This window comes from Vibrio sp. C8 (assembly GCF_054051265.1).
This window is the reverse complement of the sequence record NZ_JBPAOE010000011.1, coordinates 346,029-403,699: the sequence shown is the minus strand read 5'-3', so window position 1 is coordinate 403,699 and position 57,671 is coordinate 346,029. Positions and strand designations below refer to the sequence as shown.

The window sequence follows — 57,671 nt, the reverse complement described above, 5'->3', positions numbered from 1 at the left end:
CACTGTTTATCGACCTTGATGGTTTTAAGCAAATCAATGATAAACATGGTCATGATATTGGGGATGAAGTACTAAAAATCGTTGCACAGCGTATTAAGTCTGTAATTCGCCAATCGGATATTTTGGCTCGTGTCGGTGGTGATGAGTTTGTGATACTGCAACTCGGTGCCAACGATACAGAGAGCATTGCTAAGCGTACCCTGAGTAGTTTAGCTGAGCCTATTTCTCTACCTAGTGGAATGGTTAAGGTGAATGCCAGCATAGGTATCGCTTCATATCCGGAAGATGCTGATAACCTGAAAGATCTACTGAAGATTGCAGATGATGCGATGTATAAGGTGAAGAAATCTGGCAAGAATGCTTTCTCGTTTGCAAAGTTCTAGGGCTTAATTTTTAAGCGACATTCGGACTATCAGACATATCTAACCTCGTAAGCTTGTTTAGCGCTTTGAGCATTACCTAATTGCTCCTAGAAGTTTGGACATTGAGTTAAGTAAGTAAATCCATAAACTGGGTGGACGATAAAGGCGGAAACCTTCCGCCTTTATGATTGAATTAATTGTGTTCTCACCTAGGATTCTGAGCAGGTTTTTGATTCGCGTTTAAACAGAGCAATTCGTGGCAGTAATAGTCCTGTAATAACGACGGCAATACCAAGCAGTTGCAATTCTGTCACCGCTTGACCGAGCATATACGAGGTCAATACAGAGAAGATGGGTACAAAGTTGAAAAACAGTGCCGCATTGGCAGAGCCTAAGTGTCGCACACCGTTTAGCCACAGCAGATAACCAGCAACGGTGCCAAATACCCCTATATACAATACTTCTGATATACCCAACACAGAGCTATTCCATAACTCGGCAAATGGATGCACCTCTGGCGTTGCCAAACACATCACGCCAATAACTGTAGCCCCACTTAACATGCCTACGAAGGTATAAGGGATCACTGGCATCCAACGACTGATGCCTTGGCTGAAGTATGTGTAGAAACTCCAAGCCAGCATTCCGAAGAATATCAGCTTATCGCCGTGGTTGATTTGCATTGAAAACAGCGCCTCAAAATGCCCGTTGGTGATCACCATCAGAACACCTGTCAAACTGACCAGCAGGCTAAAACACTGCATAGCAGACGGCAGCGTTCGCAACGCAACACAGGCGATAAGAGAGGTCATCAAAGGACTAAGCGCCATAATTAATGAGCCGTTAGTGGCATTGGTAGAAGCCAAGCCTGTAAACAACCCGAGGTTCAAGCCTCCTATTCCCACGGCGCTGACCGCAATAACCCAAACCCATTGATTCGAACTCAAGTTCAATTTGGGTATGCGCACAGCTTTGAGATACACAGCCAGACACAAGGCCGCAATAACGAAGCGCCAGAACACCAAAGTAAGAGCATGAACTTCCTCTAAAACGTGTTTGCCAATTGGAAAGCAACTACCCCAAAAGAAGGTACAGATAATAAGAAGGATCACTGCTTTCATCGTTGAATCAGATTTCATCGTCACTCCAGATGACTTGTCAAAATGTATTCCTTAGTGTATTGATTTCAATAGTTGGATAAACAAGCAATAACAAGACGGTAAATGCCAATAATGAAACCTAGCTATTCGTTAGACGATCTGCGCTGTTTTTGTACTGTAGCACGTTTGGGCAGTTTCAAAGACGCAGCCCAAACTTTGAGTATGCCGCTCTCAACTTTGAGTCGCCGCATCCGACAACTGGAAACCGATTTGCAACTTCGTCTTCTTAATCGCGATGCTCATCGCGTCGTTCTGACCAATATCGGTGAGCAATATTTTCAACGCTCGGTCGCTCTGTTTGATGAACTCAATGATATTGACGAAGATCTGCATCGGGATAAGTATCAGCCTCAAGGAAAAATCCGCATTTCCGCCCCCATCAATGCAGGCTCTCAGTTTCTGCGTGCCATTTTTTATGAGTTCTTGCTGAAATATCCCGATATTCAGCTAGACCTTAGTTTTTCCAACACTTTGATTGATATTGAAGCAGAAGGCATGGACGTGGTGTTTAGAGTCGGAAACACTGTGGTCGACAACTGGATTGCGAGACCGTTAAAGCATATCCACTTCATTTTGTGCTCTCATCCTGACTATGATATTTCCGGCATAACCACACCAGATAAGTTATGCGGTCATCCCACAGTCATTTGTCGCCCTATGATACCGTGGCAGTTGGTACACAAAGAGAGTGGCGAAGAGTTTGATTATCACCCGAATAAGGGGGTAAGACTGGAAGTGGATGAAATTGTCATGCTAACTCACGCCATCAAAACAGGATTGGGTATTGGATACGTACCAGATTACTTTGCGTTACCTATGATAGCTCAGGGTGAAATGAATCACGTGCTACCTGACTGGAGTAGTAAAGCCCGCACATTACATATGCTGTATCGCGACCGCGACAACCTACCAATGCGAGTGCGTCTGTTCATCGAGTTCGTGCTATTACACTTTAAGTAGAAAACACTCAGCAAGCGTTTAAAAAACTGGCTGAGTGCTAGAAGTTATCTTTGAAGCGTTTTTTGCACTGCCGCCTAGCTGACGGAATTTAAGCGACTAATCACGGTTTAAGAATGCGTATTCCAGACCAATTTGTCGGCGAATTTCATCCATGGTTTTCATGGTATTCATACTGTCCTGCCAACTGATAACGTCACTTTGCAGTTTGCCTTGAGCAATGCAATTCATCACCTCTTCGATTTGATATTCAAACCCTGTTGCTCTGAAAGGTAACTCTATCACCTGCTCTTCTTCGCCTTTAACTTTGAGAACTGCTTTGGTTGCACCCCAGAACATAGGATCAACAGCAATGTTTCCGTTACTACCATAAATGGTAAAGCTGTTGTCCAAGTTGGCATTGAGCCCACATGTGAACTGACTGGCTATGCCATTGTAATCAAGAATCACGCTTGTACGCTCATCGACATTGGTTTCGCCGATCAACCCGTTGGCGACGATTGAGCTTGGTTCACGCTGCAACACAAACTGCGACATGGTGAGGTTATAAATCCCTGTATCAAGCAAGGCACCACCAGCGAGTTCATTGTTTAACAAGCGATCATTCTCATCACGAGGAACATTGAATGAGAAGGATGAACTCAATACACGCAACTCGCCAATGCGTTGTTCCTCAAGCCACGCCTTCACTTGCTGCCAAACTGGTAGAAAGCGTGTCCATACCGCTTCCATCAAAAAGGTTTGATGCTTCTGCGCTAAATTTACCAACTCTTGAACTTGTGCTTCATTGACGGTGATAGGTTTCTCACACAGTACAGGCTTACCCGCTATCAGGCATTTTCTTGCGCACTCAAAGTGAAAGCGATGTGGGTTTGCTATGTAGATTGCATCTACTTGAGGATCATCAATCAGAGTTTGGTAGTCGTCGTAGGCATACTCGCAATCGTACTCTTGGGCGAAGGCTTTCGCTCGATCTAGGTTAGAGCTGGCTACCGCATACAAACTTGAATTGGGTACGACTTTAAGGGCTTTGGCAAAGTTGTGAGCTATTCGGCCTGGGGCAATAATCCCCCAGTTAAAGGTAGTTTCAGACATAAATGTTCCCTGTTAATTTTTTTTGTTCCCAAAAAGCAAAATGAAGAAGCCGACTCAAAGCCAGCTTCTCCAAGTTATCAACGAGTTTAAGGTTTATCACGTATAAACTAAACCTTAGCCTAGCTTTCCATTGAGTAACAGAAAGAGTAAGGCGTCACAGGCGTTTTCAGCGCAACAGCTTTATAGACGCTGAGTAGACTGAGTATCAAAAATCGAGCATTTAGTTGCTTCAACTTTCACTTTAAATGAATCGCCTACAACCAGTTGGTCTTCCGACGTCACTCGGTGAGACAAAGTGTGCTGCTCAGTAAACTTAGTCCACACCAAGGTATCAGAACCCATCGGCTCTACCAATTCCACTACCCCTTGAATAACGTTGTCGGAAGCGTCTTCATTAAGCTCTGCAATTAAGTGTTCAGGGCGAACACCTAACGTCACTGCTACACCATCCACAGGCTGTTCAACAAATGGGTATCCACTCACATCGATGTTCAAATCTGCTGATTTAAAAAGCACTTTATCCGCATTTACGCTTAGATGCCCTTTAATACAGTTCATTGCTGGAGAACCTAAGAATGTCGCAACAAACAGGTTTTGCGGCTTGTTGTAGACATTATGAGGGGTATCCAGTTGCTGAATAATGCCGTCTTTCATTACTGCAATGCGGTCAGCTAGGGTCAACGCCTCAATCTGATCGTGTGTTACGTAGATCATTGTTGACTTAAGCGCCTTATGTAGCTTTTTGATTTCTAACCTTAATTCCGCACGTAGTTTCGCATCTAGGTTCGATAAAGGCTCATCAAACAGATAGATATCCGCATCGCGAACTAATGCTCGACCTATCGCAACACGTTGACGTTGTCCGCCTGAAAGAGCTGACGGTTTGCGTTTTAGTAGCGGCTCTAGTTGCAACAATTTGGCAGCCCAAGCAACCTTCTTATCGATGGTCGCCTTATCTACACCTGCAATACGCAGCCCGAAAGACATGTTTTTCTCAACACTCATGGTTGGATACAGAGCATAAGACTGGAATACCATTCCAATGCCACGGTCTTTTGGATCCGCCCAAGTCACATCTTTGCCGTCAAAATGGATGCTTCCGCCGCTGGTATCAATCAAACCACCGATCGCATTAAGTAGCGTAGATTTCCCGCAGCCTGAAGGGCCAAGCAATACAAGAAACTCACCATCATCAATAACAAGATCTAACTGCTTAACGATTTTTGTCGACTCATAACTGATGTCGAGCTTACTGATGTTTACGATTCCCATAAAATTACCCTTTTACTGCACCAGAGGCGATACCACGAACAAACCAACGCCCTGAAGCGACATAAATGATTAGCGGTACAAGTGATGTAAGAATAGTAGCGGCCATATTGACGTTATAAGCACGCTCGCCTGTTGTTGTATTCACGATGTTATTGAGTTGAACGGTCATTGGCAGGTTGTCGTTACCCGCGAAGACCAAACCGATTAAGAAGTCATTCCAGATATTGGTCACCTGCATGATCACTGCCACGATGATAATGGGCACTGACATTGGCAGCATGATATTGAAGAACACCTTGAAGAAACCTGCTCCATCTATGCGCGCAGCATTAAACAGTTCCATCGGTAAAGTGCTGTAATAGTTTCTAAACAGCAGCGTCATAATCGGCATACCAAAAATGACGTGAGATACCACTACCCCAGTCAAAGTGCCGTAAATACCAATATCTGCATAAACTCGAATCAAGGGATAGATAAACACTTGATAAGGGATAAAAGCGCCTAGCAGTAGGCAAGCAAAAAGCAGATTCGCACCTTTAATTTTCCAAAATGACAGAGCGTATCCATTGATGGCACCAAATAGCACAGAGATAACCACACTTGGAATTAAGATACGGACTGAGTTCCAAAAGCCTACTTGTAGACCATTACACTCCAAGCCTGTACAAGCGCTGCTCCATGCCGTTTTCCATGCATCCAACGAAAAGTTTTGCGGAAGAGCAAAAATAGAAGATAAACGAATCTCGTCCAGTTCTTTAAATGAAGTCACCAACATCACGTAAAGAGGCAACAAAAAGAACAGTGCTGTAATGGTTAAAAATCCATATACGCCAAAGCGTCCCCATTGTGCTTTGACTGACATCGGTCGCTCTGATGCAGTCAATTTCATTGTAGGTGAATGTGTCGCCGACATAAGTTACCTACCTTATTTCTTAATGTAATTTGAGTAGATGAATGGCGCGATTAAGCACAAGACAGTGGTTAGCATCACAGTCGATGCTGCCGTCGCCAATCCGATATTGGCGCGTTCAAATAGGTTATCCATGATGAACTTAGCCGGTACTTCACTTGCCACACCGGGGCCACCGCCTGTCATCGCGACAACGACGTCATACATCTTGATGATGCTAATAGAGAGTAAAACGACAGTAGTGATAATCATTGGGCGGAGCATAGGTAAAATAATGCTGATATAGACACGCCAAGTTGGGATACCGTCAATTTTGGTCGCTTTCCATAAATCTTCATCAATACCACGAAGACCAGCCAGAAGCAGCGCCATAACAAGACCAGCCCCCTGCCACACCGCAGCAATAACAACGGTATAAAGCACCATATCGGGGTTAACAATCCAATCAAAAGAGAAAGACTCCCAACCCAAAGATATCATCGTTTTTTGGATACCTAACTGTGGATTAAATATCCACTGCCACACTAAGCCAGTTACGATAAAAGACATGGCATAAGGGAACAAAAATACGGTTCTGAAGAAGCTCTCAGCTTTGATTTTTTGATCTATAAAAACAGCCAATAAAAAGCCCAGCACAAAACAGATTGCGAGAAACAAAAAAGCGATGATCAGTAGATTTTCCAGCGAAGTCACCCAACGGGAAGTACTGAATAGTCGCTCATACTGAGCGAATCCAACGAAGTCACTTTTAGGCAACATTCTTGAACTAGAAAACGAAAGACGAACCGACCAGAACATAGTGCCCATATAGGCAATCAACACGGTCAGTGCCATGGGTAAGGCTGCCAAATAGGCAAGTGCGTTACGTTTTAGGTGTCTTTGCACCGCAGCAACATTCATCGATGCACTCCACGATAAGTCAAATAAGAGAGACATTCTTTAAACAGGCGCACAAGCGTGCGCCTTATCTGTGAAAGTAATATTAGTCACGGAGAGCTTGGGTAAAGATAGTGACAGCTTTATCCGTCGTCATATCTTGAGCGTTCCATACTTCTGTCACAGCGTCTTTAAGTGAACCGTACAGATATTCTTCCATTAGCATTGAGCCATCTGGTACCTGACGTTCAGCCACCTTAAGGATAGCCGCGCCTTTCTGTGCACAAATATCCATGCTTGAAACATCAATGTCGGTACGAACTGGAATCGAACCTTTCAAGTTATTGAACTTAACTTGCGTTTCAGGACTTAGCATTGATTCAACCAGTTTATTCTGAACTGCGATTTGCTCTTTATCGTCGGTTTTCGGGAATACGAATACATCACCGCCCACGATGTAAAGAGAATCATCACCTAAACCTGGGAAACAACCGTAGTCTTGACCTGGGATCTTGTTGGCTTGAGTGAACTCACCCTTCGCCCAGTCACCCATGATTTGAATACCTGCTTTATCATTGATAACAAGGCTGGTTGTATCATTCCAGTTACGACCCGGAGAGCCTGTATCTACGTATGGCTTAAGTTTCAAGAAGGTATCAACAACCTTTCTAAACTCGGTTGAGTTAAGGGTTTTACTATCACGCTTACCTAGCGCATCAAGGTAAAGTTGCTTGCCACCTACATTACTTAGAACCGTGGCGAACATTAGGTTTTCTTGCCAGTTTTGACCACCGAGAGCCAAAGGAATATAGCCAGCAGCTTTAAGTTTATCTAGAGCTGAAAATAGCTCTTCAACGGTTTGCGGTTCTTTTTCAATACCCGCTTTAGCAAACGCCTCTTTTGAATACCAGAACCAACCTGGCATATGAATGTTCACAGGAGCAGCATAGAAATGACCATTAACTTTGATGGCATTCAACGTTGGTTGCGGCAAGATAGCTTCCCAGTTATTGGCTTTCGCTACTTCATCGATATTGTTCAGCATGTCTTCTGCGATCATCTCGTGGTACTGCTGAGAAGTATTAAATAGAGCAGCTGTCGTTGGGGAACCACCAATCATACGGTTGATTGCTGCACTACGAGCATTTGAACCACCCGCAACTGCACTATCTTTCCAAGTTCCACCTTGCGCCTCAAACGAATCGGCCAAGACTTTGATCGCTGCGGACTCGCCGCCGGAAGTCCACCAGTGCATCACTTCTGCCTCTTCCTTTGCAAAAGCTGGCGTGGTGGCGAGGGTAATGGCGGCAGCCAGAGTAAGTTTCTTAATCATTGGGGGTACCTTTAGAGTTCGTTATTGTGTCTATTAATAATAATTAACGCTGAATCTTAATGGTTCAAAATGGAATCGATTCCATTTTTATATTTTATATATCTATATATTGGACTCTTCTAGAAGATCTTTTATTAAATATATCAATATGAGGATTTGATCACTAATTGCATAAATTAATGGTTTTAGGCAAAAAAAATCTGTAAATATGCAAAATATGGCTCTACCATGGGCTTAAAGCAGTACTTTAGGTAAGTGAGTAGAGATCTATGGCGACTATAAAAGATGTAGCTAAGTTAGCTGGAGTTGGAGTCGGAACCGTTTCCAGACATCTATCTGGAAACGCTTCTGTTTCACCCAAAGCAGCCAAAAAAATCGCTGCAGCTATGGCTGAATTAAACTATCGCCCGAACAGTATGGCGCGCTCATTGTCGTCAAAGCGTTCAGATATTGTTGGCCTTTGGGTGCCCTCTTTCTCTGGCTCATTTCATAGAAAAATGTTGCAGACCATAGAACGAGAACTACGCAAACGGGACAAGCACATCATTCTGGCCAACGCTGAAGATGCGCAAAACGATGAAGAGCGAATCAAGTGCCTCGATTACTTGATTGAACGTGATTGCGACGGCATTTTGATGTCCTGCCCTGAGCTATCTGTTATCCAGTTAGCGAAGATCGAAGCTCGCTACCCTAAGGTTGTGTTTATTAACCGTGATATCGAAGAGTTAATAGATAAAACCTTCTGCGCCAATCATTACCAAGGTGGTCGCCTAGCGGCTGAACACCTCATTGAACTGGGTCACACCGAGATTGCCATCGTCACTGGACGTATGAATGCACAAGATGCCATCAGTCGTCATCAGGGCTTCATAGATCGACTAGCGGAATCTGGCATTGAGGTGAAACCAGAGTTAATTGGATCCGGCGGCTACAGTTTTGAACTGGGTCGTGCTGCCACTCAACGTTTGATTGATAAAGGCATTCCATTTACCGCTCTATTTTGCGGTAACGACAACAGCGCCATGGCGGCAATTTCCACACTGAACGAACAAGGTATCGTAGTCGGTAAGCAGGTATCGGTGATTGGTTATGACGATATTGACTTGGCAGAATATGCCTCACCATCGCTAACCAGTGTGCGCATTCCACTAGAAGAAATCTCTATCAATGCTTGCCATCAAATTCTCAATTTATGTTACGGCGAATCGCTCCCGATAAAGACTCGTTTTGAACCGACGCTATCCATCCGCAATTCAACACACTCAGTAAATCAGTTGAAAACTAAGTAGTATTTCAGAGGGCTATTGAATGACACACTATATTGACTCCGGCAAACGCTTCTTACTAGATGACCCAACTCTAGTACCCAACAGCGCGGGATATTTATGGAATAAGAAGATGATGATTCATGTGAATTGTCAAGGTTACGCTGTAGCTCAATATATGAATCCTGAGCCTAAAAAATACGCTCACAACCCGAATATGGCTGCCACCAGTTTTATGCAGCCAGAGCAACCGTACTTCGCTCACCATCCAGGTCGCTTTTTCTATCTGAGAGATGATGAAAGTGGTGAAATGTTCTCAGCGCCTTTTGCACCAATGAAGAAAGAATTGGACAGCTATCAGTTCCTACCCGGTCTCAATGATATTAAATGGCATATCAAGCACTTGGGTATCGAAATGGAAATGACGCTGACCCTTAGCGCCGATTTTGTTGCTGAGCTTTGGAAGGTCAAGGTTGTGAATCGTGACAGTAAGACGAGAAAAATTTCGCTCGTCCCTTACTTTCCGGTCGGCTATATGTCTTGGATGAACATGGCGGCTCACTACGATGAGACGCTGAATTCGATTGTTTGTACCTCGATCACGCCATATCAAAAGCTTGAAGACTACGAAAAGAACAAACATCTTAAAGACATCACATACTTAGCTTGTGATGTGCGCCCGACTCATTTTGAAACCAGCGTATCTCGTTTCGAAGGACAAGGTGGCTTACATAATCCCACTGCTCTTCAACAAGACAGTTCATTAAGCGATCAGGCAAACTACTATGAAATGCCTGCGTGCATTATGCAGTTTGCATTAGACCTGCAATCTGAAGAAGAACAAGAGTTTAACTTTGTATTCGGGCCGGCATTGGATAAAGCCGAGATCAGCCACACCCTAGAACAAACTCTGGGCGCGAATAAGAACCAAACTGTCGCTCGCTACGAGAACTACATTGGGTCTGGTAAAGGGGTGCTACAGGTATCAACACCGGACAAAATCTTTGATCAGTTTGTCAATAACTGGCTGCCTCGTCAGGTGTTCTACCACGGGGATACTCATCGATTAACCACTGACCCACAAACACGTAACTATTTGCAAGACGGCATGGGCATGGCGTATGTCAACAGCCAAGAGACTAAGCAGGTTATTCTCACCTCTCTGTCACAGCAAAAACGCGACGGTGAAATGCCTGACGGCATTCTGTTAACACCAGAGGCCGAATTAAAATATATCAACCAGATCCCTCATACTGATCACTCAGTTTGGTTAACGCTGATTCTAGAAGCCTATTTGAATGAAACCAATGATTGGGCGCTGTTAGATGAACCTGTCGCTTGGGCAGATTCTGATGAAAAGAGCAGCGTAATGGAGCACATGAACCTTGCCATGGAATATATGTGCCACGCCCGTGATGAACGCGGCTTGCCTTATATTGCTCAGGGAGATTGGTGTGACCCAATGAATATGGTGGGCTACAAAGGCAAAGGGGTTTCAGGCTGGTTAACCCAAGCATTAAGTTTTGCTCTGCAATCTTGGATTCGCCAATCACGCGATGTTAATCACAGCGAGAAAATCGACCAGTTCCAAAAAACTGTCGATGAACTTGCGGTTATTGCCGACAAATATTTGTGGCAAGGCGACTGGTATGCTCGTGGTATCACTGACGATGGTGTGACCTTTGGCGTTCCACAGGATAAAGAAGGACGTATCTTCTTAAATACGCAAAGTTGGGCTTTCCTAGCCAACATGCCTAATGAACAACAAACCGCACGAATGCTCAAAGCCGTCGATGAACAGTTGGATACGCCTTATGGTGTGATGTTATGCGCACCTGCGTTTACGGCTATGCGTGAAGATGTTGGCCGAGTGACACAAAAATGGCCTGGTTCCGGCGAAAATGGCTCTGTGTATAACCATGCAGCTGCTTTCTATGCTGCGAGTATGTACAACATTAAGCAGTCCGACAGAGCCTTTAAAACTCTGAGAAAGATGTTAGCCGATCCAGAAAATGAGTCCTTTGCTCAACGAGGTCAGCTCCCTGTATACATTCCAAACTACTATCGCGGCGCATACTACCAGTTCCCTGAAACCGCAGGGCGCTCAAGCAACCTGTTTAATACGGGTACTGGCGCTTGGTACTACCGCTTAGTGATTGAAGAGTTATTTGGTTTGAAAGGCTGCCAGCAGGGGCTTGTGATTACACCTCAATTACCTTCTGACTGGGAAAGTGCTCATGTATTGCGTCAATTCCGTGGTGCCACATTCGATGTTGAATACCAAACGGTAGGCAGCGAGAGTGAAGCAGGCATTTTTGTAAACGGCGACCGCCTGTCATCGAACTTGATTGAAGATATTACTGCGGGCAAAACTTACGAGGTCGTTGTTCGCATCTTCCGTCACTAACAATCCAACCTAAGAACCAACCCATAGGTCAGAAGTAATCAGCTGGCCTATGTTCAAGCCTCATCAATGAAGCCTCTAACAAAAACTAAAAACAATTTGAGTCAAACTATGAGCGATAACAAAAACCAACATTCTGCAGTGTTCATCATCATGGGCGTATGCTGCACGGGTAAGTCAACCGTAGGTGAGCACTTCGCAAAAGCCATTAACGGTAAGTTTATTGATGGTGACGATCTGCATCCTAAAGCCAACGTAATTAAGATGTCACAAGGTCAGGCACTGAATGATGATGATCGAGCCCCTTGGCTGGAGCGTATCCGTGACTCTGTTTTTAGCATAGAAAAGAAAAACGAAATCGGCGTGATAGTGTGCTCGGCACTAAAGCAGACCTATCGCGACAAAATACGCGAAGACAACAACAATGTGGTGTTCCTGCATCTTCATGCCGACAAAGAAGTCATAGCACAACGAATGCAAAACCGTGAAGGCCATTTTATGCCGCTGTCACTGCTCGACAGCCAATTCGATACTCTTGAAATGCCTTCATCGCAAGAACCAAATACTTATCAAATTGATATCACGGGTTCCATTTCAGACGTCGTTAATCAGTGTGTTTCTGTTAGTAAGGCTTATTTAAGTTAACAAATACAACTGCGCTTGAGGTTTAATGCCTGTAAAACTTGTGTGATTAGAAGCAAAAACGCCTTCTTTCAAGAAGGCGTTTTTTATTAGGTTTTCGTTATTAACTGAGTTCCTCTGCTAATAACTGCTCTTCAGATTTCGGTTTTTCCGTTTGTCCGAAGCCTCTCAAACCAACAACGTGTACATGCTCATGGTCTTTAAACACTTTACGCACCAGTTTATAGGTTGTCCCCTTCTCTGGGCTGATGTTTTCAGGAGCCGCAATCAGAAGCTGCATGTCTAGGCGATCACACAACTCGAACAACGTTGCAATTGACTTAGAGTCAAGACGCGCTGCCTCATCCAAGAACAGCAGACGACATGGAACGATGTCTTTGCTGCGTAAACGGCGAGACTCTTCTTCCCAGCTTTGAACCACCATTAACAGAATTGACTGACCAGTACCAATTGCCTCACCAGTAGACAGTGCGCCAGATTCCGCTTGCAACCAGCCATCTGAACCACGGCTGACTTCAACACTCAACTCTAAGTAGTTACGGTAATCCAGCATCTCTTCACCCAGTACCTGAGCCGAACGCTGACCCATATCGATATGTGGGTTCACACGTTGGAATAGCTTCGCCATCGCTTCTGAGAAGGTGTAGCGAGAGCTTTCAAACAAGTCTCTGTGTTGTTCGTGATTATCAGAAAGACCCGCTAATAAGATCTCATGACTTTCGCGAACTTTAACATTCAGACGAACGCCTTTCACTTGACCAAAGGCAATGTTTGACAAACCTTGGTTAAGCATACGGATTCGGTTTTGTTCACGCTGAATGGTTTTGCGAATAATGCTCGCCACCGATTCAGAGCTGATAGCCAAACGGTTCTCACGCTGAGTCAGCTCTTCCGTTAGACGCGCCAGCTCCACTTCCATCTCTTCGATAGCTTCAACTGGATCGTCGGTACGAATGATGTCTTGACGAATGCGTTCACGAAGATGCTGGTAAACCGCGATATAGAACAATACTTTACGTTCAGGGCGAGTATTGTCTTCCGACTGGCGTAGCGCATCACGCAGATCTTCATTGTTTGCTACAGCAAGACGCAGAGCACCTAATGATTTATCTGACATAGAACGCAGTTCATCCGCAGACAGATATGCAAGTTCACGTTTATGCAGACGACGTTCTACATCATTTTCACGCGCTAAACGCAGTACAGAACACCAACCCGCTTTCGCATTGACGACGAAAATACGTAAGTCACGGTAGTCTTTTTCAACTTTCTTAAGACGCTTCACCAGCGCTTTCATTTCAAGGTCAGTTGAAGTGATAGTACGTTCGTATTCACTCTTACGAGCTCGAGAAGTATGCAAACGTTCATACAGTTCATCACGACGACGCTGTGCACGCTCTAGAGCACCTTCATCAGCATGAACACCGAACTCTTGCAGTTCTTGCTTAAACTCTTGAACCGTTTCTAGCTTTGCCTGATGCGAGCTCTTCAGCGATGCCAATACCTGATTGTATTGACCAATTTGCGCTTGAGACTGTTTCAGTTCTTCACGAGTGCGATTACGGGTGCTTTCCGCTTGCACTAGCTTCGCTTTCAACTGCTCACTTAATTCACTGCTTTGACTCAACATATCCACTGAGTCTGAATAAGCAAAGTGATGACGACGTTCAACCAAATCAGATAACGCGAAGATCTGCGCTTTCAATTGTTGAAGTTGTGCATCCGCTTGCTGATATTGCTCTTCCAGTGCGTCGAACTGCTCTGGGTCTGCATCCAGCGCGTTGACCACTTTCTCTAGCTCAGCGATGGCTTTTCCATGAGCCGAAATAAAGCTTTTCGATTCACTCAATTGAGCAATCTTTTGCGCGATTTCTTCCACACGTTCCGCTAGAGAATCATCTTCAATCAGCAACATGTTCGGTGCAATTTTATCTAATGCAGAAATCGCTTGTTTACTTAGCTGCACTTGACTGCGTTGTTGTTGATCCTGACTGTCTAACTCAGCCAGAGTACGAGCGATTTGGTTACGTTTATCACGCGCCACTAGAATTGCTTGCTCTGGGTCTGCATCAAACGCCACGTGCAGATGCTTGGCGACAAACTCATTGAAGCTGGTGTATAGACGTTGCAGCTTTTGCGAGTCAAAAGCTGCTTTCGCGTGTTGTTCAACCACTTCTTCACGTTCAGAACGTAACAGTTCCAAACGTTGTTCACGTGCTGCGCGACCAAACAGAGGGATAGCTGGTAGTCGTGAATAGCGGATCTGACGATCATTGAACTGAACACAAACAGCGCCATCCAGTTCTTCAGCATTGAATGAACTGTCGTCGAACGCGTCTACATCACCTTCAATCAGGTAGAGATCTTCAGGACAATCATCCAGTTCAATGAGCTTTTCTTTGATACCAGTAAGGTCAGAAACCACAATCGCGTGACGTGCAGGACCATACATCGCGCTGAAATATGGGGCATCTTCAATGGTGATATCGTCATAGATTTCCGACAGCAATACACCGCCAAGCGTATCTGCCAGACCTTTCAAGCGAGGATCGTTCGAACCACTTGGAGACGCTAAACGTTCAATTTCTTGCTCTAGAACCTCACGACGCTCAGCAAGCTTATCTTTCGCGTTGGATTGGACTTTCTCTTGCTCCAATACCTGCTGCATTTCTGCCATAACAGATTGGCTGTTAGCCAACTCTGCACCGCTTTGCTCACGCAAAATTTCTAACGCATCGTTGGCTTTAATCCAAGCAGGAGCGATAGCTTCAAGCTGAGTGATCTTCTGTAGTTGGTCTTGCTCTAGACGACGCTGTTCACTGCGTTTTTCACGCAGTTCTTCTTGGGTCGATTCTAAGTTTTCCAATACTGCTTGATGGCGCTCTAACTCTTGCTCAACCGCCATTTCATCACTCAAAGTGACGTTGTGTTGTTTTTGGTAGTCATCAACAAGTTTACGAACAGCGGTTTGTTGCTCTAGGCGACGTTCTAAATCTCGTTGCTGCGCATACCATTGTTGTTCGTTTTGCGTCACTTGTTGTGCGTCATTCGCACGACGAATCAGTGTTCTTGCTTCTTGAGCTGCATCTTGGCGTTCAACATTGCCCAACACGCGCTTCACTAAGCTAAACGCATTCTCAAACTGAGACGCTGCCGCAGACGACATGTCGAGTTTGTGTTTCAGAGACAGTAACTCTGAAGTGCGATCTTCCTGCTGCTGCTTAAGCTCTGCCACTTTCGCTACGGCGTTTTCAGCACTGATGGCTTCATCACCCAGTAGCTGCTGCGCTTTATCTAGCGCTTGCAATGCTTGTTGGTATTGCAGTGCACGGGTTTGCTGAACATCCAGTGCTTGTTGGTAATCGGCCAATTGCGTCTTGAGGCTATCCACCTCTTCTTCCGCAACTGTTGCCTGCTCTTCGGCTTCTAATAAGCGCTCCTGAGCTTCCTCAACCACCATCATCTGTTCTTCAAGGCGCATGTTCAGCTCTTCAAGATCATCCTGATAGCGTTCAATCTTCTCTTGCTGGCGCAATGCGTTTTGAACCAGTTGCAGATGGTCCGAAGCACCTTGATGGTCTTGCTCAAGTGCAGACTCTTGCTCTACCAGCATCTCAAGTTCTTCATGCACTCGGTTAAGCAAACTGTTTTGCTCAATCAAGGTTTCACGAGAGTTCATTAACTCTTTACGCAGTTCAAGCGTCTGACCAACCTTGTTACGGCGATCATTGGCATGACGCATGTAGTCAGCCGCTACGTAATTGGTCGATTCAGTAATCAGGTGTTTAAACAGATCGCGGTCGGCTTGAGTTGATTTGATTGCTTCAAGCGTCATGCGGTTTTCACGCAACGCTGATTCCATATCTTGGAACGCTTTCTTAACCCCGCCATTTTGTGGCAATAGGTAGTCACGAAGCGAGCGAGTAATAGCACTTGAAATACCACCGTATAAAGACGCTTCAATTAGTCGGTAGAATTTTGAACGGTCGCCACTGCTGCGCAGTTTCTTCGGCAGAACGCCAAACTCAAACATTTGCGCGTGGTAATCCACTGTAGAACTGAACGCTTTGAAGTGTGCACCTTCAATCGCAGAGACTGCGGCTTTCACATCGTTGATTTGACGTACGCGAGCATGCTTGTCTGACACCGTTTCGATTAGGATATCCGTCGGTTTAATATGACTTGGCAAGCCTTGAATAAGGAATGGTTTGATATCTACTTTCTTATCGCGACCAGCGACCTGTTGCAGCTTAACACCAAACAATAAGCGCTGTTTACGAGAGTTCACCACATCAAGTGCAGCGTAACACGCGCCCGGCTGTAATTTTCCAAACAAACCTTTGTCACGAGACGCTTGAGAGCTTCCCGCTTCTGTCGTATTACGGAAATGCAGTAAACTTTGGTCAGGGATAAGCGTAGTGATAAACGCAGCCATAGTGGTCGATTTACCGGCACCGTTACCGCCTGATAAGGTTGTCACTAAGTTATCAATATCAAAAGTACGAGCAAAGAAGCCGTTCCAGTTGACCATGGTCAGCGATTGATATTTGCCTCTTTCAATCATGCTTCACCTTCCAATTCTGTTTCATCGACTTGCTCTTGATCTATTAGGGAATCCTCGTCTATCTGGTCTTCCTCTAATAAACCTTCATCTAACAAACTATGTTGATTCGGTTCCTGGGTATGCACAACAGCTTCACCATCACGGATAAGGCGTAGTTGTGCTTCACGCATATCGTCACCTACTCGAACATCGGCACCGAAACGAAATACCGCTTCACTGATACTGAATTTTGTGGTTTCACCGATGTTGATGATCATGCCTAGACGACGTAAACGACGAAGGGATGTTCGTACTTTTTCAAACAGTTTCTCTTTATCCAAATCAGAACCGTTCGCTCTATTAGTCACTAACTTCATGAGCTTTTTCTCATCGGTTAGCGCAAGCAGCTCTTCATACAGCTCTTGGTTGGTAAAGATACCCTCGTGAGCCAAACGTTCAGGGCTAAGATAGAGGAAACACAACACCTTACCCACCAGCATGTCCAGTTCAGACAAAATACTGCGGCTGATAAGTGCTGTAGAACGCGGGCGCAAGTAAAAGAAGCCTTCGGGGGCTCGCACCAGTTCTGTGTTGTAACGTTGGTAAAAATGCGCCAATTCCGTTTCAAAATCCGATAGGAATGCGTGATTATCTAAATCGTCGCTGGAAACATGTCGACCCGCGCGCAATGCACTATCCAGTGCAGGGAAAAGCGGATTGCTGATCGCTTTCGCCAGATTCTCTGGCATGTATTCGTTAATATCTGTCGATGACATTTGCTTGTACCTTTGCACCAAAATCGTTGATTGCTTGCCAATCTGGCTGAATCGCGCGGTAGTCCGACTCGGAATATCCAAGTCGAACGGCTTGATCAACAACTATTCGTGCTAAATCAAAATGATGAGTTTTTGGATGCGTGGCGAGGTAGTCGCGTAAAACAGCACCCAAATCAATCGCTTGTCCTTGGTCTTTATGCACTTGCAGCATAGCGCCAATTCTCTCAGCAAGTTCATCGTTTACTTGCTGGAATTCTTCGTACTCAACTTCGTCAGGAACACTACCCGTCACTTCGTCATCGCGAAGCACTAATGCTTCATCACGAAGATCCATCAGACGCTCAGCATCGGCGTAGGTCAAATACCAAGGTTGCTCAAAGTAGTCATTGAACGATTGACGCAGACGTTGGCTAAACGCACGGTTTTGGTCCATATCAATAGCGGTACGAATGAACTTATGCACGTGGCGGTCATAGCCAATCCACAAATCAATCGCCTGTTGACCCCAACTCGTTATACGGTCAAGTTTCATTTGCAAGCCAAATAAAGTTTCTTCAATAAATTCAAGTTCAGGATCGCCGTACACCATTTCCTGAATATCTAAAATCTGAGTTTGAAGATCGTCGCCAGCGGTTTGCAAGGTATCTTGCAGCTCACGCAATGTTGAAGATGTTTCTGAAAGTAGCTCTTCACAGTTATTGATGGCTTCACGCCAATCTTTATTCAGAAGCTCTGCGATTTGCTCTTTTACGGATTGCTGCTGCTCATCCATGACACGTTGGTTTAAATCAATACGGTCAAAGATTTCACCCACAGAGTATTTCAGCACACCGAAAACGTTCTTTTTCCAGTGTCCAACTGAACCACCTTGTTGCGCAGATTCGACCGCTTTTGCCATTTCGTCAGCCAACATAGAGAGTTGGATAGACAGCTTCAGCTTAGAAAACTCTCTGTGACGAACGTAGTAATCGGTTATGCCTATCGCCAGAGGGGACAGGCGATATATACTTGCCCCTTCATTGAGTTCGCTGGTAAAGCGACTGATTAGGCGTTGTTTAACTAGCTCATTAATGGCGTTGTTAGCACGAAAAGCCGATGCTTCACCTGTACCTTCAAACATTCGAGTGACTATAGTGAATGCATCGTGCAACTCACCTTCACCGAGTTCTTCATCAAATCTTTCGTTACTTAGCACTGCGATTGCAATGAGAAATGCGAGTCGCTCAGTCGATAGATTTAATGAGAAATCATGCTGTTTTACCCAGCTAACCAATTCATCAATAGGTTGCTCAACAGCTTTCTGAGTTAACTCACCCATTGTTATTCCTGTTATTGTTTTTTCTTAGCCCATACATGTATGTATCGGCCTAATGAGAGGTATGGCTCCTGACGACAAAATTTGCGTTCTAAAGCCAATACATCATCGTATTGGTATTCGCCCATGTTTTTCACGTTGCCAATATAATCACTGAAACAGCGAATACCCGATTTTCCTTGTATCTCAAACCCTGCGTCCTCTATCCATTGGTACACTTCCGTAGGAAGTAATCCGGTTTGAGGTTGGAGCTTGAATCGTTTTCTATGCGGCATACCCTCTAATACATGGGGAATATTGCCACAAACCGCATTCTTATATACGAGCCCGTGATAGTTGTAGAACATGACAGACGCCATACCACCCGGTTTAACCTGATCTAACAAGTTTTCTAATGCAGATTTAGGGTCTGCTAGCCATTCCATCACGGCGTGAAACATCAGTACATCGACCGGCTCACTCAAATACTCCTGAATATTTTGCACAGGAGAATGAACCAGATGATATTGATCAAGCAAACCATGATTGGCAATATCCTGTTTGGCAAGATTGAGCATTTCAGAAGAAAGATCACACAAGGTGACACGGTGCCCTAGCTTTGCGACCTTCTGTGACATCTGTGCGAGTCCACCTCCTGCGTCAAGAACATGCAATGGAGTTTCTGACTGGTCAAAATTTGTCAACATCTGTGTGAGATCTTCCCAAACAATGACTTGGCGGATTTCACCTTTGTCAGAGCCATAGATGTTTTTTGCAAATTTGTGGGCAATATCGTCGAAATTGCGATCTTCTGTCACGGCGGCTTGAGTTATGATAACGGATTCGTGCTGCTATTTTGTCATAGGAATAGCAGGAATAAAGAGGGTTTCTCCCTTTTTATTATCAAGTGCTGTTTTTTCGGACTATTTTGTTTATGTTTGAGCTGAAAAAGATTGTTTCATCCTTTTTAATGCCCTTGCCAGCGCTGCTGATTGTGGGATTCATCGGCTTAATGCTGATTATGTTTACTGCCAAGCGCAAGACTGGCAGCCTCATTGTTTTATTTTCACTCACCAGTCTTTTCCTTATTTCGTTCCAACCAATATCAACCCGTTTATTGATGCCGCTGGAGCGTCAATACTCTGCTTTTCTTCCTGTGGAAGGAGCAATTGACTATGTAATGGTGTTAGGCAACGGTCATGTCGTTGACGACGATATACCGCCGACATCCGAACTTTCTCGTACCGCTCTAATGCGTTTAGCTGAAGGTATTCGCATTGTTCGCATGTATCCGGGCTCTAAGCTGATTCTTTCAGGTTATGCACAAGGTAGTGAATTTAGCCATGCTCGTATGCTGGCACGTGTTGCTTTGGCACTTGGCATTGCAAAATCCGATATTGTGTTGTTGGAAACAGCAAAAGATACATGGGAAGAAGCAAGACAAGCCGCAGCTTTCGTGCAAAACAGAAAGCTCGTATTGGTTACTTCGGCTAGCCACATGGAAAGAGCAATTAAAGAATTTGAATCGGCTGGCTTAAACCCAATACCGGCACCAACTAACTTCCTAGCGCAAGTCAATATTGCCCAACCTTGGGAAAAGTACACGCCAAAAGCGCGTTATCTGGAACAAACCGAGCGATTCTGGCATGAGACTCTTGGTCAACTTTGGCAGAATCTTCGTGACTATGTCGCCGGTTATGACGAAACAGCAACACAGAACCAATAACCAATCATTCACTCCAATTAAGACCCGCCTAGCGCGGGTTTTTATTTATATCCAAAGCACAATCTTCGAACAATTTAATCAGTAAATTTCATATAAAGCGCAATTATTGCTTAGACTTAGAAAAAGGCTGAATCGGAGTTAAGCGATGAAAGAAATTAAAGCATTCAATGACAAACGTGCTGAGATTTACTGGTGGCTTTCAGGGCTGTTTACTCATGAGCTCACCTCACAAGATTTAGAACGGTATGATTCACCAGAAATTCATAACTTCCTAGCAGGCCTTGGTGAGAATGCGCATTTAGCAGCACCTAGCCAAAAGTTCATTTCTGTCCTCGACTGGCTTCTCAAGCAACAGGATGCCCAAGTTCAAATTGCCAACAGCTTTTTTCATCTATTTTCAAAGTGTGATGAAAACTCTGCACTACCCTATGCGTCACTCTATCTTGATAAATCTAAATATGTTGGCGAGACACCAGAGCAAGCAATTGCTCAGCTCATGGAACAAAATGGGGTTCACGTACAAAAGCAACCAGATGAATCCTATGACCATCTTTCTATCGAATTGGATTTTCTTGGTCACCTGATTATTCGTTCAAACGAATTAGAGAAAGAACCGCATATGGAAAAAGCGCTTCAGTTCCAAGCAGACTATATCCGTAATCATTTACTGAGTTGGGTGCCGGAATTTTCTCTTCATTGTTCAAGTGTGGATAAATTAGGGTTTTATTCATCAATATCCGTATTATTAGTTGCTTTCTTGCAACTCGATTTACAATACCTTACTGGCAACTGATTCTCATCAATAGCGCAATTTAGGCAATGAATTGTGACTACAGTTAAGTTTGCGCCTATGATTTGTCGTTGCGAGCTAACCGTTTGCGGTTTAAACTCAACAGCAAAATATGATGAATCATTATTTAAAACGCAAACCGCTGTTTCAAAGCGGTTTTTGTGTTTTAGTGACTTTAGGCTAGAAGCTATTCAACTTCGCCGCTGCTGAATCTGGCCAGTAATCGGGTTTGTTTGACCTAATAAAATTTAGCTAAAATCAGCAGTCAAAACAGGACAAATCTATGGCTACGATTAAAGATGTTGCTCGCTTAGCAGGCGTATCAACCACAACCGTATCACACGTAATAAACAAAACTCGCTTTGTTGCTGAAGCAACTCAAGAGAAAGTTCTCGAAGCAGTAAAAGAGCTAAACTACGCACCAAGTGCAGTAGCACGTAGTTTGAAATGTAACACTACACGTACTATCGGTATGTTGGTGACACAATCGACCAACCTATTCTTCTCTGAAGTTATAGACGGTGTAGAAAGCTACTGTTACCGCCAAGGGTACACGCTAATTCTGTGTAACACGGGTGGTATTTACGAGAAGCAAAGAGACTACATTCGAATGCTGGCAGAAAAACGTGTTGATGGCATTTTGGTGATGTGCTCTGACTTAACTCAAGAACTGTCAGAAATGCTTGAATCACATGCTGACATTCCAAAAGTTATTATGGATTGGGGCCCTGAAGCGTCTAAAGCTGACAAGATTATCGACAACTCTGAACTGGGTGGTTACTTAGCAACTAAGTACCTCATCGACAGAGGCCACAAAGACATCGCTTGTCTCAGCGGTCATTTGAACAAACTGGCTTGTCAGGAGCGTATTGCTGGCTTCCGTCGCGCGATGACAGAAGCCAATTTAGAAGTGAATGACAACTGGATTCTAGAAGGCAACTTTGAATGTGACACTGCGGTTCTAGCCGCAGATAAGATCATTGCTATGGATAAGATGCCAACCGCGGTGTTCTGCTTTAACGACACAATGGCACTGGGTCTAATGTCACGTTTGCAGCAGAAAGGGGTACGCGTACCGGATGATATCTCTGTGATTGGCTACGACAACATTGAGTTAGCAGAGTACTTCTCTCCACCACTGACAACTATCCACCAACCGAAACGTCGTGTGGGTAAAAACGCCTTCGAAATCCTGCTAGAACGCATTAAAGACAAAGAACACGAACGTCGTATCTTTGAAATGCATCCAGAAATTGTTGAACGCGATACAGTAAAAGATCTGACAAAATAATAAGTTACTCTCAATATGGCCCTAGAACTTCCTTGGGCTTAAGAGATATCTCTCGCAGATTTTTTTATTGGTAATAAAAATAGCAAACATAAGGTTAATTTTTTGAACTAGAATCACATTTAGTGCATATAAATGTGATTCTAATTCAAGTTTTTGATTATTATTTTCACTGTAGTGTCACGCACAGGGCAAACCTTCTGAAAGGATGGGACGCAAAGCCTCCGGCCTAAACCAAACAATGTTCAATCATTACTGGTAGGTAGCGGGGTTGCCGATGGCAAAAATCTATACATGAGTTGACTATTGATTGACATACTCCATGTAATTTTTTGCTATTCTCTCGGACCTGAATTTGGTGGCGTATTAGTTAATACACCGAGACTAACAGCATGGATAAACCAGTACTAAAAGACTCAATGCGACTTTTTGAGCAACTAGGATGTGTGAAATCACGTTCTATGTTCGGAGGGTTCGGCATTTTCATCGACGACGCAATGTTCGCTCTTGTGGTTAATGACCGCCTGCACATTCGCGCAGATGATCTCTCCTCAATAAATTTCCAACAACAAGGTTATGAACCTTACGTTTATAAAAAACGTGGTTTCCCTGTTGTCACAAAATATTTCGCTTTACCTGAAAATGCTTGGGAAGCCCCAGAGCAGATTATTGATGAGGCGAAACAAGCTTTAGAAGCAGCAAAACAAGAACGTGAAACTCAAGCGAAAGCGAAACCCGATCGCCTTAAGGATCTACCTAACATGCGTTTGGCAACAGAACGTATGCTAAAAAAAGCAGGCATCGATTCTGTTGACATGCTTCAACAAAAAGGCGCACTCGCAGCGTTCAGAGCTGTACAAGAAACTCACACCACCACCGTTGGTTTAGAGTTACTTTGGGCATTAGAAGGTGCAATTGAAGGTAAACACTGGTCGGTGATTCCTCAATCTCGTCGTGACGAGCTAATGCAGAAGCTTTGAGTTAAAAACTCACCCTACTTAAAAAGCACTCTTTACGAGTGCTTTTTGTTTTTCTGAAGCTTTCTGTTTTTAACAAAAGGTGAGTCCAGATTGAAATTAAAAATCGACTTTCCCTTTCTTATAAACCATAGATGAAGGACATTTAATAATAATGAGCCGACTATTTGGGAGTAATAGATGAGTCGTAAACTGATACTGGGTTTAATTTTGGTCGCTGTGATTGTTTTTCTCGGTATTGAATTTAGTCAATATTTGACTCTTGAGAATGCAAAAGCACAACATGCAAACCTTTCTCACTACATAGAGCAAAACCTTCTCTACTCAGCGCTAATATATTTTGTTGCCTATGTGCTTATTACAGCTTTTTCCATTCCCGGCGCAGCGGTTGTCACTCTACTCGGAGCCGCTTTGTTTGGTTTTTGGTTTAGCCTTGCCTTAGTCTCTTTTGCAAGCACCATAGGGGCAACACTGGCTTTTCTTAGTAGCCGTTACTTACTTAGAAATTGGGTTCAACAACGTTTCAGTGACAAGCTTAACGCGATAAATGGGGGTATGAAAAAAGATGGTGCTTTCTACCTATTTACACTAAGACTCATTCCCGTGTTCCCTTTCTTCCTTATCAACCTGCTAATGGGGTTAACACCTATTTCCACCGCTCGCTATTACTTAGTGAGTCAGTTGGGTATGCTTCCGGGTACGGCTGTTTACCTTAACGCAGGCACACAACTGGCAGACATAAAGACACTTGCAGGGATCGTTTCACCAACAGTTCTGCTCTCATTCGCCTTATTGGGATTATTCCCTTTAGTTGCAAAATGGTTACTATCTAAACTTCAAAAGAGAGCGGTCACAAGCGAGTAATATGAAAATATTTATCGCTCAGCATCCAGCTGAAGCACATATTGTGTGCGGATTATTACGTCATCAAAACATTCCCTGCGAAGTAAGAGGTGAAACTCTTTTTAGCGTTCGTGGGGAAATTCCTTTTGATGAATCATCTTCACCCTATGTCTGGCTGTTAAACCTCAGCTTTCTAAAACAAGCACAATCCATTGTCCATGACTACTTGCATCCCATAAACGGAAATGAGCCAGAATGGCTTTGTGAGCATTGCGGAGAGAAAAACGAACCACAGTTCGGGTTATGTTGGAACTGCGGCTCAGAGAGCAGTTAGAGAACGATTAAGCTTTCATCGTTACCTGTTTGTTGATGAAGTCGATAGAAACGCGATTAAAAACTTCTGGTTGTTCAATATTGCATACGTGACCGCAATTAGGAATTTCCCAAAGCTCACTTTTTTCATGCAAAGTAACCATATCTTTAACTGGCTGAATAAACATATAGTCACGCTCCCCCATTAAATACAAGGTCGGAATCGGTAACTCTTTGTCACGGAAGCAACGCATCATCGGGTTGATTTCTGCAGTAAGGGTAAACCAGCGCTTAAATTCCTTCTGGCAGAGTTTCTTTGCTTCCCTAACGAATAAATTGCGAGATTGCTTTTGGCTACGCTGCGGCATCACGATGTAAGCAAATAACCGATAGAGCCACATGTAAGGCACAAAGTTTTTACTCATATGCCCGAGTTTAACCAAAATTTGCGAACGTACATTTAAGCGGGTAACTGCGCCACCCAATACCATAGAACTAACTCGCTCTGTGGCAAGCTCTGCAAGGTTGCGAACAATAATCGTGCCTAATGACATCCCAACAAAATGCGCAGATTGAATTTTTAGGTGGTCGAGCACGCGCAGCACATCTAATGTCACTGACTTAAACGTGTAGTTGTTACTAAGCAGATCTTTGATGAGTTGGGGAGATTTACCGTGACCACGTAAGTCAACAAACAACAAATTGAAATGTTGCTTATACGCCTTAACTTGCTTAAACCAAATAGATGAACTACCTCCTGCTCCATGAACAAAGACCACCCATTCCTTACTAGTTGGATGATTGTAAGTTTTGTGAAAAAGCATACTTTGAGGCATTGAACCCACTTAATTTAACGTCAAAAAGATAGCCGAAGGTTAACACAGACCAGCCTTTCAAAGTAATCAGAGTTGTTAAAAAGTAATTCTCTCCTGGAACAGTTCAAAAAAACAGAGCACTAAGGCTCTGTTTTTATTTACATCATTCATTAATCAAAAATCGCATAGTTGTACATCTTAATGTACTCCAGGGCAGATTCTCGCCAACTAAAATCACTTCTCATTGCCCGTTGCTGAACTTCCAACAACAGATCAGGGTGCTGTAGATAGAATAGAAGTGCACGCTGCATAGTAATGAGCAAAGCTTCTGGTGACGGTTCTTGGAAACCAAATCCAGTCGCCTCGCTAGGGTATTTGTCATAGTCCAATACCGTATCTTTAAGACCGCCGACTTCTCTAACGATTGGCAACGTACCATACGCCATACTGTAGATTTGGTTTAACCCACATGCTTCAAATTCAGAAGGCATTAAGAAGAAATCCGAACCGGCTTCAACAAGGTGTGCATATCGGTTGCTGTACGCCTCAACAAACGCAAACTGTGTAGGGTAAGCGCTCGCTATTTTATGCAGCTGAGCAGCCACTTCTGGCTCCCCTGTTCCCACAATGACCAACTGAACATCGTTATGTAGAAATTTCTCCAGAATTGGAAGAATGTAATGGAAACCTTTCTGATGAGTAAGTCGGCATACCATACCAAACATAGGAACATCACGTTGCGGTAGCTGTAGTTCTTGCTGCAACACTTTTTTACTTGCAGCCTTTCCTTTCTTCAGTGATTTCGCATCATCTGAGTAAACCTCTGGTAGATATGTGTCCGTTCTCGGGTTCCACTCACTGTAGTCACAACCATTCACAATGCCATGTAAATCTCGAGCACGACGAACAAAATCATTAACCAGACCATGAGAGCCTAGCGGAGTCAGAAGCTCTGAAGCGTAGTTCGGGCTAACAGCGTTCACTTTGTCGGCAAATGCGATACCTGCTCTGAGCATACTGATATGGTCGTGACCATACTCAAGAAACTCCATTTCCGATAAATTAAGTTCTGGAATGACTTCTAACTGATGATGAGAAAATATGCCTTTAAACATCGCGTTGTGGATGGTGATGACACTTTTCACACCAGTGAAATAAGGGTCGTTTCTAAAACGAGTTTTAAGAAGAAAAGGAACCAGTCCCGTATGCCAGTCATTGGCGTGGATAATATCGGGTTTAATTCCTAACTTGGGCAACACATCTAAACACGCTGCAGAGAAAAACCCAAAGCGTTCTCCGTTATCCGGATAGGCTTGGTTGTGTTCAGCATAGAGCTCAGGGCGGTCAAAGTAGGCATCGCAATCAATAAGATAAATTGGCACGCCTTCCAGTTCTGTTTGGCGAACCTGATAACGAATATGAGGCCAGTGAGTGAGTTCTGTTTCGAGAATCACTTGCGATGAATTTTTGTCTGGTACCGTGCGGTACCCAGGTAAAACAATGGCGACTTGATGACCGAGTTCCAGCAAGGCTTTTGGCAGAGCCTTGGCTACATCAGCCAAGCCTCCACTTTTTACTAGTCCTTGAACTTCTGAAACGGTAAACCACACATTGAGTTGTTCCTTTCTAGAATCCAACTTTCGTTCCTTTTGCTATGACGACGATTCCGTCATCAGATACATGGAATCGTTGTCGGTCCAATTCTAAATTTTCACCAATGACAGTACCGGGGGCGATTTCGACATGCTTGTCGATGATGGCACGCTGAATTGAGCAACCCGCCCCTACTTTCACATCACCCAAGATAACAGATTCACTAATCAAAGAGCCAGCCGCAATATTGCTTCTAAATCCCAAAATTGATTTGTAAATGGTTGATCCTTGGATGTAACTGCCACCTGAAATTAAACTGTCTGTGATTTTAACCTTACGCTCACCAGAATCAACAAAAGTTGCAGGTGGTAACGGTGGATAGTAGGTATGCAAAGGCCAACTGCGGTTGTACAAAGAGAATGGAGGGTTCTTAGCCAAAAGATCCATATGCGCCGACCAATAGGAATCTATCGTGCCGACATCTCTCCAGTAAGTCGTCTGTATCTCACCCTTAATTTTATTTTGTGCGAAGTCATAAACGTATACCCCACCTTGTGGGAACATTTTAGGAATAATATCTTTGCCAAAATCATGACTAGAATCGCGGTCTTCAGCATCCACTTTAAGCTCGTGGCACAGCACCTCTGAATTGAAAATATAGTTTCCCATTGATACCAAAGCCCACTCTGGTTCATTTGGAATTGATTTAGGGTTCTTCGGCTTTTCTGAGAAACCAACCATTTCACCTAATTCATTGACCTCGATGACGCCAAATTGAGAAGCTTCGGAAATCGGCATACGCAACGCCGCAACCGTCAACTTAGCTTCTTTCTGACGGTGAAAATTTAACATCTGCCGGATGTCCATTTTGTATATGTGGTCGGAACCAAAAATGCAGACATCATCTACTTCAGAAAGCTCTATGAAACGTATATTTTGATATATAGCATCTGCGGTTCCTTCATACCAACGTTTACCGTCCCTCATTTGAGCTGGTATAGAATCTATAAAGCGGTCAGTGATACTAGATACATTCCATCCCTTTTTCATGTGTAGATAAAGAGACTGAGACTTGAACTGTGTTAACACGTATATTTTCATCAAGTCTGCATTAACAAAGTTGTTTAAAGCAAAATCGATTAAACGGTAGCTGCCGCCAAATGGCACTGAGGGCTTTGCTCTTTTTTGTGTTAATGGCATCAGACGAGAACCTTCTCCTCCAGCCAAAATCATCCCTAAAACATTAGACAAGTTAAATATCTCCAATCAGATGGTGTAATCTCTTGCAACAACCTACGAATGAAACTCGGTCGCTTACGATTCCGATGATCACACGTGCTTTATTATGTATCGCGTTACTGATTGAAAATATTTAACTCTGTCTTAAGGGTAATATTATTAAAATTAATAATAGCTTTTATATTATTTTACATTCTCGGAAATTAGTTTTTATTCAAAGTAATTATGGCGTTAAATTAAAAAACTAAGGGAAGCATTTCGCTCCCCTTAACGTTCGTTTTTACATGATAGCTATAAGCCGACTTTCGTCCCTTTGGCGATAACCACTATTCCGCCATCAGATACATGGAATCGTTGTCGGTCCAATTCTAAATTTTCACCAATGACAGTACCGGGGGCGATTTCGACATGCTTGTCGATGATGGCACGCTTAATTGAGCAACCAGCCCCTACTTTCACATCACCCAAAATAACAGATTCACTAATCAAAGAGCCAGCCGCAATATTGCTTCTAAATCCCAAAACGGATTTGTAAATGGTTGATCCTTGGATGTAACTACCACCTGAAATCAAACTGTCTGTGACTTTAACCTTACGCTCACCAGAATCAACAAAAGTCGCTGGCGGTAACGGTGGATAGTAGGTGTGTAAAGGCCAACTACGGTTGTACAAAGAGAATGGTGGATTCTTAGCCAAAAGATCCATGTGCGCCGACCAATAAGATTCTATCGAACCAACATCACGCCAATAGGTTGTTTCAATCTCACCTTTTATTTTGTTTTGTGAAAAGTCATACACATAGACGCCTCCGTGGGGAAACATCTTAGGAATGATGTCTTTGCCAAAGTCATGACTTGATTCTGGATTCACGGCATCTTCTCTTAACTCTTCACACAATACCGTCGATTTAAAAATGTAGTTACCCATTGAGACCAAACACCAATCTGGGTCTCCCGGAATAGATTTAGGATTTTCTGGCTTCTCTTCGAAGCCAATCATCTGACCTTCACTATCAACTTCTATTACGCCAAATTTCGATGCTTCTGTTCTTGGCATTCGCAATGCTGCTACCGTCAGCTTTGCTTCTTTTTTAAGGTGAGACTCCAACATTTGACGAATATCCATTTTGTATACGTGGTCAGAACCAAAAATACAAACATCCGCAGCACCTGATTGTTCAACAAACACAATATTCTGATATATGGCATCGGCTGTACCTTCATACCAACGTTTACCATCTCGCATTTGTGCAGGGATAATGTCGATGAAACGGTTGGTAATACCGGAGACATTCCAACCTTTCTTCATGTGAATATAAAGAGATTGTGACTTAAACTGAGTCAAAACATAGATCCTCATTAAGTCAGCATTCACAAAATTATTTAGGGCAAAATCAATCAACCGGTAACTGCCACCGAACGGCACTGAGGGTTTTGAACGCGTTTCGGTTAATGGCATTAAACGAGATCCTTCGCCACCAGCCAATATCATTCCTAGTACACCAAACATACATAACTCTCCATTTATTATATTGACGTCTACCTTGCGTTTTTAGTTGGGGGGGGGGGGCAAGGTAGCGTTGCAGACTGTGTCATACTTTTTCAAAGAACTGACAGAAAAAGCAACAAGTTACATATCTGCTCTTTAGTTTATAGCAGTAGAAAGTACGTAAAAGATGACATAGCTGTTCATTAGTTATAGGTAATATTCTAAAGTATGAGTTCCAGCACAAGTTCGATGATTCTAATTACACTAACCAGACAATAACCCGTTAGCGAATCGCGCAAATTCAAAAAAGAAAAAGGGTAGCGATACGCTACCCTTTTCTATTTAAATCCTAGATTCAATTAGGATTTTTTACGCTTATCCGTAATGTCCCATTTGCCATCAATGTAAAGCGCGGTCCAGCCTGATGGCTTACCATCGTTCTCAGTACGCACATAGTGTTCTTTACTCTTACGGCTAAAACGTACAACTGCTGGGCGGCCATCCGGATCTTTTGCTGGCGCTGTTGCTAAATAGCGGAACTTCTCTGGAAGACGCTCTTTGTACTTAGCCAGCTCTTCAACTAATGGCGCACGAGTTTCGCGAGATTTAGGGAAGTTACTTGCCGCAAAAAACAGACCCGATGCACCATCACGAAGCACAAAATACGCGTCTGAGTTTTCGCATGGTAGTTCAGGAAAATGTACAGGCTCTTCTTTTGGTGGAGCGACTTCACCGTTACGAAGAATCTTACGAGTGTTTTTACACTCCTCGTTAGTACAACCCATGTACTTACCGAATCGACCATTTTTAAGCACCATGTCTGAGCCACATTTATCACACTCAACAACAGGTCCATCGTAACCTTTAACCTTGAACTCGCCTTCTTCGACAATGTAACCATCACAGTTCGGGTTATTACCACAAACGTGCATCTTACGCTTGTCATCAATTAGGTACGCATCCATTGCCGTTTCACAAATAGGGCAACGTTTCTTCGCACGAAGAGCGGCCGTTTCAACGTCTTCTTCTAATACGTTGATAATGCCTTCTTCGTCACCAAGGTTGATCGTTGTCTTACAACGCTCTTTCGGTGGCAATGCATAACCAGAACAGCCTAGGAACACACCTGTTGATGCGGTACGGATTCCCATCGGGCGTGAACAGGTTGGACAAAGAATACTGGTTTCAACGATATGATTTGGTTTCATACCGCCATGATCTTCATCTTGCTCTGCTTTTTCCAAATCTGTACTGAAATCGTTAAAGAAGCTATCTAGAACCTCTTTCCAACTGGTTTCACCAACGGCAATTTGGTCCAGCTTCTCTTCCATACGCGCAGTGAAATCGTAGTTCATTAGATCATCGAAACTTTCGTCTAGACGGTCAGTAACGATTTCGCCCATTTTCTCGGCATAGAAACGACGTTGGTCAACTTTTACATAACCACGGTCTTGAATCGTTGAGATGATTGAAGCGTAAGTCGACGGACGACCAATACCACGTTTCTCAAGTTCTTTAACCAGAGCCGCTTCCGTATATCGAGCTGGCGGTTTGGTAAATTGCTGTCTTGGATCCAACTTCTCAAGTGAAAGCTTATCACCGACTTTCACTGCCGGAAGAATTTGGTCTTCATTCTTACCGAGTGGACGTTGAACACGAGTCCAACCATCGAACTTCAGAATACGGCCTTTCGCTTTCAACGTGTATTCAGCCGCTTTCACACTGACTGTTGTTGAATCGTATTTGGCATCGGTCATCTGACAAGCCACAAACTGGTTCCAAATCAGTGCGTAAAGTTTATGAGCGTCCGCTTCCATACCTTCAAGGTCGTCAGCTTTCACCTCTACACTGGAAGGACGAATAGCTTCGTGCGCCTCTTGTGCACCCTCTTTGCTACCGTAAACTTTCGCTTTTGCAGGTAAATAATCAGCACCAAACTCAGAATTGATGTATTCGCGAACCGCATCCACAGCCTCTGAACTCAAATTAGTTGAGTCAGTACGCATATACGTGATGTAACCAGCCTCATAGAGACGCTGAGCTAACATCATGGTCTTCTTAACACCGTAGCCTAAGCGCGTACTTGCTGCTTGTTGAAGTGTAGATGTAATGAACGGAGCGCTTGCTTTGCTGCTGGTTGGGCGGTCTTCACGCTTACAGACTTCATAAACGGCTTTTTGTAACGCAGCCACAGACGCCATGGCATCCGTTTCATTGGTAGGCCTGAAAGCTTCGCCATCTTTCTGAGCAACTTGAAGGCGGAACGCTTCTTTAGCTGGCGTTGTTGTATCCGCGTGAATATCCCAAAACTCTTCAGGAACAAATGCTTTAATCGCACGTTCACGCTCTACAAGTAACTTTACAGCGACAGACTGCACACGGCCAGCAGATAGGCCACGAGCGACTTTTTTCCACAACAGTGGAGAAACCATAAAGCCAACAACACGGTCCATAAAGCGGCGTGCTTGCTGAGCATTTACGCCATCCATGTTCAAGTCTCCAGGTTTTTGGAAAGCTTGTTGGATCGCATTCTTAGTAATTTCGTTAAAGACTACACGTTTGTATCGCTCTTCATCGCCACCGATGATCTCACGAAGGTGCCAAGCGATAGCCTCTCCCTCGCGGTCCAAATCGGTTGCGAGATAGACGTGGTCTGCATCTTTCGCAAGCTTCTGTAGCTCTGCTACAACTTTTTCTTTACCTGGCAGAATTTGGTAATTCGCTTCCCAACCATGATAAGGATCTATACCCATTTTTTTAATTAGGGAGCTGCGTTCTTTTTCTTTTTTAAGGCGAGCTTTTTCTTCTACGCTTAAATCTTTTGATACCGCAGCAGCTTTCTTAGCAGCGGTTGTTGCAGTACTTTGACCTGCAGTTGGTAGATCGCGGACATGACCGACACTAGACTTAACAATGAAGTCTTTACCAAGGTATTTATTAATTGTTTTCGCCTTGGCTGGTGATTCCACTATAACGAGTGATTTACCCATAATTTGACTCAAATGCCCTTAATCACTATGAAAACGCTCAATCAAACGGCGCTCTACAAGGTTGCTTCTTTTTTTACTATCGAGCCGAACAACAAGAAGATCAACTTGTTTTTTTAAAATCCTTTTTATTTGCTCGACAAATCGACGAATTGTGCTTCTACGTTCAAAAACCCGCACATACTAGAATGGCTTATTACCAGACGCGACTGTAAACGAATTAAATATGGAGCAAATCACAAAAGTGGCAATTGCACAAATCTTACCATTTCTGTTTTCGATCATGGAATTGACCACAAGTAACATTACACTGCCAGAGAAATACTCAAACAGTGCATTGAGTTGACAACCGCCTACCAAGGCAATTTAATTGCCAGTGTTAATTCAGTTTCAGATTTCGTTTTATGAGGTAACACATTAATGAATGACAAAAAAACCGTCAGTGAGTTTGAACTGCTACTAATTGCGAACCAATTAATTCAAGATCACGAGCAGTACTTCGAAGGTTTAAGAGCAGACAGTGTTGAAGAAAAAGACGACGTTTTAGTTTTTAAAGGCAACTATTTTCTAGACGAAAATGGCTTACCAACCGAGAAGACTACGGCGGTATTTAATATGTTTAAATACCTAGCTCATCAGCTGTCAAAAGAGTTCAGTGTCGAAAAATAATAAAAGCCTCATTTGAGGCTTTTATTTCAACAGGTTAATGACTCAGATTTGCAAATTTCTCAAAATAATCCGGGAAAGTTTTTGATGTACATTTCGGGTCATTAATTGTCACTGGTGTATCACTTAGCGCTACCAGCGAGAAACACATAGCCATACGGTGGTCGTCATAAGTGTCAATCGCCGCGTGAGTTAGCTTAGCTGGAGGAGTGATAATGATGTAGTCCTCACCCTCTTCCACTTCTGCGCCAACTTTACGCAGTTCTGTCGCCATAGCGGAAAGACGGTCAGTCTCTTTCACACGCCAGTTATACACATTACGGATCGCTGTTGTACCTTTGGCAAAAAGAGCGGTTGTTGCAATGGTCATCGCCGCATCAGGAATATGGTTGAAATCAAGATCAACAGCATTGAGTTCACCGCGACGAGAGATAACGTAATCGTCGCCCCACTCAATTTCTGCGCCCATTTTCTCAAGCGCATCAGCAAATTGAATATCCCCTTGAATACTGTTTTTCCCAATACCCGTTACTTTAATCTCACCACCTTTAATTGCCGCAGCAGCAAGAAAGTAAGACGCAGAAGAGGCATCGCCCTCAACCAAGAAGTTACCCGGTGACACATAGTTTTGGCCAGCACGAACAACAAACTCTTGGTAATCATGGTTTTCAACCTGAACACCAAACTCTTCCATGATATGCAGAGTGATATCGATATAGGGTTTAGAAACCAATTCACCAATAATTTTGATTGTGATATCGCCTTTTGCAAGCGGGGCTGACATCAAGAATGCGGTCAAAAACTGGCTTGAAATTGAACCATCAATTTCTACCGTACCTGACGCTAAACCAGTGCCTTTAATGCGTAGTGGCGGAAAATTTTCATTTTCAAGATATTCAATATCAGCACCAGCTTGACGCAAGGCATCCACTAAATGACCAATTGGGCGTTCCTTCATTCGAGGTTCGCCAGTCAGTACATAGTCGCCCGAGCCTAAACACAATGCTGCAGCTAATGGACGCATTGCTGTACCTGCATTACCCAAAAACAGCTCTTGGGCCTGAACTGCGGTAAACGGCTTACCCAGGCCTTCAACTTCACACACTGTTTTGTCGTCAGATAATTGATACTGAACACCGAGTTTGGTAAGTGCGTTCAACATATGGCGAATATCGTCACTGTCGAGCAAATTGGTCAGTCGCGTTGTCCCTTTGGCTAAAGCAGCCAACAACAAGGCGCGGTTTGATACACTTTTCGAACCTGGGAGATTCACTTCTCCACTGATTTTTTGAATGGGTTGTAACGTAAGGCTTTCCATTAATGCTGTGTTTCCTTGCACCGCCCTCATATCTCTTTTTATCTGGAGCGATGTAAAATTCTTCGTACTGGCAGACTAACTAAATTCAACCGTGAAAACTAGCCTAAATCTTTAGTCGTCGTGAATTTTTAGTCATCACATTTCTTTGTCCACACGAACACCATCGGCAAAGTATAAAATTCGCACTTTATCTTTTTTGCTGAACAGCATTTGAGCGTCAACATCTTGTATAACGTCAATCCATTTTCCGTCTTTCGTTTCTATCAAAAGTTCCACTAAGCGATACTCAATGCTGTAGGTTCGATTCGCATTATTATGCGCGATACTTCCTCCAGCAATGGCACCTACTGCTGTGGCTACTTCGCGCCCATGACCATCGCCAAACTGATTGCCAATCACACCACCAACCACAGCGCCTAGCAGGGTTTCCCAGCCGTTTGCTTTCGACTGAACAATATCTTGTTGAGAAATGTAGCGAACGCTTTCTATCGTTCCAAAAACGACTTCGTTTACGGGTCTGGCTTGGTTACGTTGATAACCAGCATTGGCAAACAACGGAAAAATCAATATGATCCAAATCCACTTTTTCATTTTCTCTCCTAATCAAAACTGGGGTTTCGATGACGATTTATCTTCCAGAGCTGTCTGCTAATGATTACGGCTTCCCTTCACCTTATGAAGCATTAGAAGACCCAAACGGCTTGCTCGCTTTTGGGGGAGATCTCAACCCAAATAGAGTTTATAACGCCTATAAAAATGGTATTTTTCCTTGGTATGGTCCCGGTGAACCCATTTTATGGTGGAGCCCATCTCCGCGAGCAGTGTTTGATCCTAAGACATTCAAACCCGCCAAAAGTGTGAAAAAATATCAGCGTAAGCAACAATATTTGGTCAGCATCAATCATGCGACTAAACAAGTCATTGAAATGTGTGCGGCAACTCGCTCGCCAGAACAAACTTGGATTCATGCCGAAATGCGCGAAGCCTATGGTGAACTGGCAGATCTTGGCAAATGCCACTCTATTGAAGTATGGCAGAAGGAACAGCTTGTCGGTGGCTTATACGGCATTCAGATGGGGCAGATTTTTTGCGGTGAATCTATGTTCAGTACGCAAACCAATGCTTCAAAAATTGCCTTATGGTATTTCTGTCACCACTTTGCAAAACACGGTGGGCAGCTCATCGACTGCCAAGTAATGAACCCACATCTCGCTTCATTAGGCGCATTTGAATTGCCACGTGACGAATTTATAAATTCATTGCTATCTTTTAGAGATAAAGCAATAAAAGAAGCGTGTTTCAAACGCCAGTGGCTCAGTATTAGCATTACAGATGAATCTGAGTCTGTTTAGGAGTAAAGTGTGAGTTCTGATATACACCAAATTAGAATTGGCCTGACAAACAATCATCCTTGCAGTTATCTCAAAGACCGCATGGAACGTGTTGCTGTCGCACTCGATAGCAATATGCAGTCTGACGAAAATTATGAAATTCTTCTCGCCAATGGTTTTCGCCGAAGTGGCGATACAATTTACAAACCTCATTGCGATACATGTAGCGCTTGTAATGCTTTGCGTATTTCTGTTCCTGGTTTTTCCCCTTCGAAAAGTCAGAAGCGATTAATCAACAAGATAAAACAGCATCTGACTTGGGAACTGAAACCCAAGTTAGATGAAAACTGGTTCTCTCTCTACGCTAAGTATATTAAGGCTCGCCATCGTGATGGCACCATGTATCCTCCGCAGAAAGATGAATTTGATAAGTTTGCTCATTCACAATGGCTGAACACCCAATTTCTTCATATTTATGAAAAAAATCAGCTCATCGCGGTTGCAGTAACAGATATTCTGCCTAATAGTGCGAGTGCGTTTTATACTTTTTTTGACCCAGAATCCCCACTATCTATTGGCACTCTGGCCATTTTAATTCAGCTGGAATATTGCAAAAAAAGCCGTAAACAGTGGCTTTATTTAGGTTATCAAATCGACGAATGCCCTTCTATGAACTATAAAGTGCGCTTCCAACGCCATCAAAGGCTAGTAAATCAGCGTTGGCAAGGGTAGAATACGCCCCAACTTAACTTGTTTAACAATCATCGGCACGATAGGCCGTTGATTTGCGCCACATTTCTAAAGAGGATTAAATGGCTAAAGAAGACGTAATTGAGATGCAAGGTACTGTCCTTGATACTCTTCCAAACACAATGTTCCGTGTTGAGCTTGAAAACGGTCACGTAGTAACGGCTCACATCTCTGGTAAAATGCGTAAAAACTACATTCGTATTCTAACGGGTGACAAAGTTACTGTTGAGATGACTCCATACGACCTATCAAAAGGCCGCATCGTCTTCCGTGCTCGTTAATCTCTGATTTTCGAATGCAACAAAAAGCGGAGCTTAGGGCTCCGTTTTTTGTTGCTGTTCTAAAGAATTAAAAAGCGCATGGTTCAATTGTCGAAATATTTCATGCGTAAAAGACTAAAAGGGAAGCAAATGCTTCCCTTTTATTTCGTTCTCGATTCTTTACAACTAAAATTCTGTACTTATCACCGTGACACAATACTTCCCATCTAAGTGATTGATAAAATGCAATTTACTTAGCCTGACTTCAACAAATCGATTTATAGTATAGAGCATATTCGTTTCATAGAAATCACTAGCTACATCAAACAATTCAAGATAGTCGCACGCCATTATTTTCGCTCGCGACAACTCATCCATTCTGTCACTCATCGCAACATAGCTATGTTCTACTATAGATTCTAAATATCTTGTGAAACCTTTGTAATCCATCATCTCTGACACATGTACAACTTGAGCTAATGCATTGCTTTCCTCTTTGCTCAATAGCAACCAGTTCGAGCCTTCGCCAATTTTCACGTCATCATTGAGGTTTAAGTAGCAATGAGGAGAACTGGACTCGCTCGGCAGTTCATCAATTCCACCAAGCAAAATCTGCGATTCTCGCTTCAAACTTAATTTAACGTCTGAAAGTCGCAATGCGTTCTCAACCACAAAACCTTGGTGTGATAAATTCAAATTCGAGCTATCTAAACCCAGAAATTTACTAATGTAAAAACCAGCGGTGTTGCTTAATGAGTTAATAAAATCGACTGGCTTAGGCGGTGTTTTTTCAATATATCGCTGCTCACATGAACGGCAAAAGACGGACAAATCACCCTGGCCAGAAACCAGATATAGAGCAGTATTCGTGGATAAATCTTGGATACCCGATACGCCCAATATTCCCAGTTGAATAAATCGGTCCGTTCTACGGATATAACTCGAAGCAACTTTCTTGCATTCTTGCTTAATATCAACAGAAGGATCCCGATGAACATAAAATGAAGAGACTTGGTGGATATACATCATGCCTCCTCTTTTTCAATCACGAAAACATTGTTATTTCCGCCAAAACCAAAGCAATTGATCAAAAAGGCACCTTGTTGGCATGGAATAGACTCCTGAGTGGGAGACCAGTTCATTTCAGGGTCAGTAGTTGAAAAGTTGGGCGTTTGTGGAATAAAACCATGGTCAATGGCATTCATCATCAACACTAATTCGCTCGTTCCACAACTCCCTAACGTATGGCCTATATAAGGCTTCAGAGAGAAAAACGGAGGAGCTACCTTAAACACTGACCTCATACCATTAATTTCGGCTAAATCACTCAAATAACTCGCTGTGCCGTGCGCCTTAATGGCACGAATATCCTGACACGACACACACGCATTATCCAAAGCTTGTTGAATTACTTTCGCAACACCAGAACCATCAGGATTAACACCTGTGACACTGTGAGTTTCACAACGACCATCCCCGCCAAGAAAGTGCCAAGGAGATGCCTTGATATCACTACGGCTCATGAGAATCACACTTAATGACTCCCCTAGTATCAAACCATCTCTGGTCAAATCAAACGGCTTACAACTTTCAGTCGCCAAAAGTTGCATAGAGACAAACCCCTCCGCAGAGTGGTCAGCAAAAGTTTCAATCCCGACCACTAAAGCGTAATCGAGTATTTGACTCTCAAGCATAGTGGCGGCATCTAAAATTGCATTTGAACTTGAAGTACAGGCTGTATTGTATGTGAGGCTAAAATCATTTAATCCAAAATGCTCACTTAGTCGTTCAGCATATCTCCCGTTTCCAACTCTCTGCTTTGCAATGGATAGTGTTTCTTGCTGCTCGATGCTTTCTCCAAGGGGAACAGACAAAGATAGATCATTGGAAGCACAGCCGACGAACAAACCACATCGCGAGCGCTGACTAGGGTCAATTGCGCACTGCTCGAAAATCGAATCGATTAATGCAGTTAAATATGGAACAGGGTCGAACAACGCATCGAACTTTCCTTCGCTAAGTATCGCATAGTAAGGAATCGTTCGTTTTTGGTCGAATACCTGAATGGCTTTACTCTGAACGAAAAACTCACCGTTCTGTAACGCTTTTACTTGCTGGTGTTTATCGCCCAAAGCACAAAGAACTTCTCCCGCTAAAATTGTGATCATGAAACTATTCCGGTTGCAGGTGATCGGCAAGATGATTGACCGTCGTGACCACACGGCGGAACTCTTTCGGGTCAACTAAACGCAAGTTAAAGTGTCGTTGAAGCAGCATAGAGATCTGTAATCCGTCAACGGAGTCAAACTCAAGTTCACACTCTGGGGAAAATAGCATTACGTCATCAGACAGTTCATTCGCATCAATGTCATCACGGTCGCACTCTTCAAGAATCATTGTTTTTAGTTTTAATTTGAATTCATTATCCAAAGAGCCTCTCATGCTTCTTTCCTTTTTTTAAATGTAAATATAACAGCCGCAAGGCTAAGAGATATCAAACCAAACAGAGTCAAAGCGATAGCTTCTGGAATGATGTCTCGCACTCCACCACTACGCAGAAAAATATCTAAGAAGCCTTCTAGCCCCCATGACATCGGAGAGATGTTGCTCAATGTTTGCATCGATTCAGGCATCACAACCTTTGGCACCATAACTCCGCCGATAGCGCCTAGAAGAATATTAATTATCCCGCCTATGGTTGTTGCTTGCTCCACACTGTCTACCGAAGTCGCAATTAAAATCGACAGACCAATAGCAGAGATGCTTAACGCTAAAGAGACCAATATCAATCCAAAGACAGAACCGGAAATCGTTAATGGTGCCGCACCGAAATAAGGAACGACGAACATACCGACCCCAATCATTAGCCATACCTGAACTTGGTTAATCAACATATAGGGAATGATTTTCCCAGCAAACAAATTAAGAATGCTGACATTCATCGTCAAAAGCCGTCTTAATGTGTTTTGCTTTTTCTCATTGATAAAGATGGTGGACATCGGAATGATGACGAAAAATAAACCGAAGACTATCCAAGAAGGCACACTTTGCTGTGTTGACGTTGGTTTTTCATTTTGTGCAAACTTGGCATAATTCACTTCAATAAAATCATCGTTAAAAGACTTAACTTCTCGCCCGCCGCGGGAACCAAACTGCTTTTGAATAGCTGAACTCATGATGTCTAACTGATTTTTCATCACAATCAGTGACATCTGACTTTTAAAAATGCTTAACAGTGATGGAGAAGTATCAGCGGCAACCGTCAACTTAATATCTGATAGGTCATTTTCAAAGCCTTCAGGAATATCGACGATAAACTGAACACCTTCCTCTTCAGGGGATAGGTACGTCTCTTCACTGTAATCCAGTTGTGAGAAAGAAGGCGTGTCTGCCAATTCCTCTACTAATGTTTGGCTGGCATGAGTCTGGTCTCTATCTATCACGATATAACTCATAAGAGATTTATCGTCATTCATAACATCTTTTAAGGCGATAGACATAATCAAGATAAACACTGCCGGCATAATAAACAGTGCCGCTAAAGCATGTTTATCGCGACCTATTAGTAAAAACTCTTTCGTAAGCATCGCCTTAAACATCGTTACGATCCTTAGACGTTAGCTGAATAAACATCGATTCTAAAGTTGTTGTTCCATAACGAATATTTTTGACTTTGCGTTGATTTGCTTCCAGCGAGTTAAGAACCTGAGTAATCACTGAAGCCTCTGTGGTATTGAGCAACAGGGTTTCGTTATTGATCACTTGCACCATAGGTTGTGCCTCAAAAAGACCTTCGATAGATTGAGTCTGAGGATAGAGTTCAACGACTACTTGTTGCGCCTCATGATTGTTAACCATCTCATCAATGGTTCCCTGCTTGATTATTTTTCCTGCGTTGATAATCGCAACTTCATCGCAGATCTTCTCAATTTCAGGCATGTAATGAGAGGTATAGACAATCGTTTTATTGTCATTGGCGTAGGCTTTAATACTGTCCAAAATCTCATTACGTGACTCAGGGTCGATACCGACCGTCGGTTCGTCAAAAAACAGAATGTCAGGGTTATTCAACAGGCCAATTGCAATATTCAGTCGACGCTTCTGCCCGCCGGACAAAGTTGATGCCTTTCTCGTCAGCATTGAAGACAAGCGATTTGTTTCGATGGCATATTCAAAGTTTTGATGAAAACGTTCACCTTTAATCCCCTGGATACCAGCGAAAAATCTCAAATTCTCTTTCACGGACAAGTGTTCATAAAACGCAAGACTTTGAGGTATCAACGAACAACGTTCACGGATTTCCTTCAGGTTTTGTGCCAAAGGCATCCCGAAGAAAGTCACGCTACCCGCGTCATAAGTTAATAAGCCATTCAATATAGACATGAGTGTGGTTTTCCCTGCCCCGTTCGGCCCAAGTAAACCAAAGATAGCGTTGGAAGGAATAACTAATGATAAATTGTCTAACGCTTTAACTTCATTGTATGACTTGGTTAGTGCCTCTATTTGGATCATTAAAAGGCTCTCAGAAGTGATTGATAAAGCTTTTGTTCTTGACCTGCAATGGATTCTAGTTTGGATGCAATCATAGAATAATCAATTGCTTGCTTATTTCTCGGACGAATAGCTTTAGCAATCAATAACGCAAATTCTCGCCATTCATCACCTATTGCCGTCATATCTTTTGATGCCTTTTCCAAAGCTTGATTATCAATAAGTGCCGCAGATTCTTGCAGAAATGACGCGTATATATATCGGAACCCTGCCCCTCCCGTACCAATTTCTTCCTGCATACGAATGATATGACCTAAAAACAATTTGGCGTAATGCTCGTCTTTGTTCTCTAGCGCTCGAATATGTTTCGCCAGAAAATACATGCCCTTAAGTCCCGCAATAGGTACTGGTGTTTTCAACATGGATTTGGCGGTTTTTTTGATACTCTTTTTGATTATCTCAGGGTAATCAAGTGATGAGGGTACATAAGTCGGATAATAGAGAGCACCTTTAGGTGCCATAACGCCCTTAACAAAGCGGGCTTTTTGCAATGCCGTTTCATCGGAGGAAACAAGATGTTCGAACACCGGATCGCTAATGGTATAAGTACTGTCTTCTTTACCCACAACTACAAGGTTATGAGCGTTAAAATGGAACCGCATCTCCTCTGGAAAATAAGGAAGCCAAAACACAGAGGTTTGCGCACCTACAATTTTTCCGTCAGCCAATAACGAATCGAGCCTTTTCGTACCTTGCACTGGTTTGGAAAATGTCTCTACTTTCATTTTCACCCCCAATGCTTTTTGCACGCCTTTTATGATTGATTTAGGCATAGAGCGATAGGCGATTAAAGGCATTCCGCTTAGCTTAACAAACGGAAGATAAGCAAAAGTAAGTGCACTGGATAGACCAAACACCATTGGCTCAGATAAAGGCAGTCCATGATGGGTCAATATCGATGACATGACTCCACTTTCGCAGTGCGCATAGTGTTTGTGAGAAAACTCATTACTACTCATGATCGTTTTCCTCAACATTGAGCTCTGGCAAGATGGACAATTGTTCAACGCTGATCCCCAACGCCTCACTGTATGCATTCAACTTTTTAATTGGAAGCTTGGCAAAAACTGTAGGTTTCATATGCCGTTTAACCCGCCATTGAAACCAACCTACTGACTGAGCCAAAACCAGAAGATCCATACGTCGAGCATACATATGGTAATACAAGGGAGACTTCTCTCCTCTTTCAACCAGCTTATAAGCTGCAATCGCCTGACGCTCAAATTCATTGAGCGCTTGTTTGGTCACCAACTCTTCAGCTTCCCACCCCGACGATGCCACGACACCATATTCCCCAGACTCACTGGTGGCATACAAAGCTTTAGCGTTATTGGCGTAAGTAGAAGACTGGTCTTGAGGTACCTTATTCGCTTCCATTACACCACCTTAAGCTGCATAAAGGCCGTAGAAAAACGTCCGCTTTCTGGTACGTAACACAACAATGTGTCACCCACTTTTAACTGTTTTGAATGAAAGAGCTCTTCCAAAATAATATAGATAGACGCAGAGCCTGTATTCCCTTTGGTCGATAAGTTCGTAAACCAACGATCTTGTGGGATATCACAATTAGCCTCTAACATGCCTTGATACAATCGGTCGCGGAAATAACCAGAAGAATAATGAGGTAGGAAGTAAGTAACCCCATCAGAATTCACTTTGCCACTGGCAACAAGATCTCTGAGCGGACGTGTCACTGTATATTCCACAATGTTTTCGTTTAATTGCTTTACGTCTTGTTTTACGGAAAAAACCGATTTGTCTAACCACGACTGAGCAGAATATTCTCTCCACCCTTTTAAACTGCCATCTTCTAATTTTTCAGCCCCTGCATACATACAAGTATCCAACTCATTAGCGTAGGACTTCTGCTCAATCCACTCTATTTCGAGCGAAATGCCATGGTTATTTTTTTCATTGCTAAGCAGCGCCGCGCCGGCGCCATCACTTAGCATCCAACGCAAAAAGTCTTTTTCAAACGCTATTTCAGGTTGACGTTCTAGCTCTTCTACCTTACTGGATACTTCCGCTTCAAATTGACTCGCTCTCATCATAGCCGAAGCATTTTCGGAACCGGTTACAACTGCATTGTTACTTTGACCACTTAATATAGACATATAACCATACTTAAGTGACATTGTTCCTGCTAAGCAGATCCCCGCCAAGGCGACCACTTCGCAACTTGGGACAGCAAGTTCACCATGCACCATTAACGCATGGTTGGGTAACAGTTGGTCTGCGATAGTGGTACCACAAGCAAGAAGCTCAATTTCTTTGATATCAAAAAAATCTGAGTTAAGCCGTTTAATTGCTTCAGCAGTGAGTTGTGCATTCGTATGTGTTGTACAGCCTGTCTCTGGATCAATCGCATAATAACGCTGCTTAATTTGATTAGAACGTAGTATAAGATTTTTAGCTCTTGATGGACGATCGCCAACTTGTCCTAAAACGCTTTCTATCTGCTTGTTGCTTACCGCCTCATTCGGCAAAAAAGCTTGGACATCGTTTATATATACTTTTTTATTCATTTTATCGTCCGGAGGGTTTTTCATAGTATTTAATACTTTTATCAATCGAGTCTTTCATCAAGGGGGAAATAAGCTTCTTAGCAAGTAAATTAATTGGAACCAGAGTAAGAATCATTGCAACTAAAAACAACACATAAACAGTAATGATCACTTTACGTGATAAAGCGCCCGGCTTTCCCGATAATTGAATTAGCTTTCCCCAAATCATAAACGAACGAGTGGCTATTTTTTCGGAACTAATTAACTTACCGTTAACTTTAACTGCATCCAAATTAGTCAAGAGGGGTTTTTTCTCTTTTTCCAAATCCTGCGCTAATGCCATAGCTAAGCGTTCACCAAACCGAGCACTGTCTTTAATATCTTGTTCGCTCACTCCCGCCGCTGGAAATATCCAAAAAGGATCTTTTTTACCTGTTAGCAACCAACGAGGCGTAGTGATAAATGAGTAAATAGTGCCACTTTGATCGGTTAAAACCGCATTATCAATCAAATGTCCACCACACTCAGTTATTAAAGCTTTCATTTTCTCTTGAGCCATAACCCACATATCACGACAAGCAATAAGAGTAACTACGGGTTTATCTTTTAATAGCTGTTTAGCTTGCTCTGTTTTTAAAAAACCCGTAATTGGAATAGCAGGAGCCAAAAACCAGACTGTATAGGCGATAATAACTAAATCATACTCATCAGCTAAATTTGAAGCGGTTTTTAACTCACAACCATTCATATAAATTGCTTCTGGAAATGCGTCAAAAAAAGGATAAAAAGACCATGGATATGGGTAAGGTTTAACTGGTTCCAAAATGTGATAATCAACATGTATGTCATCACTTTGGCAAAGAGGTGTCGTCGATGATTCAACAAACTTAGAAAGCTGGCCACTTTGAGAGTAAGAAATAACTAGAACTTTTTTCATATAAAGGCTTATTGATAACTTGCAGTAGAATTCAATAGAAATTCTATATGTGTATATTGGTGCAAGATTACCACTAATTTATAAAATGTGAATATTTTATCCAAAACTAAAGTTTTAAATACAGCATTCACAAACATAAAATCAACGCTCTTTTTTTTTAGATTTGCTTCACAAATTCAGCTTATTTTAAATACTCAAAAACCTATAAATTGTTAGTCGGAAACGCTTGCGATGAAGAATATACATATATCTCCGAGGTAACTACTTCAAATCCCCATAAATCAGAAATTACATATTAGCTGCAAGAAAAAATACCCGCCAGATTACTTAATCTGACGGGTATTACATCTTAAAGATTCGCTTTTTGACTGCTACTTATACACTGTTAAGTTTTCAATGCAGAACTTCTTCTTTGGCACCTAAGTATTCAAAGACAAGATGATCATCTTTCAGAGCTACCTTCACAGTTCCGCCATCAACCAATGCTCCAAACAGCAGTTCATTAGCCAGCGGTTTCTTCAACTGATCTTGAATTACACGTCCCATTGGGCGTGCACCCATTTCGCGGTCATAGCCTTTCAGAGCTAACCAATGACGAGCATCTTCTGAAACTTCAAGAGATACACCACGAGCATCCAATTGTACTTGCAGCTCTACAATGAACTTATCAACTACTTGGTGAATCACACTTTCATCTAAACTGTTAAACCAAATAGTATGGTCTAAACGGTTACGGAATTCTGGCGTGAACACTTTCTTGATTTCCGACATTGCATCATGGCTGTTATCTTGCTGAATCAAACCAATAGATTTCTTCACTGTTTCAGCCACACCAGCGTTTGTTGTCATCACTAAGATGATGTTACGGAAATCCGCTTTACGACCGTTGTTATCAGTTAGCGTGCCATTATCCATCACTTGCAATAGCAAGTTAAAGATATCAGGGTGTGCTTTTTCAATTTCGTCCAAAAGCACAACCGAGTGTGGGTTCTTAATCACAGCATCCGTTAACAAACCACCTTGGTCATAACCAACATAGCCAGGAGGAGCACCGATCAAACGGCTCACTGAATGACGCTCGCCGTATTCAGACATATCGAATCGGAGTAGTTCAATTCCCAACAGTTTAGAGAGTTGAACAGTCACTTCTGTTTTACCTACGCCCGTTGGGCCAGCAAACAAAAATGAACCGACAGGACGATTATCCGCGCCTAAACCGGCACGAGTCAGCTTGATGGATTCGGTTAACACATCAATCGCATTATCCTGACCAAACACCAGCATCTTCATTTTCTGGTCTAGATTTTTCAGAATATCTTTGTCCGAAGAAGAAACGGATTTCTCTGGGATACGAGCCATTTTTGCAACCATAGACTCAATCTCAGCCACACCGACTGTTTTCTTACGTTTGCTGGCTGGCATCAAACGAACACGAGCACCGGCTTCGTCGATAACATCAATCGCTTTGTCCGGTAAGTGACGTTCATTGATATATTTCGCAGACAATTCAACCGCAGCACGAAGTGCTTTATTGGTGTATCGCACATCGTGGTGTGCTTCGTATTTTGGTTTCAAACCCATCAAAATTTTGGTGGTGTCATCTAATGACGGTTCTACAACGTCAATTTTTTGGAATCGACGTGAAAGCGCACGCTCTTTCTCAAAAATGTTGCTGTACTCTTGATAAGTAGTTGAGCCAATACAACGCAACTTACCGCTACTTAGCAGAGGTTTAATTAAGTTCGCAGCGTCAACTTGACCACCAGATGCAGCACCAGCGCCAATGATGGTATGAATTTCATCAATAAAGAGGATCGCATCTTTCTCTTTTTCAAGCTGTTTAAGAATCGTTTTAAAACGTTTCTCAAAGTCACCACGGTATTTTGTACCCGCAAGTAGTGAGCCGATATCCAGAGAGTAGATAACACTGTCTTGGATTACTTCCGGTACTTGTCCTTCAACAATTCTCCAAGCTAAACCTTCCGCTATAGCGGTTTTACCTACACCAGCCTCACCGACCAACAATGGATTATTCTTGCGACGTCGGCATAGCACTTGAATCGTACGTTCGAGTTCTTTGTCACGACCAATCAGAGGATCGATTTGACCTTGTCCCGCTAGCTGATTCAAGTTCGTTGCAAAACTTTCTAGTCTTTCTTCAGATGGAGATTCGTCAGAACTCTCCGTACCAAACGAATCAGAAGATGGATCTTCACTTGAACTGGATGCTTTGGTTATGCCATGAGAAATGTAGTTAACGATATCCAATCGACTAATATCGTTCTTTTTCAATAGATAAGCTGCGTGAGATTCCTGTTCGCTAAAAATAGCAACCAGTACGTTTGCACCAGTGACTTCACTGCGACCAGATGATTGAACGTGGAACACAGCACGTTGTAATACACGTTGAAAGCTGAGCGTTGGCTGAGTTTCACGTGTTTCGTCGTTATCTGGGATGAGAGGGGTTGTCTGATCAATAAATACGTCAAGCTCTCGACGCAAAACGTCAACATCTGCCTGACAGGCCAATAATGCTTCCTTCGCTGCATCGTTTTCTAACAATGCAAGTAGGAGGTGCTCGACGGTCATGAATTCATGTCTTTTGTCTCGCGCTCGAGCGAACGCGCCATTTAGACTAGACTCTAGTTCTTTGTTAAGCATAAGGCCTCCTTAAAGAACAACCACATCTGCAAATGTTACGCTTTTTCCATCGTACAAAGCAGTGGATGCTCGTTTTCCCGTGCGTACATTGTCACCTGAGCGACTTTCGTTTCTGCAACTTCAGCAGTAAACGTGCCACAAATTGCTTTCCCTTCATAATGAACTCTGAGCATCACTTGTGTCGCTTTTTCTATGTCCATAGAGAAGAAGCGTTCAAGGATTTCTATTACAAAATCCATCGGTGTGTAGTCGTCATTGTTCAGTATAACGTTATACATCGACGGTGGTTTTGTTGCTGTTTTTTCTCGCTCCAGTAGATCTGAGTCTGGAGTTACCCATTCGAAGTTTTTACTCATGATGGCCGTATTTAGGAGTGTTTCTCTTAAAAATGTCTCTTCTCTTACTATGTCATCACTTTTGATAACTAAGGCGCTGTCAGTGAAGGTGAAAAACAATCCTTACTTAGAGACTAATGCAGCAATTGTATCGCTGCAAATAAAACATTGCTATTAACAAACGAGTTTATTCTAAACGTTCAAAAACTCGTCACCTTTATGTAACACTATTTGGTTTAAAGTCCCAAACTGAGTCAATCATAACTAGCGCGAATACTAGTTTCACGACTGACATCAAATGAATTGGGGATATCTCAAAAGTGATTTGCTTATAAAAGTATGCATTTTTATACCATTCTCCTATTGACTGTGCTCAATCATTGACTACATTGGTCAAATAGTGACTAAAAATTTGGCAGCGGCTGAATCGATATTCACTTATTGGAGTAATCAACATCAAGTCATTTGATCAAACTATCTACGTAGTAAATCAATAAGAGTATTTTCTCCGCAACAACATCAGTAACAAAATGCATGAGGGACGTATAGCATGGCTACAGGTACAGTAAAATGGTTCAATAACGCCAAAGGATTTGGTTTTATCTGTCCAGAAGGCGAAGATGGAGACATTTTTGCTCATTATTCTACTATCCAAATGGATGGCTACCGCACACTGAAAGCGGGACAGCAAGTAGCATATGAAGTTGAACAGGGACCTAAAGGCTACCACGCTAGTAGTGTCGTACCTATTGAAGGGCAACAATCTAAATAGTTCGCTGCCAAGTAAATCTTTACCATTCACTGACCCATTGGTTATTTAAATGCTAACGATTTATAAATTGATAGATATGAAAAACCCGCCTCTTGGCGGGTTTTGTATTTTATAGTCAAGCGTCGTTTAAGCTTATGCGCGCTCTACTATGCTGTTCAGTGTTGAACTTGGACGCATTAGGTTAGAAACCATTGCATCGTTTAATGCATAGTAACCACCTAAATCACCCACAACACCTTGAGCACCATTTAGCTCTGCAACGATTTTATCTTCGTTAGCCAATAACTGTTCAGCCACTGGTGCAAACTCAGCCGCAAGATCGGCATCTTGAGTTTGTGCAGCTAGTGCTTCAGCCCAATATGCTGCTAGATAGTAATGGCTGCCACGGTTATCGAGTTCACCCACTTTACGTGATGGTGATTTGTTAAGGTCTAGGAATTTACCTGTCGCTTTATCTAATGCATCAGCCAATACTTGCGCTTTCGCATTGCCTGTCACCACACTTAGATGCTCTAGAGAAGCAGCAAGAGCTAGGAATTCACCCAGAGAATCCCAACGTAAGTGGTTCTCTTTTTGAACTTGCTGTACGTGCTTAGGAGCAGAGCCACCAGCACCGGTTTCAAACAGACCACCACCGTTCATCAGTGGAACGATTGAAAGCATCTTCGCAGAAGTGCCAAGTTCTAGAATTGGGAACAAGTCAGTTAGGTAGTCACGTAGTACGTTACCTGTTACAGAAATGGTGTCTTTACCTTCTTTGATACGCGCTAGCGAGTATAGCGTTGCATCTACAGGTGAAAGAATCTTGATTTCCAGGCCAGAAGTATCGTGTTCAGGTAGATATTGATTCACTTTCTTAATCAGCTCAGCATCGTGAGCACGCGCTTCGTCTAACCAGAATACTGCTGGTGTATTGGTTGCACGAGCGCGGTTTACTGCAAGCTTAACCCAGTCTTGAATCGGCGCATCTTTAACTTGGCACATACGGAAGATATCGCCAGCTTCAACTTGTTGCTCAAGCAGCACATTGCCTGCCGCATCAACCACACGCACTGCACCGTCAGCATCTAGAATGAAAGTTTTATCGTGTGAACCGTATTCTTCCGCTTTTTGAGCCATCAGACCCACGTTTGGTACGCTACCCATAGTGGTTGGGTCAAATGCACCGTGCTCTTTACAGAATTCAATCACGGCTTGGTAAACGCCAGCGTAACAACGATCTGGGATCATTGCTTTAGTATCTTTCTGCTTACCATCTGGACCCCACATTTGACCTGATGAACGGATCATCGCTGGCATAGACGCGTCAACAATAATGTCGCTAGGTACGTGTAGGTTGGTGATACCACGATCAGAGTCAACCATCGCCAGTGGCGGTTGAGTTGCATAAACCGCTTGAAGTGCAGCTTCAATCTCTTCACGTTGAGCCTGAGGTAATGCTTGGATTTTCGCATACACATCACCTAGACCGTTGTTTACGTCAACACCAAGGTTCTCGAATACGTCACCGTATTTGTCGAACACTTCTTTGTAGTAAACCTTAACAGCATGTCCAAAGATGACTGGGTCAGACACTTTCATCATGGTTGCTTTCATGTGCAGAGAAAGCAGAACATCTTGTTCTTTTGCTTCCGCAATTTCTTTTTCGAAGAACGCTACTAGAGCCTTCTTGTTCAAAACGCTTGCATCAATAATTTCTTTGTCTTTCAGTGCAAAAGGCTTTTTCAGTTCTTTGGTTGAACCATCTTTACCGACAAACTGAATAGAAACTTGAGTTTCTCCGTCAACAGTGACAGATTTTTCAGTACCGAAGAAGTCTTTATCACTCATGCTAGAAACGTGAGATTTAGAATCCGCAGACCAAGCACCCATCGAGTGAGGGTTCTTCTTGGCATAGTTTTTCACTGATGCTGGAGCACGGCGGTCAGAGTTACCTTCACGCAGTACAGGGTTAACCGCACTACCTTTGATTTTGTCGTACGTTGCTTTAATCGCTTCTTCTTCGTAAGTTGAAGGCTCTTCTGGGTAATTTGGAAGTGCAAAGCCTTTGTCTTGAAGTTCTTTAATCGCCGCTTTTAATTGAGGAACCGATGCTGAGATGTTTGGCAGTTTGATGATGTTCGCTTCAGGCGTTTGTGCAAGTTCACCCAGTTCTGTCAGAGCGTCACCAACGCGCTGTTCTTCTTTCAAATGCTCTGGGAAGTTAGCAAGAAGACGTCCTGCTAAAGAAATATCACGAGTTTCAATTTCAATACCTGACGATGCCGTGAATGACTGAATAATAGGCAGCAGTGAATATGTAGCGAGAGCTGGGGCTTCGTCTGTAATTGTATAAATAATTGTAGGTTTATTTGTTGGCATGAACTTTCCCTATTTGTTCTAACAACACACGGGCATGTGTTGTGTGAATGTACGGCTCAAGCGGGAAACATCCCAAACTTGTGCACGATAGTCTCACTCTTTCCTTTTGTGTTCGAATAACTTCTTTGTGCGAACCACCATAATGAGTCTTCGAGACAGTCCTTGAGTGAAGATCGTTATAATTAAACAAAATTAGGATAATAGTCTATCATCTTGTCGTTTATCCTATTTCTGGGCGCGAAAATGATAGCGCAAAAGCGAGTTTCAGAAAACTTTCAAACACACTTCATTTACATTTTTGCAAGGTAGTTAACATGTCATCCAGCTCGCGTAGTAGCACAGCTAAGGCTCCTCACTCGACTCACAAACCGCGTTTCAAACAAGGAAATCGTTCTTCAGGGCGCACTTCGACCAAACAAAGAGTACGTAAACCTGCTGTTCAAAAGCCAAAAGTGAACATTGAAGATCGCAAAGTCATTGTTTTTAATAAACCTTATGACACGTTGAGCCAATTTACTGATGGTGAAGGCAGAAAAACGCTCGCGGATTTCATAACAGTCAAAGATGTGTATGCGGCAGGCCGACTGGATCGCGACAGCGAAGGTCTGATGGTGTTAACTAACGATGGTATTTTACAAGCCAAACTGACTCAGCCAGAATCAAAGTCTCCTAAAACCTACTGGGTACAAGTTGAAGGTACACCGACAGAGTCAGATTTAGAGCCACTTAGAAACGGAGTGACACTAAAGGATGGGCCAACGCTTCCTGCGCAAGTAGTGGTGATTGAAGAACCCCAGTTGTGGCCTCGAAATCCACCGGTGCGCTTTCGCGCTGCCATTCCAACCACTTGGCTTGCGATTACCATCATTGAAGGTCGTAACCGTCAAGTAAGACGCATGACTGCGCACATTGGCTTTCCAACTCTACGTCTGATTCGCTACTCAATGGGTAATATTGAGTTGGGCGACCTTCAACCTGGCGAGTGGAAAGAAATCTCTATTGATGCAGCATAAAGAAGTGATCGACGGGGCCTCGGCCCTGTCCCACATCAAGCAAATCAGCATGTCCTATCGCTTGTGTAATGTATTGTTTGGCGTGACTGACCGCTGAAAGCATATCTTCTCCCTGAGCCAAAAATGAAGCAATGGCCGAAGACAAGGTACAACCCGTCCCATGAGTATTGCGAGTCCGAACTCTCTCAGCGCTTAATCTGTGAGTTTCATGTTGGGTAATAAACAGGTCATCACTCTCATCAGACGCCTCTAAATGCCCGCCTTTGAGCAATACCGCAGAAGTGCTTAACTGGCGCATTGCAGTAACCATCTGTTCAATTTGATCAGTATCTTTCGGCTCAGCTAGCCCTGTGAGCGCAGCGGCTTCTGGTAGATTAGGCGTAATAATGCTTGCGAGAGGTAGTAAGCGATCTTTCAAGCTGTCTATCGCAGTTTCTTTTAGCAGTAAATCGCCACTGGTTGCCACCATTACGGTATCCAACACAATGTATTTTGGTCGACATTGTTCCAGCTTATCAGCCACCAAATTGATGATATCGGCATCCGCCAGCATGCCAATTTTTACCGCGACAATGTTGAGATCTTGGAATACTGCATCCAACTGACTTTCAATGTGAGGTAGCGGAATGGGCAAGATATCAAACACACCCAATGTATTTTGAGAGGTAATGGCGGTGATAACCGAAGCCGCGTAACTGCCAGTCGCTGATATCGCTTTGATATCGGCTTGAATACCCGCACCACCACCACTGTCCGATCCGGCAATCGTCAGTACAACGGGAATTGAATTGGTTTTAGGCATAGCTGTTCCTTTAGGGTAAGACGTACAGGAACAGTCTCTCGAAAGCACATCTGAGATAGACGGCAAAACGAGATATACAATCGCAAAGATTGGATTAGTTCCCTACGTCAGTATTAACTGAATCAGGTTCAACGGGTCTCACAATGCGATCTCAGCCCAAAGGCTCCCCGACTAATAACGGACAGAATAGCAATGAAATTGTCTTTTCTGCAATTTATATGTTTTACAACGAAAAAGTAGCCAAATCGAGACTATAATTCGTTGTATCAAAGTGTATTTTTCAATATGTAGGCCGTTAACTCAGTTGGTAGAGTAGTTGACTCTTAATCAATCGGTCGCGGGTTCGAGCCCCGCACGGCCTACCAAGAAGCGGAAGATGAGCTCTTGGTCTATATATCCTGCATATTAAATAGTGGCGTGTTTATATTAGAAAAAAGCAAATTGGCAGTGAAGTTCAAAAAATGTCACTTTCTAAAGTGGCAATTCCTCTAGTTAAACATACGGCAATTTTATCCAAACAAGTTCTTTGCAATTCAATTACTAGTGAGTCTCAGAAATGACGCAGATAGAAATATGTCTGCGATTCATATGTAAATTAAAGAGGTGTAATTTCAACAAAACGAAAATCCTTGAAAAATGAGAAGATTGGAAGAAGCGCTTCTATGTTTCATACTTAATACAATAATTATCTGAGGAGCACGCATGGGCAAAGATATTATCGAGTTCATCAACACCAATCGCCATCTACTTGATCTTTTTACGGATCTGATTCCAATTCCCATCTTCGTTAAAAATAAAGATGGTAGATATGCCGAATGCAACAAAGCGTACATGGATTTTATGTCACTAGAACGCGATCAATTAATTGGGAAAACAGTATACGACATATGGGATAAAGCTGATGCGGATGTCTTTTTTGCTAAAGACAAAGAATTGTTAGACCGCGGAGGTGTGGACATTTATGAAACCGAGATTACTTCACCTCAAGGATTACTTCACGCAGTACAATTTCACAAACAAACTTTTACTGACTCATATGGGGCAGTAGCTGGGCTTTTAGGCGTCGCCTTCGATATAACTGAAAGAAAACGATTGGAATATTCTTTGGCAGATTTGGCTTCTACCGATGAGTTAACAGGGCTTCCTAACCGACGTGAGGGAATGTCACGGCTTGAGGTTATGCATAAGGCCAGCGAGAGAAAAGATCGCCCCTATTGTATTGCAATGGTCGACATTGACCATTTTAAAAAAGTTAATGACCAATATGGCCACTCAGTTGGAGATCTTGTGCTTAAAGAATTTGCTAGTTTAGCGAAAACAATCTTACGGATTAATGACGTCTGTTTTCGTTATGGTGGCGAGGAATTTGTCATCCTTCTGCCCGAAACCAATCTAAGCGATGGGCTTAACGTTGTTGAACGCTTTCGTCAGACATGGGCAACGTCACCATTGAACTTATTGGAATCTCAAACCATTCAGTCAACAGCCAGTATTGGACTTGTTCAATACCAAGGAAACAATGTTTCATTTGAACGTTTAATTCAGCTCTGTGATCAAGCGCTATACGATGCCAAAAACGGAGGAAGAAACTGTATCGTCTGTATTCAACCTAATCAGACGTTTAGCGAGTTTCAAGGGTAGCCGAATTTGTAGCTGATGGGTTGATGATCGCCTTGATTAAATATATACGGAATATCAGTGAAATCTGTACGAAAATCGTTGCTTGGACACTTTGTGGCGGATATTCCTGTCGCTCACTTGTAGCTCAACACTACCTGTTTTTACGGTTTCTGAGATTAAACACGGCACTTTTTCGAAGTGCCGTGATCATATATGGCTGGCCTACCAAGTACTCTGATTACTTGGATGCTCATTGTGGCGTTTTTTTATAGACTATAAGCGACTACTTATGACGCTCTTTGAGCTTATTTATCACATCACTCATCGACAAACCTTGGTCTTGAAGCAGTACCAACAAGTGATAAATCAAGTCCGCTGATTCACACACTAACTCCGCCTTATCGCCCGACGTCGCCGCAAGCGCAACTTCAACACCTTCTTCGCCCACTTTCTGCGAAATGCGTTTGGTGCCACGCGCATAAAGGCTAGCGGTGTAAGAGGAGTCTGGGTCGGCACTCTTGCGGGCAGCCAATAGCTGCTCAAGTTGATGAAGCCACACCATTTGTGATTCCTCTTGCACATCGCCGTCCCAACAAGTTGTGGTACCTGTATGGCACGTTGGGCCAATCGGATTCACTTTTACCAGTAAGGTGTCTTGGTCGCAATCCAAAGCAATATTTTTCAACTGCAACACGTTGCCTGAGGTTTCACCTTTAGTCCATAAACGCTGTTTGGTACGCGAATAGAAAGTAACTTGCTCTGTTTCTAATGTTTTAGCTAACGCTTCTTGGTTCATGTAGCCCATCATAAGCACTTGGCTTGAACCGAAATCCTGCACTATTGCAGGAACAAGACCATCAACCTTTTCCCAATTAATACGTTCCGCTAGGCTCATAGTCTCACCTCAACTGCTTGTTGTTTTAAATATTGCTTGAGTTCACCAATATTGATGATTTGTTTGTGGAACACTGATGCAGCTAACGCACCATCAACATTCGCTAATTTGAACGCATCGGCGAAATGCTCCATTGCACCGGCACCGCCAGAAGCAATTAATGGAACATGGCACACGGAGCGAACCATATTAAGTTGTTCAAGATCATAACCGTTTCGCACGCCGTCTTGGTTCATCATGTTCAATACGATTTCACCCGCGCCACGTTTTTGCACTTCCTGAACCCAATCTTTGGTTTCCCACTTGGTTGCTTTAGTACGCGCTTCATCACCCGTGAACTGATAAACCTGATATTTGCCCGTCTCTTTATCAAAATAGGAGTCGATACCTACAACGATACATTGCACACCAAACTTATCCGCAAGATCTGTAATTAACTGAGGATTCGCCAAGGCTGGTGAGTTAATTGATACTTTGTCCGCGCCGAACTCCAGAATGCGCGCAGCGTCTTCTGCTGACTTAATACCACCAGCCACACAGAACGGAATATCAATCACTTCAGCAACACGAGCCACCCAGCTTTTATCCACCACACGGCCATCACTTGAGGCGGTGATATCGTAGAACACCAATTCATCCGCGCCCTCTTCCGCATAACGTTTTGCTAGCGGAACAATGTCACCAATGATTTCGTGATTACGAAACTGCACACCTTTTACAACCTGACCATCGCGAACATCCAGACACGGAATTATACGTTTTGCCAACATGCGAACGCCTCCTCTGTGGTGAATTTGCCATCAAGTAATGCACGGCCAACAATCACACCTGCCACACCGCTGCCTTTTAGTGCTTCGATATCCGCTAAACTGCCAATACCACCAGAAGATTGGAACTGAACTTGTGGGTATTGTTTGCAAAGGTCTACATACAGCTCAACGTTAGAACCTGCTAGCGTTCCGTCACGAGAAATGTCGGTACAAAGTACATGTTTCAAACCAACCGTCAGATAATCTTCAATCAGTGCTTCAATGGTGACACCAGAATCTTCCTGCCAACCAGAAATCGCCACTTTGCGTGTACCGTCAGCGTCGATATTAATATCCAGAGCCAACACAATTTTTTCAGCGCCGTATTTGGTCATCCAACCTTTCACTAATTCAGGTTGTTTAACAGCCGTTGAGCCAACCACAACGCGTTGCGCGCCTGCTTCTAGCAAATCAATTACGTCTTGTTCGCTGCGTACACCGCCGCCTATTTGAATATTGGCTGGAGTGCCTGCCAGTAATTTTGCAATCAGGTCCAACTGGCGAGCACTGGTATCTTTAGCTCCGGTTAAATCAACAAGGTGTAGCCAGTCAGCGCCAGCTTTGTTGTATAAATTAAATTGTTCTACTGGGTCGACTTTATATTCTGTCACTTGACCATAATCACCTTGATATAGGCGAACAACCTGGCCTTCAATTAAATCTAATGCGGGAATAATCATTTCTGTTCCTTATTCGATATGCCGCTTTATCGCTTACAGCTTCCATTTATCATTTAGAGCTCTAGGAAGTTCTGAATTAATTTAGAACCGGCTTTTGATGAACGCTCTGGGTGGAATTGAACGCCGTAATAGTTGCCATTTTGAATCGCTGCACTGAACGGATTTCCGTAGTCACATTGTGCGATCGTGTAGTCACCCACAGGCATTGCGAAGCTATGTACGAAATAGAAGTACTCACCTTCTTCAATGTCTTTGAAAAGCGGGTTACCAGCTGTAGCTGAAACGGTATTCCAGCCCATATGTGGCAATGGCAAGTCACCAGTTTGCATTAAGCGAACTTCACCTTCGACCAAGCCAAGGCATTCAACGATATCATCCGCTTTCTGTCCTTTCTCTTCAGAAAGCTTGCCCAGTAACTGCATTCCTAAACAGATGCCAAGTAGCGGCTTATCTACCTTC

At 43.2% G+C, this 57,671-nt stretch carries 52 protein-coding genes, 1 tRNA gene and 2 riboswitches (2 of these 55 cut by a window edge); of the genes, 19 read left to right on the top strand and 34 right to left on the bottom strand.

Going from position 1 to position 57,671, the window contains the following annotated elements; genetic code table 11:
- A protein-coding gene (locus tag ACRQQK_RS07850; protein WP_457510749.1) for a GGDEF domain-containing protein crosses the window boundary here: on the top strand, nucleotides 1–383 show its 3' portion. It extends 901 nt beyond the left edge of the window; only the last 383 of its 1,284 coding nucleotides appear in the window; its start codon lies beyond the left edge, outside the window; it ends in the stop codon at nucleotides 381–383.
- Nucleotides 384–571: 188 nt separating this feature from the next.
- Here the strand turns inward: ACRQQK_RS07850 and ACRQQK_RS07845 are convergent, their stop codons facing one another.
- Entirely contained in the window at nucleotides 572–1,501 is a 930-nt protein-coding gene (locus ACRQQK_RS07845) for a DMT family transporter (protein ID WP_457510748.1), read from the bottom strand.
- Nucleotides 1,502–1,585: 84 nt separating this feature from the next.
- On the opposite strand from ACRQQK_RS07845, the gene ACRQQK_RS07840 reads away from it, so the two are divergent.
- A complete protein-coding gene (locus tag ACRQQK_RS07840) occupies nucleotides 1,586–2,482 on the top strand; it encodes a LysR family transcriptional regulator (protein WP_457510746.1) in 897 nt (298 codons plus the stop codon).
- Nucleotides 2,483–2,578: 96 nt separating this feature from the next.
- Here the strand turns inward: ACRQQK_RS07840 and ACRQQK_RS07835 are convergent, their stop codons facing one another.
- The 5 genes from ACRQQK_RS07835 to ACRQQK_RS07815 form a co-directional block, all read right to left on the bottom strand.
- Complete coding sequence (locus tag ACRQQK_RS07835) at nucleotides 2,579–3,574, bottom strand: Gfo/Idh/MocA family protein (protein ID WP_457510744.1); 996 nt, start codon at nucleotides 3,572–3,574, stop codon at nucleotides 2,579–2,581.
- Nucleotides 3,575–3,754: 180 nt separating this feature from the next.
- Nucleotides 3,755–4,846, bottom strand: a complete 1,092-nt coding sequence (locus tag ACRQQK_RS07830; protein ID WP_457510742.1) for an ABC transporter ATP-binding protein — start codon at nucleotides 4,844–4,846, stop codon at nucleotides 3,755–3,757.
- Between the two features lie 4 nt (nucleotides 4,847–4,850).
- Nucleotides 4,851–5,708 (bottom strand): carbohydrate ABC transporter permease, encoded by an 858-nt coding sequence (locus ACRQQK_RS07825; RefSeq protein ID WP_457510740.1) that lies wholly within the window; start codon nucleotides 5,706–5,708, stop codon nucleotides 4,851–4,853.
- Nucleotides 5,709–5,771: 63 nt separating this feature from the next.
- On the bottom strand, nucleotides 5,772–6,656 hold the full coding sequence (locus tag ACRQQK_RS07820) for a carbohydrate ABC transporter permease (RefSeq protein WP_457510738.1): 885 nt from the start codon (nucleotides 6,654–6,656) through the stop codon (nucleotides 5,772–5,774).
- Between the two features lie 82 nt (nucleotides 6,657–6,738).
- Nucleotides 6,739–7,965, bottom strand: coding sequence for an ABC transporter substrate-binding protein (locus ACRQQK_RS07815; protein ID WP_457510736.1), 1,227 nt, complete (start codon nucleotides 7,963–7,965; stop codon nucleotides 6,739–6,741).
- Between the two features lie 269 nt (nucleotides 7,966–8,234).
- Here ACRQQK_RS07815 and ACRQQK_RS07810 point away from each other — a divergent pair, with 269 nt between their 5' ends.
- The 3 genes from ACRQQK_RS07810 to ACRQQK_RS07800 all read left to right on the top strand — a co-directional run bounded on the left by ACRQQK_RS07810 (nucleotide 8,235) and on the right by ACRQQK_RS07800 (nucleotide 12,279).
- Entirely contained in the window at nucleotides 8,235–9,254 is a 1,020-nt protein-coding gene (locus ACRQQK_RS07810; RefSeq protein WP_457510735.1) for a LacI family DNA-binding transcriptional regulator, read from the top strand.
- Between the two features lie 19 nt (nucleotides 9,255–9,273).
- Complete coding sequence (locus ACRQQK_RS07805; RefSeq protein ID WP_457510733.1) at nucleotides 9,274–11,637, top strand: GH36-type glycosyl hydrolase domain-containing protein; 2,364 nt, start codon at nucleotides 9,274–9,276, stop codon at nucleotides 11,635–11,637.
- A gap of 108 nt (nucleotides 11,638–11,745) precedes the next feature.
- A complete protein-coding gene (locus ACRQQK_RS07800) occupies nucleotides 11,746–12,279 on the top strand; it encodes a gluconokinase (protein WP_457510731.1) in 534 nt (177 codons plus the stop codon).
- Between the two features lie 100 nt (nucleotides 12,280–12,379).
- Here the strand turns inward: ACRQQK_RS07800 and mukB are convergent, their stop codons facing one another.
- Genes mukB through cmoM form a run of 4 tightly spaced genes read right to left on the bottom strand, consistent with a single transcriptional unit; the run spans nucleotide 12,380 to nucleotide 19,707 of the window.
- On the bottom strand, nucleotides 12,380–16,840 hold the full coding sequence (mukB, locus tag ACRQQK_RS07795) for a chromosome partition protein MukB (RefSeq protein ID WP_457510729.1): 4,461 nt from the start codon (nucleotides 16,838–16,840) through the stop codon (nucleotides 12,380–12,382).
- Complete coding sequence (gene mukE / locus ACRQQK_RS07790) at nucleotides 16,837–17,595, bottom strand: chromosome partition protein MukE (RefSeq protein ID WP_457510727.1); 759 nt, start codon at nucleotides 17,593–17,595, stop codon at nucleotides 16,837–16,839. Before mukE ends, mukB begins: the two co-directional genes overlap by 4 nt.
- Complete coding sequence (mukF, locus tag ACRQQK_RS07785) at nucleotides 17,576–18,913, bottom strand: chromosome partition protein MukF (protein ID WP_457510725.1); 1,338 nt, start codon at nucleotides 18,911–18,913, stop codon at nucleotides 17,576–17,578. Before mukF ends, mukE begins: the two co-directional genes overlap by 20 nt.
- Before the next feature lie 11 nt (nucleotides 18,914–18,924).
- Nucleotides 18,925–19,707 (bottom strand): tRNA uridine 5-oxyacetic acid(34) methyltransferase CmoM, encoded by a 783-nt coding sequence (cmoM, locus tag ACRQQK_RS07780; RefSeq protein WP_457510723.1) that lies wholly within the window; start codon nucleotides 19,705–19,707, stop codon nucleotides 18,925–18,927.
- An 89-nt stretch (nucleotides 19,708–19,796) separates the two neighbouring features.
- On the opposite strand from cmoM, the gene elyC reads away from it, so the two are divergent.
- The 6 genes from elyC (at nucleotide 19,797) to ACRQQK_RS07750 (ending at nucleotide 24,847) form a co-directional block, all read left to right on the top strand.
- Entirely contained in the window at nucleotides 19,797–20,615 is an 819-nt protein-coding gene (gene elyC / locus ACRQQK_RS07775) for an envelope biogenesis factor ElyC (protein ID WP_457510721.1), read from the top strand.
- Between the two features lie 145 nt (nucleotides 20,616–20,760).
- Nucleotides 20,761–21,408 carry a molecular chaperone TorD gene (torD, locus tag ACRQQK_RS07770; protein ID WP_457510719.1) on the top strand — a complete coding sequence of 216 codons (648 nt, stop codon included), beginning with the start codon at nucleotides 20,761–20,763 and terminating at the stop codon, nucleotides 21,406–21,408.
- 280 nt (nucleotides 21,409–21,688) lie between these two features.
- Nucleotides 21,689–22,696 carry an HTH-type transcriptional repressor PurR gene (gene purR, locus ACRQQK_RS07765; RefSeq protein ID WP_457510717.1) on the top strand — a complete coding sequence of 336 codons (1,008 nt, stop codon included), beginning with the start codon at nucleotides 21,689–21,691 and terminating at the stop codon, nucleotides 22,694–22,696.
- A gap of 177 nt (nucleotides 22,697–22,873) precedes the next feature.
- Nucleotides 22,874–22,972, top strand: a riboswitch (cyclic di-GMP riboswitch).
- A 113-nt stretch (nucleotides 22,973–23,085) separates the two neighbouring features.
- Nucleotides 23,086–23,673 carry a TfoX/Sxy family DNA transformation protein gene (locus ACRQQK_RS07760; RefSeq protein ID WP_457510716.1) on the top strand — a complete coding sequence of 196 codons (588 nt, stop codon included), beginning with the start codon at nucleotides 23,086–23,088 and terminating at the stop codon, nucleotides 23,671–23,673.
- Between the two features lie 177 nt (nucleotides 23,674–23,850).
- Complete coding sequence (locus tag ACRQQK_RS07755) at nucleotides 23,851–24,534, top strand: TVP38/TMEM64 family protein (protein WP_457510715.1); 684 nt, start codon at nucleotides 23,851–23,853, stop codon at nucleotides 24,532–24,534.
- A gap of 1 nt (nucleotide 24,535) precedes the next feature.
- Complete coding sequence (locus tag ACRQQK_RS07750; protein WP_457510714.1) at nucleotides 24,536–24,847, top strand: DUF7577 domain-containing protein; 312 nt, start codon at nucleotides 24,536–24,538, stop codon at nucleotides 24,845–24,847.
- A gap of 7 nt (nucleotides 24,848–24,854) precedes the next feature.
- Here the strand turns inward: ACRQQK_RS07750 and ACRQQK_RS07745 are convergent, their stop codons facing one another.
- The 5 genes from ACRQQK_RS07745 to topA all read right to left on the bottom strand — a co-directional run bounded on the left by ACRQQK_RS07745 (nucleotide 24,855) and on the right by topA (nucleotide 32,950).
- Nucleotides 24,855–25,661, bottom strand: coding sequence for an alpha/beta fold hydrolase (locus tag ACRQQK_RS07745; protein ID WP_457510713.1), 807 nt, complete (start codon nucleotides 25,659–25,661; stop codon nucleotides 24,855–24,857).
- Nucleotides 25,662–25,810: 149 nt separating this feature from the next.
- Nucleotides 25,811–27,277: a glycogen synthase GlgA gene (gene glgA, locus ACRQQK_RS07740; protein ID WP_457510712.1), complete on the bottom strand. Its 1,467-nt coding sequence runs from the start codon at nucleotides 27,275–27,277 to the stop codon at nucleotides 25,811–25,813.
- Nucleotides 27,267–28,484, bottom strand: coding sequence for a glucose-1-phosphate adenylyltransferase (gene glgC / locus ACRQQK_RS07735; RefSeq protein WP_457510711.1), 1,218 nt, complete (start codon nucleotides 28,482–28,484; stop codon nucleotides 27,267–27,269). Before glgC (ACRQQK_RS07735) ends, glgA begins: the two co-directional genes overlap by 11 nt.
- Nucleotides 28,485–28,763: 279 nt before the next feature.
- Nucleotides 28,764–29,981: a glucose-1-phosphate adenylyltransferase gene (gene glgC, locus ACRQQK_RS07730; RefSeq protein WP_457510710.1), complete on the bottom strand. Its 1,218-nt coding sequence runs from the start codon at nucleotides 29,979–29,981 to the stop codon at nucleotides 28,764–28,766.
- 338 nt (nucleotides 29,982–30,319) lie between these two features.
- Nucleotides 30,320–32,950, bottom strand: coding sequence for a type I DNA topoisomerase (gene topA / locus ACRQQK_RS07725; RefSeq protein ID WP_457510709.1), 2,631 nt, complete (start codon nucleotides 32,948–32,950; stop codon nucleotides 30,320–30,322).
- A gap of 417 nt (nucleotides 32,951–33,367) precedes the next feature.
- On the opposite strand from topA, the gene ACRQQK_RS07720 reads away from it, so the two are divergent.
- Nucleotides 33,368–33,616 (top strand): YciN family protein, encoded by a 249-nt coding sequence (locus ACRQQK_RS07720; RefSeq protein ID WP_457510708.1) that lies wholly within the window; start codon nucleotides 33,368–33,370, stop codon nucleotides 33,614–33,616.
- A 34-nt stretch (nucleotides 33,617–33,650) separates the two neighbouring features.
- Here the strand turns inward: ACRQQK_RS07720 and aroA are convergent, their stop codons facing one another.
- Complete coding sequence (gene aroA, locus ACRQQK_RS07715; RefSeq protein WP_457510707.1) at nucleotides 33,651–34,931, bottom strand: 3-phosphoshikimate 1-carboxyvinyltransferase; 1,281 nt, start codon at nucleotides 34,929–34,931, stop codon at nucleotides 33,651–33,653.
- Between the two features lie 135 nt (nucleotides 34,932–35,066).
- Nucleotides 35,067–35,522, bottom strand: coding sequence for a glycine zipper 2TM domain-containing protein (locus ACRQQK_RS07710; protein ID WP_457510706.1), 456 nt, complete (start codon nucleotides 35,520–35,522; stop codon nucleotides 35,067–35,069).
- A gap of 29 nt (nucleotides 35,523–35,551) precedes the next feature.
- On the opposite strand from ACRQQK_RS07710, the gene aat reads away from it, so the two are divergent.
- From aat to infA, 3 genes are all read left to right on the top strand, one after another.
- The gene (gene aat, locus ACRQQK_RS07705) at nucleotides 35,552–36,283 is read left to right on the top strand and encodes a leucyl/phenylalanyl-tRNA--protein transferase (RefSeq protein WP_457510705.1); all 732 of its coding nucleotides are present in this window, start codon (nucleotides 35,552–35,554) and stop codon (nucleotides 36,281–36,283) included.
- Between the two features lie 9 nt (nucleotides 36,284–36,292).
- The gene (locus ACRQQK_RS07700) at nucleotides 36,293–36,994 is read left to right on the top strand and encodes an arginyltransferase (protein ID WP_457510704.1); all 702 of its coding nucleotides are present in this window, start codon (nucleotides 36,293–36,295) and stop codon (nucleotides 36,992–36,994) included.
- Nucleotides 36,995–37,074: 80 nt separating this feature from the next.
- Nucleotides 37,075–37,293 (top strand): translation initiation factor IF-1, encoded by a 219-nt coding sequence (infA, locus tag ACRQQK_RS07695; RefSeq protein WP_001040192.1) that lies wholly within the window; start codon nucleotides 37,075–37,077, stop codon nucleotides 37,291–37,293.
- A gap of 165 nt (nucleotides 37,294–37,458) precedes the next feature.
- On the opposite strand, the gene ACRQQK_RS07690 is transcribed toward infA, so the two are convergent.
- From ACRQQK_RS07690 to clpS, 11 genes are all read right to left on the bottom strand, one after another.
- Complete coding sequence (locus ACRQQK_RS07690; RefSeq protein WP_457510703.1) at nucleotides 37,459–38,298, bottom strand: hypothetical protein; 840 nt, start codon at nucleotides 38,296–38,298, stop codon at nucleotides 37,459–37,461.
- Entirely contained in the window at nucleotides 38,298–39,440 is a 1,143-nt protein-coding gene (locus ACRQQK_RS07685; RefSeq protein WP_457510702.1) for a beta-ketoacyl synthase N-terminal-like domain-containing protein, read from the bottom strand. The genes ACRQQK_RS07690 and ACRQQK_RS07685 overlap by 1 nt, the downstream gene beginning before the upstream one ends.
- A 4-nt stretch (nucleotides 39,441–39,444) precedes the next feature.
- Nucleotides 39,445–39,714, bottom strand: a complete 270-nt coding sequence (locus tag ACRQQK_RS07680) for an acyl carrier protein (RefSeq protein WP_457510701.1) — start codon at nucleotides 39,712–39,714, stop codon at nucleotides 39,445–39,447.
- Nucleotides 39,711–40,871, bottom strand: a complete 1,161-nt coding sequence (locus ACRQQK_RS07675) for an ABC transporter permease (RefSeq protein WP_457510700.1) — start codon at nucleotides 40,869–40,871, stop codon at nucleotides 39,711–39,713. Before ACRQQK_RS07675 ends, ACRQQK_RS07680 begins: the two co-directional genes overlap by 4 nt.
- Nucleotides 40,864–41,784, bottom strand: coding sequence for an ABC transporter ATP-binding protein (locus ACRQQK_RS07670; protein ID WP_457510699.1), 921 nt, complete (start codon nucleotides 41,782–41,784; stop codon nucleotides 40,864–40,866). The genes ACRQQK_RS07675 and ACRQQK_RS07670 overlap by 8 nt, the downstream gene beginning before the upstream one ends.
- Nucleotides 41,784–42,782: a BtrH N-terminal domain-containing protein gene (locus tag ACRQQK_RS07665; protein ID WP_457510698.1), complete on the bottom strand. Its 999-nt coding sequence runs from the start codon at nucleotides 42,780–42,782 to the stop codon at nucleotides 41,784–41,786. The genes ACRQQK_RS07670 and ACRQQK_RS07665 overlap by 1 nt, the downstream gene beginning before the upstream one ends.
- Nucleotides 42,775–43,200: a hypothetical protein gene (locus tag ACRQQK_RS07660; protein ID WP_457510697.1), complete on the bottom strand. Its 426-nt coding sequence runs from the start codon at nucleotides 43,198–43,200 to the stop codon at nucleotides 42,775–42,777. Before ACRQQK_RS07660 ends, ACRQQK_RS07665 begins: the two co-directional genes overlap by 8 nt.
- Complete coding sequence (locus ACRQQK_RS07655) at nucleotides 43,200–44,348, bottom strand: beta-ketoacyl-ACP synthase III (RefSeq protein ID WP_457510696.1); 1,149 nt, start codon at nucleotides 44,346–44,348, stop codon at nucleotides 43,200–43,202. Before ACRQQK_RS07655 ends, ACRQQK_RS07660 begins: the two co-directional genes overlap by 1 nt.
- Nucleotide 44,349: 1 nt before the next feature.
- Nucleotides 44,350–45,264 carry a dialkylrecorsinol condensing enzyme gene (locus tag ACRQQK_RS07650; protein ID WP_457510695.1) on the bottom strand — a complete coding sequence of 305 codons (915 nt, stop codon included), beginning with the start codon at nucleotides 45,262–45,264 and terminating at the stop codon, nucleotides 44,350–44,352.
- 393 nt (nucleotides 45,265–45,657) lie between these two features.
- The gene (gene clpA, locus ACRQQK_RS07645; protein WP_457510694.1) at nucleotides 45,658–47,925 is read right to left on the bottom strand and encodes an ATP-dependent Clp protease ATP-binding subunit ClpA; all 2,268 of its coding nucleotides are present in this window, start codon (nucleotides 47,923–47,925) and stop codon (nucleotides 45,658–45,660) included.
- A 35-nt stretch (nucleotides 47,926–47,960) separates the two neighbouring features.
- Entirely contained in the window at nucleotides 47,961–48,281 is a 321-nt protein-coding gene (gene clpS, locus ACRQQK_RS07640; RefSeq protein WP_042482186.1) for an ATP-dependent Clp protease adapter ClpS, read from the bottom strand.
- A gap of 529 nt (nucleotides 48,282–48,810) precedes the next feature.
- Between clpS and cspD the strand changes: the two genes are divergently transcribed.
- Nucleotides 48,811–49,032 (top strand): cold shock domain-containing protein CspD, encoded by a 222-nt coding sequence (gene cspD / locus ACRQQK_RS07635; protein WP_042481960.1) that lies wholly within the window; start codon nucleotides 48,811–48,813, stop codon nucleotides 49,030–49,032.
- Between the two features lie 132 nt (nucleotides 49,033–49,164).
- On the opposite strand, the gene ACRQQK_RS07630 is transcribed toward cspD, so the two are convergent.
- Nucleotides 49,165–51,393, bottom strand: a complete 2,229-nt coding sequence (locus ACRQQK_RS07630; protein ID WP_457510693.1) for an NADP-dependent isocitrate dehydrogenase — start codon at nucleotides 51,391–51,393, stop codon at nucleotides 49,165–49,167.
- Between the two features lie 314 nt (nucleotides 51,394–51,707).
- On the opposite strand from ACRQQK_RS07630, the gene rluE reads away from it, so the two are divergent.
- Nucleotides 51,708–52,406 carry a 23S rRNA pseudouridine(2457) synthase RluE gene (gene rluE / locus ACRQQK_RS07625; RefSeq protein ID WP_457510692.1) on the top strand — a complete coding sequence of 233 codons (699 nt, stop codon included), beginning with the start codon at nucleotides 51,708–51,710 and terminating at the stop codon, nucleotides 52,404–52,406.
- Here the strand turns inward: rluE and thiD are convergent.
- Nucleotides 52,390–53,208 carry a bifunctional hydroxymethylpyrimidine kinase/phosphomethylpyrimidine kinase gene (thiD, locus tag ACRQQK_RS07620; protein WP_457510691.1) on the bottom strand — a complete coding sequence of 273 codons (819 nt, stop codon included), beginning with the start codon at nucleotides 53,206–53,208 and terminating at the stop codon, nucleotides 52,390–52,392. The two genes, rluE and thiD, sit on opposite strands and share 17 nt — an antisense overlap.
- Before the next feature lie 82 nt (nucleotides 53,209–53,290).
- Nucleotides 53,291–53,388: riboswitch (TPP riboswitch) on the bottom strand.
- A 109-nt stretch (nucleotides 53,389–53,497) separates the two neighbouring features.
- On the opposite strand from thiD, the gene ACRQQK_RS07615 reads away from it, so the two are divergent.
- Both ACRQQK_RS07615 and ACRQQK_RS07610 read left to right on the top strand, forming a co-directional pair.
- Nucleotides 53,498–53,573: transfer RNA gene (locus ACRQQK_RS07615), tRNA-Lys, on the top strand.
- A 337-nt stretch (nucleotides 53,574–53,910) separates the two neighbouring features.
- Nucleotides 53,911–54,849, top strand: a complete 939-nt coding sequence (locus ACRQQK_RS07610) for a sensor domain-containing diguanylate cyclase (RefSeq protein WP_457510690.1) — start codon at nucleotides 53,911–53,913, stop codon at nucleotides 54,847–54,849.
- A gap of 262 nt (nucleotides 54,850–55,111) precedes the next feature.
- On the opposite strand, the gene hisIE is transcribed toward ACRQQK_RS07610, so the two are convergent.
- The 4 genes in view from hisIE to hisH are tightly spaced (at most 53 nt apart) and all read right to left on the bottom strand, a layout consistent with a single transcriptional unit that may run on beyond the window.
- Nucleotides 55,112–55,723, bottom strand: coding sequence for a bifunctional phosphoribosyl-AMP cyclohydrolase/phosphoribosyl-ATP diphosphatase HisIE (hisIE, locus tag ACRQQK_RS07605; RefSeq protein WP_457510689.1), 612 nt, complete (start codon nucleotides 55,721–55,723; stop codon nucleotides 55,112–55,114).
- The gene (gene hisF, locus ACRQQK_RS07600) at nucleotides 55,720–56,493 is read right to left on the bottom strand and encodes an imidazole glycerol phosphate synthase subunit HisF (RefSeq protein ID WP_042481950.1); all 774 of its coding nucleotides are present in this window, start codon (nucleotides 56,491–56,493) and stop codon (nucleotides 55,720–55,722) included. The genes hisIE and hisF overlap by 4 nt, the downstream gene beginning before the upstream one ends.
- Nucleotides 56,475–57,212 carry a 1-(5-phosphoribosyl)-5-[(5-phosphoribosylamino)methylideneamino]imidazole-4-carboxamide isomerase gene (gene hisA / locus ACRQQK_RS07595; RefSeq protein WP_457510688.1) on the bottom strand — a complete coding sequence of 246 codons (738 nt, stop codon included), beginning with the start codon at nucleotides 57,210–57,212 and terminating at the stop codon, nucleotides 56,475–56,477. The genes hisF and hisA overlap by 19 nt, the downstream gene beginning before the upstream one ends.
- 53 nt (nucleotides 57,213–57,265) lie before the next feature.
- A protein-coding gene (hisH, locus tag ACRQQK_RS07590; RefSeq protein ID WP_457511105.1) for an imidazole glycerol phosphate synthase subunit HisH crosses the window boundary here: on the bottom strand, nucleotides 57,266–57,671 show its 3' portion. The gene runs 206 nt beyond the window's last position; 406 of the gene's 612 nt are visible here — the last part of the coding sequence; its start codon lies off the right edge, out of view — the gene reads right to left on this strand; it ends in the stop codon at nucleotides 57,266–57,268.

Bases quoted from the DNA above. Each gene is read 5' to 3' on its own strand.
- rluE (WP_457510692.1), top strand. From the start codon at position 51,708: ATGTCATCCAGCTCGCGTAGTAGCACAGCTAAGGCTCCTCACTCGACT.
- infA (WP_001040192.1), top strand. From the start codon at position 37,075: ATGGCTAAAGAAGACGTAATTGAGATGCAAGGTACTGTCCTTGATACT.
- ACRQQK_RS07800 (WP_457510731.1), top strand. From the start codon at position 11,746: ATGAGCGATAACAAAAACCAACATTCTGCAGTGTTCATCATCATGGGC.
- ACRQQK_RS07710 (WP_457510706.1), bottom strand. From the start codon at position 35,522: ATGAAAAAGTGGATTTGGATCATATTGATTTTTCCGTTGTTTGCCAAT.
- glgC (WP_457510710.1), bottom strand. From the start codon at position 29,981: ATGTTTGGTGTACTAGGAATGATATTGGCTGGTGGCGAAGGATCTCGT.
- mukB (WP_457510729.1), bottom strand. From the start codon at position 16,840: ATGATTGAAAGAGGCAAATATCAATCGCTGACCATGGTCAACTGGAAC.
- aat (WP_457510705.1), top strand. From the start codon at position 35,552: ATGACGATTTATCTTCCAGAGCTGTCTGCTAATGATTACGGCTTCCCT.
- ACRQQK_RS07840 (WP_457510746.1), top strand. From the start codon at position 1,586: ATGCCAATAATGAAACCTAGCTATTCGTTAGACGATCTGCGCTGTTTT.
- hisA (WP_457510688.1), bottom strand. From the start codon at position 57,212: ATGATTATTCCCGCATTAGATTTAATTGAAGGCCAGGTTGTTCGCCTA.
- torD (WP_457510719.1), top strand. From the start codon at position 20,761: ATGAAAGAAATTAAAGCATTCAATGACAAACGTGCTGAGATTTACTGG.
- ACRQQK_RS07750 (WP_457510714.1), top strand. From the start codon at position 24,536: ATGAAAATATTTATCGCTCAGCATCCAGCTGAAGCACATATTGTGTGC.
- ACRQQK_RS07685 (WP_457510702.1), bottom strand. From the start codon at position 39,440: ATGATCACAATTTTAGCGGGAGAAGTTCTTTGTGCTTTGGGCGATAAA.
- ACRQQK_RS07805 (WP_457510733.1), top strand. From the start codon at position 9,274: ATGACACACTATATTGACTCCGGCAAACGCTTCTTACTAGATGACCCA.
- clpA (WP_457510694.1), bottom strand. From the start codon at position 47,925: ATGCTTAACAAAGAACTAGAGTCTAGTCTAAATGGCGCGTTCGCTCGA.
- thiD (WP_457510691.1), bottom strand. From the start codon at position 53,208: ATGCCTAAAACCAATTCAATTCCCGTTGTACTGACGATTGCCGGATCG.
- ACRQQK_RS07745 (WP_457510713.1), bottom strand. From the start codon at position 25,661: ATGCCTCAAAGTATGCTTTTTCACAAAACTTACAATCATCCAACTAGT.
- aroA (WP_457510707.1), bottom strand. From the start codon at position 34,931: ATGGAAAGCCTTACGTTACAACCCATTCAAAAAATCAGTGGAGAAGTG.
- ACRQQK_RS07755 (WP_457510715.1), top strand. From the start codon at position 23,851: ATGAGTCGTAAACTGATACTGGGTTTAATTTTGGTCGCTGTGATTGTT.
- purR (WP_457510717.1), top strand. From the start codon at position 21,689: ATGGCTACGATTAAAGATGTTGCTCGCTTAGCAGGCGTATCAACCACA.
- ACRQQK_RS07675 (WP_457510700.1), bottom strand. From the start codon at position 40,871: ATGTTTAAGGCGATGCTTACGAAAGAGTTTTTACTAATAGGTCGCGAT.
- ACRQQK_RS07815 (WP_457510736.1), bottom strand. From the start codon at position 7,965: ATGATTAAGAAACTTACTCTGGCTGCCGCCATTACCCTCGCCACCACG.
- ACRQQK_RS07665 (WP_457510698.1), bottom strand. From the start codon at position 42,782: ATGAGTAGTAATGAGTTTTCTCACAAACACTATGCGCACTGCGAAAGT.
- ACRQQK_RS07670 (WP_457510699.1), bottom strand. From the start codon at position 41,784: ATGATCCAAATAGAGGCACTAACCAAGTCATACAATGAAGTTAAAGCG.
- ACRQQK_RS07680 (WP_457510701.1), bottom strand. From the start codon at position 39,714: ATGAGAGGCTCTTTGGATAATGAATTCAAATTAAAACTAAAAACAATG.
- ACRQQK_RS07825 (WP_457510740.1), bottom strand. From the start codon at position 5,708: ATGTCAGTCAAAGCACAATGGGGACGCTTTGGCGTATATGGATTTTTA.
- ACRQQK_RS07835 (WP_457510744.1), bottom strand. From the start codon at position 3,574: ATGTCTGAAACTACCTTTAACTGGGGGATTATTGCCCCAGGCCGAATA.
- ACRQQK_RS07830 (WP_457510742.1), bottom strand. From the start codon at position 4,846: ATGGGAATCGTAAACATCAGTAAGCTCGACATCAGTTATGAGTCGACA.
- ACRQQK_RS07630 (WP_457510693.1), bottom strand. From the start codon at position 51,393: ATGCCAACAAATAAACCTACAATTATTTATACAATTACAGACGAAGCC.
- hisF (WP_042481950.1), bottom strand. From the start codon at position 56,493: ATGTTGGCAAAACGTATAATTCCGTGTCTGGATGTTCGCGATGGTCAG.
- clpS (WP_042482186.1), bottom strand. From the start codon at position 48,281: ATGAGTAAAAACTTCGAATGGGTAACTCCAGACTCAGATCTACTGGAG.
- cspD (WP_042481960.1), top strand. From the start codon at position 48,811: ATGGCTACAGGTACAGTAAAATGGTTCAATAACGCCAAAGGATTTGGT.
- ACRQQK_RS07655 (WP_457510696.1), bottom strand. From the start codon at position 44,348: ATGAATAAAAAAGTATATATAAACGATGTCCAAGCTTTTTTGCCGAAT.
- ACRQQK_RS07660 (WP_457510697.1), bottom strand. From the start codon at position 43,200: ATGGAAGCGAATAAGGTACCTCAAGACCAGTCTTCTACTTACGCCAAT.
- ACRQQK_RS07690 (WP_457510703.1), bottom strand. From the start codon at position 38,298: ATGTATATCCACCAAGTCTCTTCATTTTATGTTCATCGGGATCCTTCT.
- ACRQQK_RS07760 (WP_457510716.1), top strand. From the start codon at position 23,086: ATGGATAAACCAGTACTAAAAGACTCAATGCGACTTTTTGAGCAACTA.
- ACRQQK_RS07810 (WP_457510735.1), top strand. From the start codon at position 8,235: ATGGCGACTATAAAAGATGTAGCTAAGTTAGCTGGAGTTGGAGTCGGA.
- mukE (WP_457510727.1), bottom strand. From the start codon at position 17,595: ATGTCATCGACAGATATTAACGAATACATGCCAGAGAATCTGGCGAAA.
- ACRQQK_RS07820 (WP_457510738.1), bottom strand. From the start codon at position 6,656: ATGAATGTTGCTGCGGTGCAAAGACACCTAAAACGTAACGCACTTGCC.
- ACRQQK_RS07845 (WP_457510748.1), bottom strand. From the start codon at position 1,501: ATGAAATCTGATTCAACGATGAAAGCAGTGATCCTTCTTATTATCTGT.
- topA (WP_457510709.1), bottom strand. From the start codon at position 32,950: ATGGGTAAATCACTCGTTATAGTGGAATCACCAGCCAAGGCGAAAACA.
- hisIE (WP_457510689.1), bottom strand. From the start codon at position 55,723: ATGAGCCTAGCGGAACGTATTAATTGGGAAAAGGTTGATGGTCTTGTT.
- ACRQQK_RS07610 (WP_457510690.1), top strand. From the start codon at position 53,911: ATGGGCAAAGATATTATCGAGTTCATCAACACCAATCGCCATCTACTT.
- ACRQQK_RS07650 (WP_457510695.1), bottom strand. From the start codon at position 45,264: ATGAAAAAAGTTCTAGTTATTTCTTACTCTCAAAGTGGCCAGCTTTCT.
- ACRQQK_RS07720 (WP_457510708.1), top strand. From the start codon at position 33,368: ATGAATGACAAAAAAACCGTCAGTGAGTTTGAACTGCTACTAATTGCG.
- mukF (WP_457510725.1), bottom strand. From the start codon at position 18,913: ATGGGTGAGTTAACTCAGAAAGCTGTTGAGCAACCTATTGATGAATTG.